At 71.1% G+C, this 56179-nt stretch carries 54 protein-coding genes (1 of these 54 cut by a window edge); 28 read left to right on the forward strand and 26 right to left on the reverse strand.

Features of this window, described 5'->3' with window-relative positions:
• The 3 genes from AB0K28_RS19210 to AB0K28_RS19220 all read left to right on the forward strand — a co-directional run.
• Positions 1-995, forward strand: the 3' portion of a protein-coding gene (locus tag AB0K28_RS19210; RefSeq protein WP_364371517.1) for a serine/threonine-protein kinase. 142 nt of this gene lie to the left of the window's left edge; only the last 995 of its 1137 coding nucleotides appear in the window; its start codon lies beyond the left edge, outside the window; its stop codon occupies positions 993-995.
• 35 nt (positions 996-1030) lie between these two features.
• The gene (locus tag AB0K28_RS19215) at positions 1031-3304 is read left to right on the forward strand and encodes a protein kinase (RefSeq protein WP_364371520.1); all 2274 of its coding nucleotides are present in this window, start codon (positions 1031-1033) and stop codon (positions 3302-3304) included.
• Between the two features lie 83 nt (positions 3305-3387).
• Positions 3388-4773, forward strand: coding sequence for a class II fumarate hydratase (locus tag AB0K28_RS19220; protein WP_364371523.1), 1386 nt, complete (start codon positions 3388-3390; stop codon positions 4771-4773).
• Between the two features lie 3 nt (positions 4774-4776).
• Here the strand turns inward: AB0K28_RS19220 and trpD are convergent, their stop codons facing one another.
• Complete coding sequence (gene trpD / locus AB0K28_RS19225) at positions 4777-5844, reverse strand: anthranilate phosphoribosyltransferase (protein WP_364371526.1); 1068 nt, start codon at positions 5842-5844, stop codon at positions 4777-4779.
• A 242-nt stretch (positions 5845-6086) separates the two neighbouring features.
• On the opposite strand from trpD, the gene AB0K28_RS19230 reads away from it, so the two are divergent.
• The 3 genes from AB0K28_RS19230 (at position 6087) to AB0K28_RS19240 (ending at position 10056) form a co-directional block, all read left to right on the forward strand.
• Positions 6087-6839: a 3-hydroxybutyrate dehydrogenase gene (locus AB0K28_RS19230; RefSeq protein WP_364371529.1), complete on the forward strand. Its 753-nt coding sequence runs from the start codon at positions 6087-6089 to the stop codon at positions 6837-6839.
• The gene (locus AB0K28_RS19235; RefSeq protein WP_364371532.1) at positions 6839-8719 is read left to right on the forward strand and encodes a helix-turn-helix domain-containing protein; all 1881 of its coding nucleotides are present in this window, start codon (positions 6839-6841) and stop codon (positions 8717-8719) included. Before AB0K28_RS19230 ends, AB0K28_RS19235 begins: the two co-directional genes overlap by 1 nt.
• A 62-nt stretch (positions 8720-8781) precedes the next feature.
• A complete protein-coding gene (locus AB0K28_RS19240; RefSeq protein WP_364371535.1) occupies positions 8782-10056 on the forward strand; it encodes an MFS transporter in 1275 nt (424 codons plus the stop codon).
• Positions 10057-10174: 118 nt separating this feature from the next.
• Here AB0K28_RS19240 and AB0K28_RS19245 read toward each other — a convergent pair whose 3' ends face one another.
• Entirely contained in the window at positions 10175-11281 is a 1107-nt protein-coding gene (locus tag AB0K28_RS19245; protein WP_364371538.1) for an RNA-guided endonuclease TnpB family protein, read from the reverse strand.
• A gap of 149 nt (positions 11282-11430) precedes the next feature.
• On the opposite strand from AB0K28_RS19245, the gene AB0K28_RS19250 reads away from it, so the two are divergent.
• Both AB0K28_RS19250 and AB0K28_RS19255 read left to right on the forward strand, forming a co-directional pair.
• Complete coding sequence (locus AB0K28_RS19250; RefSeq protein WP_364371541.1) at positions 11431-12429, forward strand: alpha/beta hydrolase; 999 nt, start codon at positions 11431-11433, stop codon at positions 12427-12429.
• The gene (locus AB0K28_RS19255) at positions 12430-13575 is read left to right on the forward strand and encodes a tannase/feruloyl esterase family alpha/beta hydrolase (protein ID WP_364371544.1); all 1146 of its coding nucleotides are present in this window, start codon (positions 12430-12432) and stop codon (positions 13573-13575) included. It begins immediately after the preceding gene.
• On the opposite strand, the gene AB0K28_RS19260 is transcribed toward AB0K28_RS19255, so the two are convergent.
• Both AB0K28_RS19260 and AB0K28_RS19265 read right to left on the reverse strand, forming a co-directional pair.
• A complete protein-coding gene (locus AB0K28_RS19260; protein ID WP_364371547.1) occupies positions 13565-15559 on the reverse strand; it encodes a glycosyltransferase family 2 protein in 1995 nt (664 codons plus the stop codon). The two genes, AB0K28_RS19255 and AB0K28_RS19260, sit on opposite strands and share 11 nt — an antisense overlap.
• Positions 15560-15630: 71 nt before the next feature.
• A complete protein-coding gene (locus AB0K28_RS19265; protein ID WP_364371550.1) occupies positions 15631-16254 on the reverse strand; it encodes a lytic transglycosylase domain-containing protein in 624 nt (207 codons plus the stop codon).
• 353 nt (positions 16255-16607) lie between these two features.
• On the opposite strand from AB0K28_RS19265, the gene AB0K28_RS19270 reads away from it, so the two are divergent.
• Genes AB0K28_RS19270 through AB0K28_RS19280 form a run of 3 tightly spaced genes read left to right on the forward strand, consistent with a single transcriptional unit; the run spans position 16608 to position 19206 of the window.
• Positions 16608-17282 (forward strand): response regulator transcription factor, encoded by a 675-nt coding sequence (locus tag AB0K28_RS19270; RefSeq protein ID WP_355431278.1) that lies wholly within the window; start codon positions 16608-16610, stop codon positions 17280-17282.
• The gene (locus AB0K28_RS19275; protein ID WP_364371553.1) at positions 17279-18703 is read left to right on the forward strand and encodes a HAMP domain-containing sensor histidine kinase; all 1425 of its coding nucleotides are present in this window, start codon (positions 17279-17281) and stop codon (positions 18701-18703) included. Before AB0K28_RS19270 ends, AB0K28_RS19275 begins: the two co-directional genes overlap by 4 nt.
• Positions 18700-19206: a hypothetical protein gene (locus tag AB0K28_RS19280; protein WP_364371556.1), complete on the forward strand. Its 507-nt coding sequence runs from the start codon at positions 18700-18702 to the stop codon at positions 19204-19206. Before AB0K28_RS19275 ends, AB0K28_RS19280 begins: the two co-directional genes overlap by 4 nt.
• Here the strand turns inward: AB0K28_RS19280 and AB0K28_RS19285 are convergent, their stop codons facing one another.
• From AB0K28_RS19285 to AB0K28_RS19335, 11 genes are all read right to left on the reverse strand, one after another.
• Positions 19207-20526, reverse strand: a complete 1320-nt coding sequence (locus AB0K28_RS19285; protein WP_345390103.1) for a PhoH family protein — start codon at positions 20524-20526, stop codon at positions 19207-19209.
• A gap of 206 nt (positions 20527-20732) precedes the next feature.
• Positions 20733-21494 carry an isoprenyl transferase gene (locus AB0K28_RS19290; protein ID WP_364371559.1) on the reverse strand — a complete coding sequence of 254 codons (762 nt, stop codon included), beginning with the start codon at positions 21492-21494 and terminating at the stop codon, positions 20733-20735.
• 43 nt (positions 21495-21537) lie between these two features.
• On the reverse strand, positions 21538-22083 hold the full coding sequence (locus tag AB0K28_RS19295; protein WP_345390107.1) for a hypothetical protein: 546 nt from the start codon (positions 22081-22083) through the stop codon (positions 21538-21540).
• A 6-nt stretch (positions 22084-22089) separates the two neighbouring features.
• Positions 22090-22470: a hypothetical protein gene (locus tag AB0K28_RS19300; RefSeq protein ID WP_364371563.1), complete on the reverse strand. Its 381-nt coding sequence runs from the start codon at positions 22468-22470 to the stop codon at positions 22090-22092.
• On the reverse strand, positions 22467-23282 hold the full coding sequence (locus tag AB0K28_RS19305; RefSeq protein ID WP_364371566.1) for a DUF692 domain-containing protein: 816 nt from the start codon (positions 23280-23282) through the stop codon (positions 22467-22469). The genes AB0K28_RS19300 and AB0K28_RS19305 overlap by 4 nt, the downstream gene beginning before the upstream one ends.
• 172 nt (positions 23283-23454) lie before the next feature.
• A complete protein-coding gene (locus AB0K28_RS19310) occupies positions 23455-24360 on the reverse strand; it encodes a TIGR04222 domain-containing membrane protein (RefSeq protein ID WP_364371569.1) in 906 nt (301 codons plus the stop codon).
• Between the two features lie 187 nt (positions 24361-24547).
• Positions 24548-26377: a phosphoenolpyruvate carboxykinase (GTP) gene (locus AB0K28_RS19315; RefSeq protein WP_364371824.1), complete on the reverse strand. Its 1830-nt coding sequence runs from the start codon at positions 26375-26377 to the stop codon at positions 24548-24550.
• A gap of 213 nt (positions 26378-26590) precedes the next feature.
• A complete protein-coding gene (locus AB0K28_RS19320) occupies positions 26591-27112 on the reverse strand; it encodes a hypothetical protein (RefSeq protein ID WP_355431251.1) in 522 nt (173 codons plus the stop codon).
• Positions 27113-27206: 94 nt separating this feature from the next.
• Positions 27207-28373: a C40 family peptidase gene (locus AB0K28_RS19325; protein ID WP_364371572.1), complete on the reverse strand. Its 1167-nt coding sequence runs from the start codon at positions 28371-28373 to the stop codon at positions 27207-27209.
• A 122-nt stretch (positions 28374-28495) separates the two neighbouring features.
• Positions 28496-28996, reverse strand: coding sequence for a transcription elongation factor GreA (gene greA / locus AB0K28_RS19330; protein WP_148437100.1), 501 nt, complete (start codon positions 28994-28996; stop codon positions 28496-28498).
• A 108-nt stretch (positions 28997-29104) separates the two neighbouring features.
• Positions 29105-29524: a DUF4307 domain-containing protein gene (locus tag AB0K28_RS19335; protein WP_345390125.1), complete on the reverse strand. Its 420-nt coding sequence runs from the start codon at positions 29522-29524 to the stop codon at positions 29105-29107.
• Between the two features lie 134 nt (positions 29525-29658).
• Here AB0K28_RS19335 and mca point away from each other — a divergent pair, with 134 nt between their 5' ends.
• Genes mca through AB0K28_RS19350 form a run of 3 tightly spaced genes read left to right on the forward strand, consistent with a single transcriptional unit; the run spans position 29659 to position 31099 of the window.
• Positions 29659-30546, forward strand: coding sequence for a mycothiol conjugate amidase Mca (mca, locus tag AB0K28_RS19340; protein WP_345390128.1), 888 nt, complete (start codon positions 29659-29661; stop codon positions 30544-30546).
• Positions 30547-30580: 34 nt separating this feature from the next.
• On the forward strand, positions 30581-30811 hold the full coding sequence (locus tag AB0K28_RS19345; protein ID WP_364371576.1) for a hypothetical protein: 231 nt from the start codon (positions 30581-30583) through the stop codon (positions 30809-30811).
• A complete protein-coding gene (locus tag AB0K28_RS19350; protein ID WP_345390135.1) occupies positions 30812-31099 on the forward strand; it encodes a GNAT family N-acetyltransferase in 288 nt (95 codons plus the stop codon).
• On the opposite strand, the gene AB0K28_RS19355 is transcribed toward AB0K28_RS19350, so the two are convergent.
• On the reverse strand, positions 31096-32247 hold the full coding sequence (locus AB0K28_RS19355; protein ID WP_364371579.1) for a hypothetical protein: 1152 nt from the start codon (positions 32245-32247) through the stop codon (positions 31096-31098). The genes AB0K28_RS19350 and AB0K28_RS19355 overlap by 4 nt on opposite strands.
• Positions 32248-32337: 90 nt before the next feature.
• Between AB0K28_RS19355 and AB0K28_RS19360 the strand changes: the two genes are divergently transcribed.
• On the forward strand, positions 32338-34299 hold the full coding sequence (locus tag AB0K28_RS19360; protein ID WP_364371582.1) for a thioredoxin domain-containing protein: 1962 nt from the start codon (positions 32338-32340) through the stop codon (positions 34297-34299).
• 6 nt (positions 34300-34305) lie between these two features.
• Here the strand turns inward: AB0K28_RS19360 and AB0K28_RS19365 are convergent, their stop codons facing one another.
• A complete protein-coding gene (locus AB0K28_RS19365; RefSeq protein WP_364371585.1) occupies positions 34306-36297 on the reverse strand; it encodes a transglycosylase domain-containing protein in 1992 nt (663 codons plus the stop codon).
• Between the two features lie 263 nt (positions 36298-36560).
• A complete protein-coding gene (locus AB0K28_RS19370) occupies positions 36561-37046 on the reverse strand; it encodes an Lrp/AsnC family transcriptional regulator (protein ID WP_345390147.1) in 486 nt (161 codons plus the stop codon).
• 103 nt (positions 37047-37149) lie between these two features.
• Here AB0K28_RS19370 and hppD point away from each other — a divergent pair, with 103 nt between their 5' ends.
• The 5 genes from hppD to AB0K28_RS19395 all read left to right on the forward strand — a co-directional run bounded on the left by hppD (position 37150) and on the right by AB0K28_RS19395 (position 41521).
• Positions 37150-38259 carry a 4-hydroxyphenylpyruvate dioxygenase gene (gene hppD / locus AB0K28_RS19375; protein ID WP_345390150.1) on the forward strand — a complete coding sequence of 370 codons (1110 nt, stop codon included), beginning with the start codon at positions 37150-37152 and terminating at the stop codon, positions 38257-38259.
• A 47-nt stretch (positions 38260-38306) separates the two neighbouring features.
• Entirely contained in the window at positions 38307-38744 is a 438-nt protein-coding gene (locus AB0K28_RS19380; RefSeq protein ID WP_345390153.1) for an RDD family protein, read from the forward strand.
• A 40-nt stretch (positions 38745-38784) separates the two neighbouring features.
• Entirely contained in the window at positions 38785-40194 is a 1410-nt protein-coding gene (locus AB0K28_RS19385; protein WP_364371590.1) for a M1 family metallopeptidase, read from the forward strand.
• 74 nt (positions 40195-40268) lie between these two features.
• A complete protein-coding gene (locus tag AB0K28_RS19390) occupies positions 40269-40814 on the forward strand; it encodes an RNA polymerase sigma factor (RefSeq protein WP_364371593.1) in 546 nt (181 codons plus the stop codon).
• Between the two features lie 53 nt (positions 40815-40867).
• Positions 40868-41521 (forward strand): hypothetical protein, encoded by a 654-nt coding sequence (locus AB0K28_RS19395; protein ID WP_364371596.1) that lies wholly within the window; start codon positions 40868-40870, stop codon positions 41519-41521.
• A 258-nt stretch (positions 41522-41779) separates the two neighbouring features.
• Here AB0K28_RS19395 and AB0K28_RS19400 read toward each other — a convergent pair whose 3' ends face one another.
• Both AB0K28_RS19400 and AB0K28_RS19405 read right to left on the reverse strand, forming a co-directional pair.
• A complete protein-coding gene (locus tag AB0K28_RS19400) occupies positions 41780-43021 on the reverse strand; it encodes an ROK family protein (protein ID WP_364371599.1) in 1242 nt (413 codons plus the stop codon).
• 166 nt (positions 43022-43187) lie between these two features.
• On the reverse strand, positions 43188-44363 hold the full coding sequence (locus AB0K28_RS19405; RefSeq protein ID WP_345409397.1) for an FIST N-terminal domain-containing protein: 1176 nt from the start codon (positions 44361-44363) through the stop codon (positions 43188-43190).
• 171 nt (positions 44364-44534) lie between these two features.
• Here AB0K28_RS19405 and AB0K28_RS19410 point away from each other — a divergent pair, with 171 nt between their 5' ends.
• The 4 genes from AB0K28_RS19410 (at position 44535) to AB0K28_RS19425 (ending at position 49233) form a co-directional block, all read left to right on the forward strand.
• Entirely contained in the window at positions 44535-45926 is a 1392-nt protein-coding gene (locus AB0K28_RS19410) for a sigma 54-interacting transcriptional regulator (protein WP_355416648.1), read from the forward strand.
• Between the two features lie 62 nt (positions 45927-45988).
• Positions 45989-46723, forward strand: a complete 735-nt coding sequence (locus AB0K28_RS19415; RefSeq protein ID WP_364371602.1) for a hypothetical protein — start codon at positions 45989-45991, stop codon at positions 46721-46723.
• A 51-nt stretch (positions 46724-46774) separates the two neighbouring features.
• The gene (locus AB0K28_RS19420) at positions 46775-48733 is read left to right on the forward strand and encodes a hypothetical protein (protein ID WP_364371605.1); all 1959 of its coding nucleotides are present in this window, start codon (positions 46775-46777) and stop codon (positions 48731-48733) included.
• A 41-nt stretch (positions 48734-48774) separates the two neighbouring features.
• Positions 48775-49233 (forward strand): GNAT family N-acetyltransferase, encoded by a 459-nt coding sequence (locus tag AB0K28_RS19425; protein ID WP_364371608.1) that lies wholly within the window; start codon positions 48775-48777, stop codon positions 49231-49233.
• A gap of 183 nt (positions 49234-49416) precedes the next feature.
• Here the strand turns inward: AB0K28_RS19425 and AB0K28_RS19430 are convergent, their stop codons facing one another.
• From AB0K28_RS19430 to AB0K28_RS19440, 3 genes are read right to left on the reverse strand one after another with little or no spacing between them, the layout of a single operon-like run.
• Positions 49417-50370 (reverse strand): zinc-binding dehydrogenase, encoded by a 954-nt coding sequence (locus tag AB0K28_RS19430; RefSeq protein WP_364371611.1) that lies wholly within the window; start codon positions 50368-50370, stop codon positions 49417-49419.
• 44 nt (positions 50371-50414) lie between these two features.
• Positions 50415-51245, reverse strand: a complete 831-nt coding sequence (locus AB0K28_RS19435; protein ID WP_364371614.1) for a helix-turn-helix transcriptional regulator — start codon at positions 51243-51245, stop codon at positions 50415-50417.
• Between the two features lie 27 nt (positions 51246-51272).
• On the reverse strand, positions 51273-52253 hold the full coding sequence (locus AB0K28_RS19440) for a YafY family protein (RefSeq protein WP_364371617.1): 981 nt from the start codon (positions 52251-52253) through the stop codon (positions 51273-51275).
• A 61-nt stretch (positions 52254-52314) separates the two neighbouring features.
• On the opposite strand from AB0K28_RS19440, the gene AB0K28_RS19445 reads away from it, so the two are divergent.
• Together AB0K28_RS19445 and AB0K28_RS19450 are read left to right on the forward strand one after the other, a co-directional pair.
• Positions 52315-52917 (forward strand): DinB family protein, encoded by a 603-nt coding sequence (locus AB0K28_RS19445; RefSeq protein WP_364371620.1) that lies wholly within the window; start codon positions 52315-52317, stop codon positions 52915-52917.
• Positions 52914-53375: a VOC family protein gene (locus AB0K28_RS19450; protein WP_364371623.1), complete on the forward strand. Its 462-nt coding sequence runs from the start codon at positions 52914-52916 to the stop codon at positions 53373-53375. Before AB0K28_RS19445 ends, AB0K28_RS19450 begins: the two co-directional genes overlap by 4 nt.
• A 20-nt stretch (positions 53376-53395) precedes the next feature.
• Here AB0K28_RS19450 and AB0K28_RS19455 read toward each other — a convergent pair whose 3' ends face one another.
• The gene (locus tag AB0K28_RS19455) at positions 53396-53818 is read right to left on the reverse strand and encodes a DUF6292 family protein (protein WP_345390187.1); all 423 of its coding nucleotides are present in this window, start codon (positions 53816-53818) and stop codon (positions 53396-53398) included.
• 139 nt (positions 53819-53957) lie between these two features.
• Between AB0K28_RS19455 and AB0K28_RS19460 the strand changes: the two genes are divergently transcribed.
• Together AB0K28_RS19460 and AB0K28_RS19465 are read left to right on the forward strand one after the other, a co-directional pair.
• The gene (locus tag AB0K28_RS19460; protein ID WP_364371627.1) at positions 53958-54083 is read left to right on the forward strand and encodes a hypothetical protein; all 126 of its coding nucleotides are present in this window, start codon (positions 53958-53960) and stop codon (positions 54081-54083) included.
• Positions 54084-54093: 10 nt separating this feature from the next.
• Positions 54094-54522, forward strand: a complete 429-nt coding sequence (locus tag AB0K28_RS19465) for a hypothetical protein (RefSeq protein ID WP_345390190.1) — start codon at positions 54094-54096, stop codon at positions 54520-54522.
• A 21-nt stretch (positions 54523-54543) separates the two neighbouring features.
• On the opposite strand, the gene AB0K28_RS19470 is transcribed toward AB0K28_RS19465, so the two are convergent.
• Both AB0K28_RS19470 and AB0K28_RS19475 read right to left on the reverse strand, forming a co-directional pair.
• Positions 54544-55683: a cystathionine gamma-synthase gene (locus AB0K28_RS19470; RefSeq protein ID WP_345390193.1), complete on the reverse strand. Its 1140-nt coding sequence runs from the start codon at positions 55681-55683 to the stop codon at positions 54544-54546.
• A gap of 200 nt (positions 55684-55883) precedes the next feature.
• On the reverse strand, positions 55884-56078 hold the full coding sequence (locus AB0K28_RS19475; protein ID WP_364371631.1) for a hypothetical protein: 195 nt from the start codon (positions 56076-56078) through the stop codon (positions 55884-55886).
• Positions 56079-56179: the final 101 nt, after the last annotated feature.

Here is a 56179-nt window from a genome sequence, read left to right on the forward strand (position 1 = left end):
CCGTTCTCGACGAGGAGCTGCGCGCCGAGCTGTGCGCGCGCACCGAACGCGAGGGCCGGGCCACCGCGATGGTCGCGCACCCGTCCGTCATCACCGTCTTCGACGTCGTCACCGAGGACGACCGGCCGTGGATCGTGATGGAGCTGCTCCACGCGAGGTCCCTTGAGCAGCTCATCAAGGAAGAGGGACCGCTCCACCCCCGCAAAGTGGCCGAGATCGGCCGGCAGATCCTCGGCGCGCTGCGCGCCGTGCACGCGAAGGGCATCCTGCACCGCGACGTCAAGCCGAGCAACGTGCTGGTGACGGAGGACCGCGCGGTCCTGACCGACTTCGGCCTCGCCGCACTCGAAGGTGACGTCTCCATCACCCAGGCGGGCATCGTTCTGGGCTCCGCCGGATACATCGCTCCAGAGCGGGTGCTCGGCTCCAAGGCCAGCCCCGCCGGCGATCTGTGGTCGCTCGGCGCGACCCTCTACACCGCCGTCGAGGGCAGGGGCCTGAGCGGCAGGCGTACGGCCGCCGCCGCCCTGGCCGCGCTCACCAGCGGCGAGCCGATCCCCATGACCAAGGCGGGGCCGCTCGCGCCCGTGCTCGACGCGCTGCTCAGGATCGACCCCGCGACCAGGCTCGATTCCGTACGCGCCTCGCTCATGCTGGCCAGGGTGGCCGCGGGCGGCTCGGCGGAGGAGCCGCTGCCGCCGCGTAAAAGCGACGCCAAAAACGCAGGTAAAGCCACTGGCAGGCCCCCGGCGTCGAACCCACAGCCCTCTTTCGTACGCCGGCCCTCGCACCGGGGGATGCACAGGGCCGACCCGCCCGCCGCGCCGTTCACCGTGCCCTCGCCCAGACTCGAACGTAAATCCGGCGAAGGCGTCCACAGGAGGCGTGTCGAACAGCGGCCCACGCCGTCCGCTTATGCCCGATTCAAAGCGACGGTGATAAAGTTGTTCCTTCCTCGGCGGTTCTGGCCAAGAGAACTTCGCAAGCGAGGGTAAAGCACTTCCCAAGCGAGAATCGATATCTTCTTCTCATGCCGGAACAGCAGACACGCCTGCTCGCGGAGCGCTACGAGCTCATCGCCCCGCTCGGCCGGGGCACGATGGGAACCGTGTGGCGCGCCCGCGACCGCGCGCTCGGGCGCGAGGTGGCGGTCAAGGAAATCCGCCAGGACCCCGGGCTCACCGAGGAACAGCGGGCCGAGCTGCGCGAGCGCATGGTCCGCGAAGGACGTATCGCCTCGCGGATCAACCATCCGTCCGTGGCCTCCATCCACGACGTCCTCATCCAGGACAACAGCCCGTGGATCATCATGGAGCTCATCGAGGCCCGCTCCCTTGAGCAGGTGATCGAGGAGGAGGGGCCGCTGCCGCCGCGGCTCGTCGCGGAGATCGGCGTCGACCTGCTCGGCGCCCTCCGCGCCGCGCACGCCCAGGGCATCACCCACCGCGACGTCAAACCGGCCAACGTGCTCATCACCGAGAGCGGGCGCGTCGTGCTCACCGACTTCGGCATCGCCAAGGCCGAGGGCGACTCGCGGCTCACCAAGACCGGCATGGTCATCGGCTCCCCCGGCTACACCGCTCCCGAGCGGGCCCGTGGCGAGTACACCGGGCCCGAGTCCGACATCTGGTCGCTCGGGGCGACGCTGTACTTCGCCGTCGAGGGGCGGCCCGCGTACGAGCGGTCCACGATCGCCGAGACGCTGGCCGCGCTGCTCACCGAGAACGCCGACCCGCCCACCCAGGCGGGGCGGCTGCGTCCGGTGCTGAACGGGCTGCTCAACAAGGACTACCGGCAGCGCCTCGGCGCCGCCAAAGCGGAGACCCTGCTGCGCATGGTCGCCGACACCCCCACGAGCGAGATGCCGGCGCTGACGGCCGAGGCTCTTAAGGCGCAGGAGGCCGCTTTGCCCGACCCGTTCGCCCCCCAGTCCAAAACCTCCCAACCCCAGGGACGCGGCTCCCAACACCCCGGCGCAGCAGGCCAGGGCCCAGGCGCACAGGGCGGCCAGGGCGGACCGAGCGGCCAGGGCAGCCAGGGCAGGCCGGGAGGACCGGGTGCGCAGGGCGGCCAGGGCAGGCCGGGCGGCCCAGGTGGGCAGCGCCCGGGGATGCCGGTCAGCCCCGGCGGACCGGGCGCGCAGGGCCCCGGCATGCCCGGCGCTCCCGGCGGTCAAGGCGGTCCCGGCGGTCAAGGCGCCGGTGGACAGGGTGGCCCTGGTAGGCAGGGCGGCCCGGGTGGCGGGCAGGCTCCCACGGGGCCTGGCCGGCGACCGGCCGCTGCTGCCGGCGGCCGTGGCCCCGCGTCGGGTGCGCACCCGGCATCAGGCCCCCACAGTGCCACGGGCCCACAGGGTGCTTCCGGATCAGGCCCGCACGGACCCACGGGCCCGCAGGGGGCTCCCGGGTCTCGGGGTGCCACGGGTCCGCATGCTGCTTCAGGGCCGCAGGGCGGCGCGCGGGGTGCGAACTCGCCGACCATGCCCCAGGTCACCCCTCCCAGCTATCCCCCACCGGGCCAGCAGCAGGCTTTCGCCTCCCCGGCCCCGGGTGGCGCTCCCGGGACGGCACCGGGCCGGCCGGGAAACGGCCCGCACGGCAACACGCCGGGCGGCGCGGGCAGCGGGCCCTACGGAAGCGCGCCGGGCAATGGCCCGCACGGAGGCCCCCAAGGAAGCCCCCAAGGCGGGCCGCGCGGCGGTGCCCAGAGCGGCCCTCAAGCTCCCACCGGCCCTCAAGCTCCCACCGGGCCGCACGGGACCGCCCAGAGCGGCCGTCGGGCACCCACTGGACCGCACGGGACCGCCCAGGGCAGCGCTCAGGCGCCCACCGGGCCGCACGGGTTCGCCCAGGGTGGGCCCGGCGCGCCTCAGGGTGGGCCGCGTGGCGGTGCGGGCGGAGGGGGCGACGACTACGACCCCGAGCGGACGGTCAGCATCTCGCGCCCCAAGGGCCCCTTCCCGTCGGCTCCTGACCAGGGCGCGGGCGGCCGGCCACCTCAGGGTGGCGACGAGGGTGCGGTGGTCACCACTCGCATCCCGACCCCGCCCAAGAACCCACCGGGCCAGCAGGTCTACCCGGTGCCCCCGCCCCAGCCGGGCCAGCAGCCGGGCCAGCCGCAGCCGGTCGGGCCGCAGCAGGGCATCAGCGAGAGCCACGGCCTCGGCACGGACCTGTTCGCGATCGCCGGCCCGGAGGAGAAGCAACCGGCCGGCAACCGCAACGGCATGCTGGTCCTGATGGCGGTGGCCGCCGCGGCCGCCGTGGTGATCGCCGTCCTCATCGTGGCCCTCTTCTCCAGCTGACCCGCTCCAGAGCACCCACGCCTCCCCGGGAAACGCCGGTGGGGTTCAGGGGGAGAGCTACGCGGTGGGTAAGACTGGACGGCATGAGTGAGTTCAGGATCGAACATGACTCCATGGGTGAGGTGCGCGTGCCGTCCGGCGCCAAGTGGCGGGCGCAGACGCAGCGGGCCGTAGAGAACTTCCCGATCTCGGGGCGGACGCTGGAGCCGTCCCACATCGCGGCGCTCGGCCTGGTCAAGGCGGTGGCGGCGGAGGTCAACGGCGAGCTGGGCGTGATCGAGAAGGACATGGCGGAGGCCATCGCCCAGGCCGCGGCGGACGTGGCGGAGAACGAGCACGACGCCCAGTTCCCGATCGACGTCTTCCAGACCGGCTCGGGCACCTCGTCCAACATGAACGCCAACGAGGTGATCGCGATGCTGGCCGAGGAGCGGCTGGGCCGCCCGGTGCACGCTAACGACCACGTGAACGCCTCGCAGTCGTCCAACGACGTGTTCCCGACGTCGATCCACGTGGCGGCGGCCACGGAGGTGACGTACCACCTGCTGCCCTCGCTGCGCCATCTGGCGGAGGCGCTCAGGGAGAAGGCGGTGGAGTTCGACGGGGTGGTGAAGTCGGGCCGTACGCACCTCATGGACGCCACGCCGGTGACGCTGGGCCAGGAGTTCGGCGGGTACGCCACGCAGCTTGAGCACGCGGTGGTGCGGGTGACGGCGGCGCTGGAGCACGTCCTGGAGCTGCCGCTGGGCGGCACGGCGGTGGGCACGGGCATCAACACGCCGCAGGGGTTCGCGCAGCGGGCGATCGCGAAGCTGCGCGAGGCGACGGGCATCCCGTTCCTGGAGGCGCGCGACCACTTCGAGGCGCAGGGCGCGCAGGACTCGATCGTGGAGCTGTCGGGACAGCTCAAGGTGGTGGCGGTGTCGCTCACCAAGATCGCCAACGACCTGCGCTGGATGGGCTCGGGGCCGCGGGCGGGGCTGGGCGAGATCAACCTGCCCGACCTGCAGCCCGGCTCGTCGATCATGCCGGGCAAGGTCAACCCGGTGATCCCCGAGGCCACGGCGATGGTCGCGGCCCAGGTGATCGGCAACGACGCGGCGATCACGTTCGCGGGCGCGTCGGGCGCCTTCGAGCTGAACGTGCAGCTGCCGGTGATCGCGCGCAACATCCTGGAGTCGATCAAGCTGCTGGCGAACGTGTCGCGGCTGCTCGCCGACCGCTGCGTCGCCGGGATCACGGCGAACGTGGACAGGCTCCGTGAGTACGCGGAGTCGTCCCCGTCCATCGTGACCCCGCTGAACCGCTACGTCGGCTACGAGGAGGCCGCGAAGATCGCCAAGCAGGCCCTGGCGGAGCGCAAGACGATCAGGGAGGTCGTCATCGAGCGCGGCCACGTCGCCGCCGGCACGCTGACCGAGGAGCAGCTCGACGCGGCCCTCGACGTCCTGTCGATGACCAGGCCGTGACGCTCAGCCGGAGCTGACGGGCCGCAGCCGGGCGGCGGCCTCCTGGGTGGCGTGCGCCCAGCGGGTGAGCAGCGACAGCGCCGCGCCGGAATCGACCGCGTCGGCGGCCCGCTTGACGGCGGCGGCCAGCGCGGGCGTCAGCTCGGCGGCGGGCGGCGTGCCGTCGGCGGCCACCAGCGCGGCGGCGGCGTTCAGCAGGACGACGTCGCGCACGGGCCCCGGCTCGCCGGCGAGCACCGCGCGGGCGACCTCGGCGTTGTGCCGGGCGTCGCCGCCGCGCAGGTCGTCGGGGCGCGCCCGGGCGATCGACAGGTCGAGCGGGTCGAAGGTCGTGCGGGTGACCGCGCCGCGGCGTACCAGCCAGATCGTGGAGGGGCCGCAGGTGGTCAGCTCGTCGAGCCCGTCGTCGCCCCGGAAGACGAGCGCGGAGCAGCCGCGCTCGGCCAGCACGCCCGCGATCACGGGCGCCATCGACGGATGGTAGACGCCGATGGCCTGGGCGGGCGGCAGCGCGGGGTTGGTGAGCGGGGCCAGGAAGTTGAAGACGGTCGGCACGCCCAGCTCGCGGCGCGGCGCCGAGGTGCGTTTGAGCGCCGGGTTGAAGGCGGGCGCGAAGCAGAACGTGATGCCGGTCTCCTCCACCACCCGTACGACGGCGGCGGGCGGCAGGTCGACGACCACACCCAGCGCCTCCAGCACGTCGGCGGAGCCGGCCATGGAGGAGGCGGCGCGGCCGCCGTGCTTGACCACCTTGGCGCCGGCGGCGGCGGCCACGACGGCGGCCATGGTGGAGATGTTCACGGTGCCCGCGCGGTCACCGCCGGTGCCGACCAGGTCGACGGGGTCGCCGGGCACCCGGATGGCCGCCGACCTGGCCAGCATGCCGTCGGCCAGGCCCGACACCTCGGCGACGCTCTCGCCCTTGGCGCGCAGCGCGACGGCGAACGCGGCGATCTGGGCGTCGGTGGCGCGCCCTGACATGATCTGGTCCATCGCCCACGCGGCCTGGCGGGAGGTGAGCGACACGCCGTCGAGCAGCGTGGTGAGGAGCTGCGGCCAGGTGGAGGTCATGGGTTCCCCTTCTCGTCTGTGCTCGACGGGGGGACACCCACCACACGGTGACGGCCGCCTCGTCGAGGCGGCCGTGTGCGTATCGCGCCGGGAGGACCGCCTAGGAGGCGGACCACCACTGGGACAAATACGCGATCATGCCTCCCAACATAGCAGACGCCGCTGATCCACATAGGACGCCGCGCATCTATGTCGCTCGGCCCCATGCTGCCCGCGGGGGTCGAGCGCCTAGGGTGCGAGGTATGGCGAAGGAGCTGACGGGGCGGACGGCGCTGGTGACGGGCGCCGGCGGCGGCATCGGGGCGGCCTGCGCCCGGCGTCTGGCCGCGGCGGGGGCCAGGGTGCTGGTCGTGGACGTGCGGGCCGAGTCCGCCGAGAGGGTGGCGGGCGAGGTGGGCGGCACGGCCGTGGTGGCCGACCTGAGCGATCCCGGCTTCGTGGCGGCGCTGCCCGGCGAGCCGGTGGACATCGTGGTGAACAACGCGGGCTTCCAGCACGTGGCGCCGATCGAGGAGTTCCCGCCGGAGGTGTTCGCCACGATGCTCAAGGTGATGGTGGAGGCGCCGTTCCTCATCGCGCGAAAGGTGCTGCCCGGCATGTACGCCAGGGGCTGGGGCCGGTTCGTGAACATCTCGTCGGTGCACGGGTTGCGGGCCTCGCCGTACAAGTCGGCTTATACGACGGCCAAGCACGCGCTGGAGGGGTTCTCCAAGGTGGTGGCGCTCGAAGGGGCGCCCCACGGGGTGACCTCGGTGTGCGTCTGCCCCGCGTACGTGCGGACCGGGCTGGTCGAGGCGCAGATCGCCGACCAGGCGCGGGTGCACGGCATCGACCCCGAGCAGGTCGTGACGGACATCATGCTCGCACCGGCCGCGATCAAGCGGCTGATCGAGCCGGAGGAGGTGGCCGACATGGTCGCCTACCTGTGCGGTCCGGGCGGGTCGTTCATCACGGGCGTGTCACTGCCCGTGGACGGCGGCTGGACGGCGCGGTAGTGGTCAGGCGGTTTCTCGAGCTGCTGGCCAGGGAGGCGTCGGCGGTCGAGTTCGAGGGGCCGATCATCCAGGCGCGGGCGGCGGGCGCTGACCCGGCGGCGATCGAGGAGCTGGAGCAGGCCAAGGTCGAGGCGCTGAAGGTACGCGACCTGCTCAAGCGGCGGGCGCGGCGCGAGGCGGAGCTGTCGGCCCTGTACGACACCGCCGGCGACCTCGCCGCGCTGCGCGACCTCGACGCGGTGCTGGAGGCCATCGTGCACCGGGCCAGGCAGCTGCTGGCGACCGACATCGCGTACATGACGCTGCACGACCCCGAGCGCGGCGACACGTACATGCGGGTCACCGACGGGTCGATCTCGGCGAAGTTCCGTGCGCTGCGGCTGGCGATGGGGCACGGGCTGGGCGGGCTGGTGGCGCAGACGGCGACGCCGTACGCGACGGCCGACTACTTCGCCGACGCCCGCTTCCGGCACAAGGAGCACATCGACGAGGCGGTCACCGAGGAGGGTCTGGTCGCGATCCTGGGCGTGCCGCTGCGGCTCGGCCAGCGGGTGATCGGCGTGCTGATGGCGGCAAACCGCAGCGCGCGGCCGTTCCACCAGGAGGAGGTGTCGCTGCTGGCGAGCCTGGCGGCGCACGCCGCGGTGGCGATCGACAACGCCAGGCTGCTGCAGGAGACCAGGAACGCGCTGGAGGAGCTGTCCCAGGCGCACAGGACGGCCAGGGAGCACGGCGAGGCGGTCGAGCGGGCCGCGCTGGCGCACGACCGCATGACCTCGCTGGTGCTGCGCGGCGGCGGCATCGAGGACGTGGCGGCCGTGGTGACCGACGTGCTGGGCGGGTCGCTGGCGGTGCTCGACGACCTGGGCAGGGCGATCAGCGGTGACGTGGGCGAGCTGGACGCGGGGGTGTTCGAGGCGGCGCAGGCGTCGCGGGCGCTGGGGCGTACGGTGCGCAGGGGCGACCTGCTGATCGCCTCCGTGGACGTCGGCGGCGAGCCGCTGTGCACGCTGATCCTGCGCAGCGACGACGCCGACGAGCGGATCCTGGAGCGGGCGGCGCTGGTGTGCGCGCTGCTGCTGCTGTTCCGCAGGAGTGTGGCGGAGGCCGAGGGCCGGGTCAGGGGCGAGCTGCTCGACGACCTGATCTCCCGGCCCGAGTCGCCCGGCCTGTCAGACCGTGCCCGCAGGCTGGGCATGGACCTGGGCGCGCCGCACGTCGTGGTGGTGGTCAAGCACGGGGGTCAGCGCGAGCGTGCCGCGTTCTGGGCGTCCTCGCAGGCCGCCGTACGCCACGGGCTGGCCGCGGGCCGCGGCGACGAGGTGGTGCTGCTGCTGCCCGGCGACGACGCGGGCGGCGTGGCCCGGCGGGTGGCGGCGGAGCTGACGGCCTCGCTGCACAGCGCGGCGACGGCGGGCGCGGCCCGGGTGGGCGGCTCATGGGCGGGCTCCCGGCAGCAGGCCGGCGCGCACGAGGTCGCGGCGGCCTACCAGGAGGCGCGCAGGTGCGCGGACGCGCTGATCGCGCTCGGCCGCGCGGGCGACGGGGCGGGCGCGGTCGAGCTGGGCTTCGTGGGGCTGCTCATGGGCGACGGCCGCGACGTACGCGGCTTCGTCACCCGGGTGCTCGGCCCGCTCATCGACTACGACGCGCGCCGGGGCACCGCGCTGGCCGACACGCTGAGCGCGTACTTCGGGACGGGCGGCTCGCCGTCGCGGACGGCCGAGGCGCTGCACATCCACGTCAACACCGTCACGCAGCGGCTCGACCGCGTCGCCAAGCTGCTCGGCGACGGCTGGACGGACCCCGAGCGGGCCCTGGAGATCCAGCTCGCGCTGCGCCTGCACCGGCTGGGCCGCACCGACGACCCACACAGCTGAGCGGAAGACTGTGGGCTCCCGCACCATATGAGTGACTCCGGTCACACCCTACGGTGACCGGCATGGCCACTTCCATCAAGAAGATCGTCGCCGCGAGCCTGATCGGCACCACCATCGAGTGGTACGACTTCTTCCTGTACGGCTCGGCAGCCGCCCTGGTGTTCAACAAGCTCTTCTTCCCCGACTCCGACCCGCTGACCGGCACGCTGCTGTCGTTCCTCACCTACGCGGTCGGCTTCGTCGCCCGGCCACTCGGCGGTCTGGTCTTCGGCCACTTCGGCGACCGGATCGGCCGCAAGACGCTGCTGGTCGTCAGCCTGCTGATGATGGGCACGGCGACGTTCCTGATCGGCTGCCTGCCGACGTACGAGACGCTCGGGCCGGCCGCCGCGCTGGTGCTGACGGCGCTGCGGCTCGTGCAGGGCTTCGCGCTCGGCGGGGAGTGGGGCGGCGCGGTGCTGATCGTCTCCGAGCACGGCGACACGGCGCGGCGCGGCTTCTGGGCCTCCTGGCCGCAGGCGGGCGCGCCGGGCGGCAACCTGCTGGCCACCGGCGTGCTGGCGGCCCTGGCCGCCTGGCAGTCGGACGAGGCGTTCCTGTCGTGGGGGTGGCGGGTGCCGTTCCTGCTGTCGGGGGTGCTGGTGCTGATCGGCCTGTGGATCCGGCTGACGATCACCGAGTCGCCGGTGTTCCGGGCGGCGCCGCCGGAGCCGCGCGCGCCCATCGTCGGGGTGCTGCGCCATCACAGCAAGGACGTGGTGGTGGCGATCGGCGCCCGGCTCGCCGAGAACATCTCCTTCTACCTGCTGACCGTCTTCGTCATCACGTACGCCACGCAGAGCGGCATCGACAACTCGACCGTGCTGAACGCGGTGCTCGTCTCCTCCGCCATCCACTTCGTGACGATCCCGATGTGGGGCGCCCTGTCGGACCGGGTGGGCCGCCGCCCGATCTACCTCGCGGGCGCGGCGGGGATCGGCGTGTGGATCTTCGCGTTCTTCCCGCTGGTGGGCACCGGCAACTTCTTCGCGATCACGCTGGCGGTCACCGTCGGCCTGCTCTTCCACGGCATGATGTACGGCCCGCAGGCCGCCTTCTTCTCCGAGTTGTTCGGCACCAGGACCCGCTACACCGGCGTCTCGATCGGCGCGCAGCTGTCGGCCATCGTGGCGGGCGCCCTCGCCCCGATCATCGCGGTGGCCCTGCTGCGCGAGTACGCCAGCAGCGTGCCGATCTCCATCTACCTCGCGCTCGCGGCGGTGCTCACGCTGGCCGCCGTGTACGCGGCGCGCGAAACTCAGGGCAGCGACCTCGCGGAAAGGACGACCACGCGTTGACATTCCCCCCTCCTAAGGAGGGGGAGTCCCACGGTCGCCCGTGGGCCTTCCTGCTTCACCGCCGATTGCCCGCCCGAGAGGACTCTCGTTGAGGTCTTACACCAGCTCCACAGGCGTTTCAGCTCTCCGCCAGCCCGGCGGCGAGCACATTCTTGGCCGCGTTGACGTCCCGGTCGTGGACCGCGCTGCAGGCGCATACCCATGCGCGGATGGTCAGCGGCATCTTCTCCCGCAATGCGCCGCAGGACGAGCACAGCTTGGAGGAGGGGAACCAGCGGTCCACCGCCATCAGGGTGCGCCCGTACCAGGCGGCCTTGTACTCCAGCATCGACCGCAGCTCGCGCCAGCTCGCGTCCGAGATGGCGCGAGCCAGGCGGCGGTTGCGGACCATGTTGCGAACGTTCAGGTCCTCGATCACGACCGTTTGGTTCTCACGGACGAGCCGAGTGGTCACCTTGTGCAGGAAGTCCCTCCTGCGATCGGCGATGCGGGCGTGCACCCGCGCCACCTTCAGGCGGGCCTTGGCCCGGTTGTTCGACCCCTCCTCCTTGCGGGCGAGGTTCCGCTGGGCCTTGGCCAGTGTGCGGCGGTCGCGACGCTCGTGCCGGGGGTTGACGATCTTCTCGCCGGACGACAGCGTCACCAGGGCCGTGACCCCCGCGTCGACCCCCACCGACCGCTCCACCGGCGCAAGCGGGACGATCTCCTCCTCCACCAGGATCGACACGAACCAGCGCCCAGCCGCGTCGCGGGACACGGTCACCGTGCTCGGCTCCGCCCCCTCGGGAAGCGGGCGCGACCAGCGGATGTCGAGCGGGGCGTCCATCTTCGCCAGCGTCAGTGCGCCGCCGCGCCAGCGGAACGCCGATCGCGTGTACTCGGCCGAGGCCCGCGACCTCTTGCGGGACTTGAACGCCGGATACCCGGCCCGCTTGGCGAAGAAGTTCGCGAAGGCCGCCTGAAGGTGGCGCAATGCCTGCTGAAGGGGGACCGAGGACACCTCGGACAGGAAGTCGAACTCGCCGCTGCGTTTCCACTCCGTCAGCTGCGCCGAGGACTCCACGTAGGAGACCCTGCGGCCTTCCAGCGCGTAGACACGGGTGCGCTCTTGCAGGGCCTTGTTGTAGACGAGGCGGACGCAGCCGAACGTCCGGGCGAGCTCCTCGGCCTGCCCGGACGTCGGATAGAAGCGGTACTTGTAGGCCCGCTTCACGACCTGCGCCACACCTCGCAGCGTACCGAACGATCAGCCAAGAATCGTGTGTTTGTTCGAAACTGCGTTTTGCCTGGCGGCGAAACGCTTGCCCCTGTCCTGCTTCGCAGGGGTCCGATTCCTCCCTCGCCTGAAGGCGGGGGTTTCCTCGGAGGTCTTCGATGAAGGTCACCACATCCAGGCTCACCCAGCACGTCATGACCGTCGAGGGCAGGGACACCGGCACGCCGGTGCTGTTCGTGCACGGCAACGTCTCCTCGTCGGCGTTCTGGCGCGACACGCTGACGGCGCTGCCCGAGGGCTTCCGGCCGCTCGCGGTGGACCTGCGCGGCTTCGGCGACAGCGACCCCGCGCCGGTGGACGCCACCAGGGGCCTGCGCGACTACTCCGACGACCTCGTCGAGCTGATCGAGGCGCTCGACCTCGGCGGCGTCCACCTGGTCGGCTGGAGCCTGGGCGGCGGCGTGGTGCTGCAGCTCCTGCGCGACCGCCCGGCACTGGTCGGGAGCGTCACGCTGGTCAACCCGGTCTCCCCGTACGGCTGGGGCGGCACGGAGGGCCCTGAGGGCCGTCTGACGCACCAGGACGGCACCGGCTCCGGCGCGGGCGCGGCCAACCCCGACTTCGTGGCCAGGCTCAGGGCCGGCGACCTGTCGGAGGAGTCGCCGACGTCGCCGCGCAACGTCTTCAGGACCACGTACGTCAAGAACCCGGTCCCCGACGAGGACTTCTACCTGCGCTCGATGCTGACCACCCGGGTCGGCGAGTCGCACTACCCGGGCGACGCGGTCGCCTCCGACGCCTGGCCGGGCGTCGCTCCGGGCAAGACCGGCGTGCTGAACGCCATCTCCCCCGTCCACTTCCGCCTGGACGACCTGCACGAGATCGACCCGAAGCCGCCGATCCTGTGGATCAGGGGCGCCGACGACGTGATCGTCTCCGACACCTCGCTGCTCGACCTCGCCCACCTGGGGGCGATCGGCGCGGTGCCCGGCTCGCCGGGCACGCCCGCGCAGCCCATGGTGACGCAGATGCGGGCGGTGCTGGAGCGCTACGGCGACCACCGCGAGGTCGTGCTGGACGACTGCGGCCACAGCCCGCACATCGAACGTCCTGAGGACTTCCGCCGCGTGCTGGCCGAGCACCTCGGGGAGGCGTAGATGTTCGTCGCGCTCACCCTGGTCGCGAGCCTGCTCACCCCGGTGCCGAAGCTCACCGTGCCCGGCGCGGAACACGTCGAGGTCGCCGTGCTGGCCGACCTGACCACGGCGGGCACGGTCGCGAGCGGCCACACCGACCCCGCCGACTGGGCGGGCCTGCACTCGGCCGCCACCGTCAACCCCACCGGCGTGCCGGGCACGCAGATCGACGGCTACTTCCCCGACACCTCCACCGGCAACGCCACGCACGGCTGGAACCACGACTCCCAGTTCGTCATCAGGCTGCCGAAGACGTGGAACGGCGGTCTCGTGGTCAGCGGCACGCCGGGCAACAGGGAGCAGTACGCCAACGACTACACGATCTCCGACTGGGTGCTGTCGAAGGGCTACGCGTTCGCCGCCACCGACAAGGGCAACGTGGGCGTGGACTTCCACCTCGACGGCCGCCGCCCAGGCGACGCCATCGCCGAGTGGAACGACCGGCTCACCCAGCTCACGGTGGCCGCCAAGGCCGTCGTCAAGCGGCACTACGGCCGGTCGGCCAAGCGCACGTTCGCGGCCGGCATCTCCAACGGCGGCTACCTCGTCAGGTGGCAGCTGGAGAACCGCGGCCGGCTCTACGACGGCGGCATCGACTGGGAGGGCACGCTCTGGCGGGTCAAGGGCGACAACCTGCTCAACTTCCTGCCGCAGGCGCTCAAGGCGTATCCGGACGAGCAGGGGGTGCGGGCGGCCGGGTTCGCGGCCGGGTCGGAGTTCCTGTGGCCGTTCCACCGGGACTACTACTGGGAGCTGACCCAGGAGCTCTACCAGAAGGAGCTGGACCCGGCGTACACGGGCGCGCCGGCCGACTACGACTACGACGCGCGCCGGCCGTACGCTGCCATGGCGAAGATCGGGCTGACCGGCCGCATCACCAAGCCGCTGATCACGCTGCACGGCACGCTGGACACGCTGCTGCCCATCACGCGCGACTCCGACGTCTACGCGAAGATGGTCGGCCCGCACCGCCCCTTCCGCTATCACCGCATCGAGGGCGGCAACCACCTCGACAGCCTCGTCGACGTCTACCCCGACCGGCTCAAGCCCATCCTGCCGGCCTTCAGGAACGCCTTCGGCGAGCTGGAGCGCTGGGTCAGTCCTTGAGGTAGCGATGGCCGCCCGCGCGCGCCAGGCGCACGATGTGCCGCGCGCCGGGCAGTCTCCTGCCGAGCCGGTGCAGCGCCGTGTCGCGGCCCATGGGCGAGTGCTCGGGGTCCGCGGCGGCGGCCGGCCTGGCCTCGATCCTGCCGCGGCGCATCTCCAGCGCGAAGCGCAGCCCGACCTCCTCCTCGGACGAGCGCAGCGAGCACATCCAGGCGCCTGGCCCGAGGTGCTCGACGCCCGGCAGCAGCCGCTTGACCGGCACCTTGGCGACGAGCTGGCCCGCGATCCTGCCCGGCACCCCGGCCTCGACCAGGGCGGGCGCGCACACCTCGCGGGCCCGCTTGCCGGTGCCGCGCATCACCAGCTCCAGGGGCGGCCCGCCGCTCGGCGGCACGTACGGCACCGGCAGCACCACGTACGCGTGCCCGCCGATGTGCCTGACCTCCACGCCCGGCGAGACCAGCGCGATCGACTCCGAGAACGAGCGCGGCTCGACGGCCAGGCCCAGCTCGCCCTGGTCGCTCCAGCACGGCACCACCAGCCGCATCCTGGGCCGCTGGGCCAGCACGCCCAGGCAGTTGAGCGGCCCCTCGGGGCGGCTGACGCGGCTCCTCGCCTGGTTGGCGCCGGAGAACATGCGGACGTGCACCTCCCACTGTCCTGGCCGCAGCGGCTCGCCCAGAGCCGCCTGGGTGACGTCCAGCCGGGTCTCGCCCTTGATGCGCACCCGCATCCTGCGGCGGCCGTCCTCGATCCGCTCGACCTCCTGGGTCAGCGGCAGGAAGTGCACGAGCCCGGTCTCGGTGTGGCGGACGTACAGCTCGACGCGGGCCCGCTCGACGGCCTCGGTGATGTCGGTGATGTCGTCGGGCAGCCTCTTGGTGTCGAGCGCGCGCGGCGGGATCCAGTGCAGGCGGTCGCCGTCCACCCGGTAGCGGTCGGGCGTTCCGTCGCCGGTCACCACCTCGACGCTCACGCCGAGCACCAGCACGTGGGCGTCCCAGCGCACCTCGGTGAGGTCGGCGCGCAGGCCCGCCTTCCTGGTGGCGTTCGCCATGAGCACGATCTGGTCGAGGCGGCCGGCGCGCACGTACGCGGCCACCACGCGCAGCTGCACCGGCAGATGGCGGTCGAGCCGCTCGGGGAAACGGCGCTCGGTCAGCTCCTGGGCGACCCTGAAGTGCGCGCCCCGATCGACCGAGGAGTCCGCGAACTTGCTGGTGACCAGCGGGCGCAGCACCGCCTGACGGAACCAGTGCGCGTAGACGCGGTCGCGCTGGCGGCCCTCACCGAGGTACATGTCCACGTCGTCGAGCAGCCGGTGCAGCTCCTTGACGATGGCCCTCGGGTCCTCCTCGGTGCGCGGCCGCTCCCCCAGATGGCAGCAGACGTGCTCGGCCAGCACCGCGATGACCTTGGCGTGCAGGTACGCCCGCGTCACGAACGCCTGCTCGCCCATGCGGCTGCCCGGCACGGAGAAGCCCAGCTCGTGCTCCTCCAGGAACGCGCGCCGGTAGAGCTGCTGCGGCGTCAGCACGGTCAGCAGCCGGTCGCGCAGGATGTCCCCCCGCGAGGTGCTGCGCTCGAAGGCGGTCATCGGCGGGCCCCAGTCGCGTACCAGGCGGCCCACCAGCACGTCGGCGTCGCTCTCCACGGCGCGCTCGTACATGCGGGCCAGGGCGTCCCGCTCCAGGCGGTCGTGCTGGCCGAGGAAGAAGACGTAGTCGCCGGCGGCCGCGGCGAGGCCCACGTTGCGTCCGCGCATGGGCGAGCCCGTGTGCGGCAGGTGGAGCGCGCGAGCGTTCTGCCTGATCGCGGCGATGGCGTCGAGGCGCTCGGCGATCCCGTCCGTGGACCCGTCGTCCACGAAGATCACTTCGTATTCGTCCGCGGGCATCGTCTGCTCCAGCGCGGAGCGGATGCACGCATCGGCGGTGTCACCCGGATTGTGGACATCGACGATCACACTGACCTTCACACCCATGCGGCCCAGCGTGCGCCCGTATACAGGATGGGGCGCGACGGCTTGCCGATTGGAGAAGGAAAGTTGACCCGCTAATACCAACCCACGGACTGAGAGTGGCCCCAGGCGCCGCAGGGCGTGCCGTAGCGGCCCTTGATGTAGCCGAGACCCCACTTGATCTGGGTGGCGGCGTTGACCTGCCAGTCGGCGCCCGCGCTGGCCATCTTGCTGCCGGGCAGCGACTGCGGGATGCCGTACGCGCCGGAGTAGCGGTTCATCGCCCGCTCGTTCCAGCCGCTCTCCTTATGCCAGAGCCGCTCCAGGCAGCCCCACTGGTCGGCGCCGAACCCGAACGAGGCCATCATCGCCTTCGCGGTGGCCTTGTTGCTGCCCGGCGAGGGGTTGCTGCCGGGCGGGAAGTTCGCGGCGGGGAAGCCGTCACCGCCCGGCGCCCGCTTGGGCACCACCCAGTCGAGGCCCTTGCCCTCGGCGCCGGTGCGCTTCTTCTTGAGCTGGTCGGCCCGGTAGGCCTGCTCGGCTTCGGACTTGAGCAGGTCGGCCTCGGGGTCGGGGGCGTAGAGGTCGCCGCTGGCCAGCTTGCCGAGGTCTTCCATGGTGAAGGACTGCGGCGGCTTGTTGGCGTTCTCGACGGCGCGGTAGGCGACGAACCCGCCGCCGCCGGCGACGACGGCCACCGAGAGCACGGTGATGATCACCCGCTTGGGGGTGACGCGCGAAGGCCGGCGCCTCGGCGGAAGGTCTTCCTTCGGGGGGCGCTCGCTCAGCTTCGGACCGGGGCTCACGATGCATGAGCTTGCCCTGTCCTAGGGGGTGCTCCGCAACCGAAACGCGGGAATTGCTTGCCGTAAATTTCACCAACCACCTGGTTGGCTCCGGATTTCCGAAATATTGTGATGTTGGTCACATTAAGGGTGGCTGCCCTTCAGGCGCCCGTAACGGAAGGGAAGCCGCTTACAGCGTTCCGTGCGCACTTCCGGATCTCATCTACGACATGTCACAGTTCGGTGACACAACCCGGGTAATCAGGACATGGAATAATAATGTGCGCGTGGCTGGCATCCTCCTTGTAGAAGACGATCCCTCGGTGCGCACGGCTCTGGAGCTGGCGCTGACCCGGCAGGGACACTCCGTCACGTCGTACGCGACGGGTGAGGAGGCGCTCGACCACATCAGAGCCCGCCGCCCGGAGATCGCGATCCTCGACGTCATGCTCCCCGGCATCGACGGCATCGAGGTGTGCCGCCGCGTCCGCAAGCTCGACCAGCTCCCCGTCATCCTGCTCACCGCACGAGGCGACGACCTCGACGTCGTGGTGGGCCTCGAGGCCGGCGCAGACGACTACGTGGTCAAGCCGGTCGAGCCGCGCGTGCTCGACGCCCGCATCCGCGCCGTGCTGCGCAGGGCGGAGTCGGCCGCGTCCGACCGCATCACGTTCGGCGAGCTCGTCATCGACAGGGGCGCGCTGAAGGTCACGCTGTCCGGCAAGGAGATCCACCTGACGCCGACCGAGCTGCGGCTGCTGCTGGAGCTCGTCCGCCACCCCGGGCAGGTGCTCAACCGCCGCTACCTGCTGCGCGCGGTCTGGGACCACACCCACATCGCCGACTCGCGCCTGGTGGACGCCTGCGTGCAGCGCATCAGGGCCAAGATCGAGCCCAAGCCGGGCGAGCCCGTCTTCATCCACACCGTGCGCGGCTTCGGCTACCGGTTCAGCCCGCCGTGAGGCTCCCCCGCATCCCTCGTCCCACCGGGCTGCGCGCCCGCCTGGTCATCACCTTCACCCTCGTCGCCGTCGGCGCGGCGCTGCTGGTCGCGACCATCGGCTACGAGCTCGCCAAGTCCGCGCTGGTCTCCAGGGCGGAGACCACCGCGCTCGACGTGGTGACCAGGGAGCTGAGCAGCATCACGTTCCCGGTCGGCAAGCTCAGGCCGGGCGAGGCACCGCCGTCGCAGCGCGACCTGCAGCGCGTCGCCCACGCGCTGAGCGGGCCAGGCCGCAGCGTCTTCGTCGAATACCGCAACATGGTCGCCGCCGAGGGCCCGCTGTCGATGAGCGACGTGCCCAACGAGCTGCACGGCCGCGCCAAGCAGAGCGTCGTCACCCAGCGCAAGATCATCAGGGATGAGCTGTATCTCATCGTCGGCGCCGAGGTCTACCGCGCGAACGCCGGCGTGCCCGAGGCCACGGGGCTGCGCGCGTTCGCCTTCTTCCCGCTGCACGACGACGAGGCCCAGCTCGCCACCCTGCGGAACGCCCTCACCAGGACGAGCATCGTCATCGTGCTCATCGCGCTGGTCGTGGCCCTGCTCTCGGCCCGCCAGGTGCTGCTGCCGGTACGCCGCCTCAGCGCCGCCGCGCAGGCGCTCGGCGAGGGCCGCCTGGACACCCGCCTGCCCGTCCACGGCCAGGACGAGCTGGCCGGGCTGACCGCCAGGTTCAACGACGCCGCCGCCGCACTGGAGCTGAGCGTGGCCGAGCTGCGCTCGCTGGAGGCCATGTCACGCAGGTTCGTGGCCGACGTCTCCCACGAGCTGCGCACGCCGCTGACCGCGATGACCGCCGTCGCCGACATGCTCTTCGAGGAGGCCGACCACCTGCCCGAGGCGCCCGCCGAGGCCGTCAGGCTGGTGCTCAGGGAGATCGAACGGCTGCGCGAGCTGGTCGAGCACCTCATCGAGGTCAGCCGCTTCGACGCCGGCACCGCCACGCTCAACCTGGAGCCGGTCAACGTGGCCGACAGCATCGCCGACTGCCTGGAGGTGCGCGGCTGGAGCGACCAGGTGACGGTGAAGGCGTCGCAGGGCCTGACCGCCCACCTCGACCCCAGCAGGTTCGACGTCATCGTGGCCAACCTGGTCGGCAACGCGCTCAAGCACGGCCTGCCCCCGGTGCTGGTCAGCGCCAGGGCCACCGAGAACGGCCTGGAGGTCAAGGTGCGCGACCACGGCAAGGGCATCCCGCACGAGGCGCTGCCGCACGTGTTCGACCGCTTCTTCAAGGCGGGCGCGGGTCGCGCCCGCAGCCAGGGCAGCGGGCTGGGCCTGGCCATCGCCCGGTCCAACGTGCTGCTGCACGGCGGCACGATCTCCGTACGCCCTCAGACCCCCGGCACTCTCTTCACCGTCTGGCTGCCGCACTCATGAAGATCATCCGCGTGCTCGCCGTCGTCTCCCTGCTGGCCGGGGCGGCCTGCGGCATCTCGCCCACCGACGTGCAGGACCGCGGCAACGCCCCCACCGTGAAGATCCCGCCGCCGTCCAAGACGATCTACCTCATCAGGGACGGCAAGCTCACCCTGGAGCCGGCCGACGTCGAGGACGACACCGTGGACAGCCTGCTCGGCGCGCTCTTCGGGGCCTCCAGGCAGCCGCTGCTCGACGGGCGGGACACGGCGCTGCGCGGGTTCACGTACCTGCGGACCAAGAACTCCGTCAACCCGCCGCAGCGGGACGAGATCCAGCTCCCGCGCACCTCGACGCTGACCGTCTACATCCGCGGCGAGGGCACGCTCACCAGGATCGGCATCGCGCAGATCGTCTGCACCGCGCAGCAGGACGCGGCGTTCGAGCAGGTGAAGATCATCCGCGACAACCCGAACCGCCCCCCGAAGGTCGAGGGGCGGTACACCTGCGGCGAGCTCAAATGATCACATGGTGATGTCCTCGAGCATCTCCGTGACCAGCGCGGCGATGGGCGAGCGCTCGGACCTGGTCAGCGTGACGTGGGCGAAGAGCGGGTGGCCCTTCAGCTTCTCCACGACCGCGACCACGCCGTCGTGCCTGCCGACCCGCAGGTTGTCGCGCTGGGCCACGTCGTGGGTGAGCACCACCCGCGAGTTGGCGCCGATGCGGCTGAGCACGGTGAGCAGCACGCCGCGCTCCAGCGACTGGGCCTCGTCCACGATCACGAACGCGTCGTGCAGCGACCGGCCGCGGATGTGCGTGAGCGGCAGCACCTCCAGCATGCCCCGATCCAGCACCTCCTCGATCACCTCGGGCGAGGTGATGGCGCCGAGCGTGTCGTAGACGGCCTGCGCCCACGGGCCCATCTTCTCGCCCTCGGTGCCGGGCAGGTAGCCGAGCTCCTGCCCGCCGACCGCGTAGATCGGGCGGAAGACGACGACCTTGCGGTGCTGGCGGCGCTCCAGGACCGCCTCCAGGCCCGCGCAGAGCGCCAGCGCCGACTTGCCCGTGCCGGCCCTGCCGCCCAGCGAGACGATGCCGATCTCCGGGTCCATCAGCAGGTCGAGCGCGATGCGCTGCTCGGCCGAGCGGCCGTGCAGGCCGAAGACCTCGCGGTCGCCGCGGACCAGCTTGACGGACTTGTCCGGCTGCACCCGCCCGAGCGCCGAGCCCTTGGCCGACAGCAGCCGCAGGCCGGTGTGGGCGGGCAGGTCTCTGGCCTCCTCGAGGTCGGCGGTGCCCACGTCGAAGAGCGTCTCGACGTCCTCCGCGGTCACCTGGACCTCGGCCATCCCCGTCCAGCCGGACTCGTGCACCAGCTCGGCGCGGTACTCCTCGGCGGCCAGGCCGATCGAGGCCGCCTTGACCCGCATCGGCAGGTCCTTGGAGACCAGGACGACGTCGCACCCCTCGCTGGCCAGCGAGCGGGCCACCGTGAGTATGCGCGTGTCGTTGTCGCCCAGGCGGAATCCGACCGGCAGAATGGATGGGTCGCTGTGGTTGAGCTCAACCCTGATCGTGCCGTCCCCCGTGGGCATCGGCTCGTCCAGCCGGCCGTGCGTGACCCGAAGCTCGTCGAGGTAACGCAGAGCCTTCCTGGCGAAATAGCCGAGCTCTGGATGATGCCGCTTACCTTCCAGCTCCGTGATGACCACGATCGGAAGGACGACGTCGTGCTCGGCGAACCTGGTCATGGCCGCCGGGTCGGCCAGCAGCACCGAGGTGTCCAGCACGTACGTGCGCTTCGCCGGCTGGGAATTAGGGTTGCTCGAGGACACTGCCACACGTTCTCCCCCGGGTGCCCCTTGGTGCGGGCACCCTGCAGACGAGGTGGGAATCGGACCGGACCCGCGTCCCCGACCGCTTCACGCCGTCGGCGCCGGAGTCCGGCCCCCTCGGCATGTGATGGTGCAAAGGCGGGCCCTCTCCGAAATGTCCGACCTGTGGCCGGACATTTCCAACGTTACGTCCTAGATACCCGATTGTCGCGTCAGGAACCGTAACGTCGGTGTCTCGCAGCGTAATCGCGCAGCGCCCGCAGGAAGTCGACCCTGCGGAAGTCAGGCCAGTAGGCCTCGTGGAAGTAGAACTCGGAATGAGCGCTCTGCCAGAGCATGAAGCCCGACAGACGCTGCTCGCCCGAGGTCCGGATGAGGAGGTCCGGGTCGGGCTGGCCGCGAGTGTAAAGATGCTCCGCGATGTGCTCCACATCGAGCACCTCGACGAGGTCCTCGATGCTCGCTCCCCTGCTCGCTTGCTCCTGGAGCAGTGAGCGCACCGCATCGGCAATCTCACGCCTTCCTCCATACCCAACTGCAACGTTCACAATCAGGCCCGGACGGTGTGATGACGCTTCTTTTGCATTCTTCAGGACATTCGCCGTGCGGTCCGGCAGCAGGTCGAGCGCTCCGACGGGGATGATCCGCCAGCCCTCGGCCACCAGCTCCTGGGTCACGTCCTCGATGATGCGCAGCAGGGGCTCCAGCTCCTCGCGCGGCCGGTTGAGGTTGTCGTTGGACAACATCCAGACCGTGACGACCTCGACGCCGGTCTCCCGGCACCAGCCGAGAAGCTCGGAGATCTTGTCCGCGCCCTTGCGGTGGCCCGAGGACACGTCTCCCATGCCCCTGGCACGCGCCCAGCGGCGATTGCCGTCGATGATGACCCCGACGTGCCGGGGGATGCTGTCCTTGGACAGCTTGGCCTCCAGCCGGTGCTCGTACAGCCGGTAGACCAGATTGCGCAGGCCCACGGAGCGCCTCCCCAGCGGTGCTGATTGACCTAACAGGCAATTATCACCGCGATTCGCCCGTGCCTGCTCCGCCTCCCAGATTCCTCGCCATATCTCTACCTTTCAGACACCCTTCCGCCTCATTCAGCAGCTCGCGGACGAACCCCGCCAGCTCAGACGAGGTCAGCACCGCTCTCGTGCCGACGCCGCTGGCGGCCCACGCCTCGACGTACGCCCTGCGGGTCAGCCGCCACTCGCCGCGTCCCGCCTGCCAGACCGGGATCGTCCTGAGCTGGCAGCGCAGCTCGCCGCCCGGCAGGCCGGCCCTGGTGCGGTAGCGGAAGGAGAACAGCTCGCCGTCGGGCTCGTCGCCCGGGAAACGGTCTTCGGGATCGGCCCAGCGGCGGGCCGCGCCCCTGCCCTGGCGGGCCTCGTCGACGCCGCGGGCCAGCCGGGCCAGCAACCAGCCGCAGCGCTCCCCCACGCTGCCGTAGGGGGTGCCGTCGCGGTGGAGCTCAAGGGTGACCTCGTACGGCGCGCCGACGCTGTCGGTGCACGCGACAGGAGTGACGGTCAGGTAAGAGCCGTCGACACAGCGTAGTCCTCCCATCCCCTGTCAGTTTCCGGGCGGATGCCGCCTAAACTTCGCCGCCAACCGCCTCCACCAGGGCTTTTCCGGTACGGGCTCCGGCTCCATCAGGCCGCGCTCCCGCAGCCAGTCGGCGAAGCCGGCGGCGTCCGTCCGGTAGTCCGGCGGCGGCGTGGCCCTGCTTCGCGCGTACGCCTCGAACTCGGCGGCCAGGTCATGCCCCGCGGCGGCGGCCACGTCGGGACTGATCCGCGCCACGATGGCCCGCCGCTTGGCCAGCAGGCTCGCGGCCTGCACCCGCATCCGCTCCTCGTCGAACCCGCCGGGCACCTCGCCACCGGCGACCAGCGCCGCCACCACCCTGGCCTGGATGTCCGCCAGCCTGGCCCGCTCCTGCTCAGGGGTCATCGCCGGTCCCCGGCCACGCTCATGGCCGTCCTGATCCTGGTCAGCTCGTCCGCCAGCACGGCGTCGCTCGGATACTCGTCGTCCCACTCCAGCAGCACCCCGGGCGGGGTGGCGCGGGCGCACAGCTCGGTGAGCAGGTCGAGGACCTCCTGGGGGGCGGTCGTGGTGTGGGTGTCGTGCCAGATGCCGTGGGCCTCGTAGCCGCCGGCGACGTGCACGTACGCCAGGTGCTCCAGCGGGAGCACGTCCAGGGCTTTCACGGCGGGCAGGCCCAGGTTGACCTGGTTCGTGTGGAGGTTGGCGACGTCGATGAGCAGGCCCACGCCCGTGGCCGTCACCAGCTCGGCCAGGAACTCCGCCTCGGTCAGCTCGTCGTCCGGCCAGCCGAAGATGGCGGCCACGTTCTCCAGGGCCAGCGGCACGGGCAGCGCGTCCTGGGCGCGGCGCACGTTCTCGATGACGACCCTCAGCGAGTCCCGGGTGCGCGGGACCGGCAGCAGGTGCCCGGCCTCCACGCCACCGCCGCGTACGAACGCCAGATGCTCGCTGACCAGCGGCGAGCCCAGTGCCTCGGCGCATTCCGCCAGGTGTGCGAGCCTCGCCGGGTCGGGCGGCTCCGCCCCGCCGACCCCGAGCGACACGCCGTGCGGGATCACCGGCAGGCCCCTGCCCCGCAGGATCCGCAGGGACTCCGGCAGGCGGGCGGGCCTGATGTTCTCGGCGACCACCTCCACGAAGTCGACGCCGTCCATGCGCTCGATCGTCAGGTCCAGCTCCGACCGCCACCCGATCCCCACACCCAGTCGCGCCACCCCGGCCTCCTCACCCCGGCTCCTCCACACCCATGTCCATCGCGTCCGGACTTATGTCCATCGCGTCCGGACTTGTCGAGACTCATCCGCTCCGCCAAGCCCCGTCCCATTCCAAGCGGCTCGCCACGACCGGTGCTTCCCGTTGCGCCGGTCGTGGCGAGCCGTGGTCCGGTCAGCTGCCGCCGCCGCAGCCACCACCGCCGCAGCCGCTCCCACCGCCGCAACTGCTGCTCCCGCCGCCGCAGCCGGAGGAAGCGCCGTAGGTCGCGCCGCCGGGGACGTAGCCGCCGCTGGAGCTCCGGGTGGGAATTCGGCCCGCCTGAACGGGCCGGCGTGACGGGCGGCGGAGCTCCTTGCGCAGGATGTCGTCGCGCAGTGCGGCCGTCCCGTGCAGCGCGATGGACGTGGCCTCGTCGCCGGCGTTCGCGGCCCGCCTGGCCGCGTCCAGGACCTCTTGGCCGGCCGGCGTGAGCGCCGCCGCCATCGACCGCCGGTGGCCGCGGAGCATGATCCCCGCGGCCACGGCGGTGCCCCCGAAGACGACCAGGGCGAGCAGCGCGTACGAGCCGGGTCCGGCGGACAGCCCCACCCCCGCGAAAGCCGCCCCCACGACCGCCGCCACCACCGTCACCAGCAGCCGGCGCGCCCACGCACGCAGCCGCCACACGCCGTCGTCCCCCACGACCAGCCCGTCCTCCGCGAGGCGGCGTCTGATCTCGTCGACGGCGATGCTGCCCGCCACCTCGCTCTTGAGCACGGCCACGTTCCGCCCCGACCGGCCGACGACCAGGTTGATGACGACGTTCTCGACGGACTCCTCGCCGGCCGGGCCGCGCTTGACCTTGTGGATCCGCCCACCGCTCCCGAGGCGCACGGCGCCGGAGCTCACCAGCAGGGCGATCGCGGTCTCGGCGGCCCGCAGCGGCCCGCCCGCCAGGTAGGCCAGCTCGTACAGCTCCACGGTGCGGCGTCCGAGCTCGATGGGCGTCCCGCTGCGGACGGCCCGCCACCGTCCTGCGGCCGCTGCGGCGGTGAAGAGGGCCAGGATCACCGCGGCGATCAGCAGAAAAAGGTTCATGAACGACCTCCCCTCGTGCGGTCGATCAACGTCATGTCCTGAGACGTGACTCCTGCATTGCACGGTAAAAGGGCGGTCCGCTCGAACCGGGGTTTTGCTCCTTTAGCTCCCCGCCTTCGCGCGAAAGAACGGCGCCGGCCGTCGCGGTGACGGCCGGCGCCGTGGTGGCGGCCCCGAGGGGCCTCGATCAGCCGAGGCGCTCGAGCAGGGCGTGGTACTCGTCCCACAGCTCCTTGGGCAGGTGGTCGCCGAACTTCTCGAAGTGGGCCGGGATCAGCGCCGCCTCCTCGCGCCAGACGTCCTTGTCGACGCTCAGCAGCGTGCGCAGGTCCTCATCGGACAGGTCCAGGCCCTCGGTGTCGAGGTCGGCGGGCAGCAGCCCGATCGGCGTGGGCACGGCCTTGGCCTCGCCGTTGAGGCGCTCCACGATCCACTTGAGCACCCGGCTGTTCTCACCGAAGCCCGGCCAGACGAACCTGCCTTCGGCGTTCTTGCGGAACCAGTTGACGTAGTAGATGCGCGGCGGCTTCGCGCCCTTGCGGCGGCCGATCTCCAGCCAGTGACCGAAGTAGTCGCCCATGTTGTAGCCGCAGAACGGCAGCATCGCGAACGGGTCGTGGCGCAGCTCGCCCACCTTGCCCTCGGCCGCGGCGGTCTTCTCGGAGGCGACGTTGGCTCCGAGAAAGACGCCGTGCTCCCAGCTCAGCGACTCCGTCACCAGAGGGACGGCGGTCGCCCGGCGCCCTCCGAACAGGATCGCCGAGATGGGCACGCCCTTGGGGTCCTGCCATTCAGGCGCGATGGTCGGGCACTGCGCGGCGGGGGTGGTGAAGCGGGCGTTCGGGTGGGCGGCCGGCTCGTCGCTGTCCGGCGTCCACGAGCGGCCCTTCCAGTCGGTCAGGTGCGCCGGCGGCTGCTCGGTGAGCCCTTCCCACCACACGTCGCCGTCGTCGGTGAGCGCGACGTTGGTGAAGATGCTGTTGCCCCAGAGCGTCCTGACCGCGTTGGCGTTGGTCACCTCGCCGGTGCCGGGGGCCACGCCGAAGAAGCCGGCCTCCGGGTTGATCGCGTAGAGGCGGCCGTCCTCGCCGAAGCGCATCCAGGCGATGTCGTCGCCGATCGTCTCGACCTTCCAGCCGGGGATCGTGGGCTGGAGCATGGCGAGGTTCGTCTTGCCGCAGGCGCTCGGGAAGGCGGCGGCGATGTAGCGGGTCTCGCCCGACGGCGGCGTGAGCTTCAGGATGAGCATGTGCTCGGCCAGCCAGCCCTCGTCGCGGGCCATGACGCTGGCGATGCGCAGGGCGTAGCACTTCTTGCCGAGCAGCGCGTTGCCGCCGTAGCCGGAGCCGTACGACCAGATCTCGCGGGTCTCGGGGAAGTGGCTGATGTACTTCGTCGAGCTGCACGGCCACGGCACGTCGGCCTGGCCGGGCTCCAGCGGCGCGCCTACGGAGTGCACGGCCTTGACGAAGTCGCCGCGCTCCTCGATGAGCCGCAGCGCCCGATCGCCCATGCGGGTCATCACACGCATGGAGACGGCGACGTACGGGGAGTCGGTGATCTCGACGCCGAGCTGCGAGATCTCCCCGCCCAGCGGGCCCATGCAGAACGGGACGACGTACATGGTCCTGCCGCGCATGCAGCCCTTGAACAGCTCGCCGAACGTGCGGCGCATCTCGGCGGGCGCGATCCAGTTGTTGGTCGGCCCCGCGTCCTCCTCGCGCTCCGAGCAGATGAACGTGCGGTCCTCGACGCGGGCCACGTCGCTCGGGTCGGACTTGGCGTAGAAGCTGTTGGGCCGGGCGGCCAGGCGCGTGAACGTCCCCTGCTCGACGAGGAGGTTGGTGAGCCGCGTCCACTCCTCCTCAGACCCGTCGCACCACTCGACGCGGTCCGGCTGGGTAAGGGCGGCGACCTCGTTCACCCACGCGGCCAATTCCTTATTGCTGGTGGGTGCGGTTACTTCTACGGAAACGGACACGGCGCTGACTCCTCCACTCTCCCAGGGCCCAGTCATCATTAACGACGAAGCGGCTTTCACGCCAATTGGCATAGACCTGTCGGTCAGGCCGTCGCCGCAGGCAGCGGCCCTGACGATTGGGGGAGCCTACCCAGGAAGAGGAGATTTAAAAGAGGAAATTCTCGGCAGTGGTCCAGACCAATAGGGCTGGTCTGAACCAATTTCCGAAGTGGTTTAGTCCATTCGCCGGTCCGTTTCCGCTGGCGGGTCTCAGGAATTGACGTCGGGGCCCGCGGCGCGAACGCGGTCGACGTGCTGCAGCGCGTCTCTCAGATCTGCCAGCCACGTGTCGGTGTGTCTGCCGACCAGGCGTACGCACCACGCGAGCGCGTCGCTGCGGCTTCTGGCCACGCCGGCGGCCACGAGCGTGTCGAGCACCTGGCGCTCGGCCTGGCGCAACCGGGTCATGACGGGCACCGACAGTGTGGTGAACATCACAGTCTCGCCCCCGCACACCACGCCCCAGGAGACCTTCTGGCGGAACTTGTGCTCGGCCTCCCTGGCGATCTCGATCCGCCGCTCCCTGGTCTCCTCCCTGAAGCGGCGGGCCAGCCCGTCGATCAGCGCGGCCCGCTCGGCCTCCGGCACATCCTGCGGCGGGTCGGGGAGCGGACCCAGGACCGCGATCTCCTCGCGGTCGACGATGATCTCGGGAGCGCCGGTGAACCAGTCGCCGGGCAGCCGTCCGGTGAACCACCCGCGCACCTGCGCCGTCACGTCATCTGTTGCCATGTAATCAACATTACATACTTGCGGCGCCTTTGCACGTGCTTGAGGGCGGAGGTTCTTCTGGGTGGATCTTCTGGGTGGATCTTCTGGGCGGTTCTCAGCGCACCTTGGCGGCGGCGATCGGGCTGACCCTGACGACCCCGGCCAGGTTGCGGGTGCGCACCGGGACGATCTTCACGACGTCTCCGGTACGTGGCGCGTGCAGCATTTTCCCGTTACCCCAATAAATCGCCACGTGGGAAATGTAAGCGGGATTTGTCGGGTCGTTTCGCCAGAAAAGCAGGTCGCCCGGCTGCGCCTGCGCGTATGCCACCTGCGGCCCCGTCACCCACTGCTGATGCGTCACCCGGGGCATGCGCACCCCGGCCTGCGCGTAGGCCCACTGCACGAGCCCCGAGCAGTCGAAGGTGTCGGGCCCCTCGGCGCCCCACACGTACGGGCGGCCCAGCTTCGACACGGCCGCCCTGAGCGCCACCGTGAGCTGCTCGCCCGTCATGAACGACCCGGCCGGCCAGTTCTGGGTCACCTTCTGCTTCGGCTGCGGCAGCACCGGGTTGACCATCGCCACCTGCGTGCCCTTGGGCAGCCTGGCGAGTATGCGCTTGCGCAGCACGTCGGAGTCGGCCTTGGGCGCGCTGACGATGAGCGCGTTGTCGCGCGGCAGGCCCAGGCTGCGGCCGATGTCCTTGGAGACGACGGCGTCGACGGCGCCGAAGCCGGTGGTGGCGTACGCGCCGACCCGCAGGTGCAGCGACTGCCCCGCGGAGACCCGGCTGTGCAGCGGCAGCCCGCCGTCGTTGCCCAGCACGAACGAGACCGCCACGTCGCCGGCCGCGACGTTCTGCCACAGCGCATCGGACGAGGCGGTCACCTTGGGGGTGTAGGCGCGGAACGTGGACGGGTTGACCGCCAGCGTCTGCACCCGCTTGCCGTCCAGCATGATCGAGGCGGCGTCGGCCAGCTCGAGCGCCCGCACGCCCGGCACCTTGGCCACCTTCTGCAGCAGCTCCTGGGTGAAGGGCTTGCGGGTGAGCACGAACAGGTTGGGCTTGTGCAGCTTGCTCAGCGGCGCCACCGGCTGGACGGCCGGCCCCGTGGGTGAGGCCGCCGGCGACGCCTGGACGCGCTCCGGCCGCTTCTGCGCCAGCAGCGACTGCTTCGGCGTGGCGCGCGGCACCTCGGGCTCTAAGAGGCTCTCGGGCTGCGCGAGTAAGAGCACGTCGGCGGTCAGCACCGCGACCAGGGCCACCACGATGAACGGCACCAGCCTGGCCGTGTTACGCCGCCGCCGGTTCCTGACCAGGAAGCTCAGATCCTGGCGGATTCCCGACCCATGCGAAAATGCCGCCGGGCCATCGGGGGCCCGGCGGTCGTCGTTCGGTGGGGTCAGTTGCCGATGTACGGCACAGCCTCGAGGATCTCGACGGTGTTCTGCCGTCCGTTGGGCATGGAGTAGGTCGCCTTCTCGCCGATCTTCTTGCCGTTGATCGCCGCCCCGAGCGGGGACTTGGGCGAGTAGACGTCGATCGGTGCTCCGCTCTCCTCGCGGGAGGCGAGCAGGAAGGTGACCTCGTCGTCGTCACCGACGAACCGGATCGTCACGGTCATGCCGGGTCCGACGACGCCTTCGGCCTTGGGGGCCTCTCCGACCTGGGCGTTGTCGAGGATCTGCCTGAGGTGGAAGATCCGGGCCTCCATCTTGCCCTGCTCGTCCTTGGCGGCGTGATAGCCGCCGTTCTCACGCAGGTCGCCCTCTTCCCGAGCGGCCTCGATCTTCTTGGCGATGTCGACGCGCCCGGGACCAGAGAGATATTCGTACTCCGCCTTCAGACGGTCGTACGCCTCCTGCGTCAGCCATGTGACGTTCTCATCGCGAGAGTCGGCCACGGGTTCTCCTTGCTTGCCTAGGGGGCCCTGAGATCACTTGAGGTTGCATACGGTTGAATTGCGAAAGGCTAACAAGTCCGTCGCTCGAACGCTTCCCCAAATGTCTCACTATACGAGATTGCAGTACTGGATGTGGACGGAAGTCGCCTGACCGCTCGTGTCGAGGCTTTCCTTGAGCTGCTTACTACCCTCACCAGCCGGGATTCTTACTTCCTTGCTGCCCACTTCCGCGTGATCGACGTCCAGCGCCCTGATCCGGCAGACGGCCACCCTATCGTCGGGCTTGTACACCTCAAAGGTGATCTCCGCCCGCGTCGGACCGGTGATCTCGAACGTCACCACCTGTGACGGCGCCTCCGACCCGCCCGCCGTCATCGACCACATCACGTAGCCCCAGCCGCCCGCGATGATGGCCACCAGCACGCCTATCACCACGTGGACGACGAGCCGGCCGCCTCTCCTGGGCCGGTCGGGGAAGTCGTCGGGTGTGCCGAGAACGGGCCCGTTCCCGGCATCTCTGGTGACCATGGCGGAATCTCCCTGCACTCCCTCGGCGTTATCCGAGACAATTGTCGCCCGCGAGGGGTGTGCCCTCGCGACCGCCCAGCAGAAACTAACCTCTCTGGGCGAGTGACCGGTCCCTACTGAGGAGCTTCGAGCCCGTGAGTGCACCGTTGAGGCTGATGGCCGTCCACGCCCACCCCGACGACGAGTCGAGCAAGGGCGCCGCCACCATGGCGCGTTATGTGCGCGAGGGCGTGGAAGTGCTGGTGTGTACGTGCACGGGCGGTGAGCGAGGATCCGTGCTCAACAAGAAGATGGACCGGCCCGAGGTCGTAGCCAACATCGCGGAGGTGCGCAGGGCCGAGATGGCGCGGGCCCGCGAGATCCTCGGCGTGCAGCAGCGTTTCATGGGCTTCGTCGACTCCGGGCTGCCGGAGAGCGAGGACGAGGCGCTGCCTGAGGGCTGCTTCGCGCTGCAGAAGCTTGAGGACGCCACCGCGCCGCTGGTCGCCGCGATCCGCGAGTTCCGTCCGCACGTGATCATCACGTACGACGACGACGGCGGCTACCCGCACCCCGATCACATCATGACCAACAGGGTCTCGGTCGAGGCGTTCGAGGCGGCCGGCGACCCCGACCGTTACCCCGGCACCGGCGACCCGTGGCAGCCGCTCAAGCTCTACTACCACATGGGCTTCACCAAGGAGCGCTTCGAGGCGCTGCACGAGGCCATGATGGAGCGCGGGCTCGGCTCCCCCTACGCCGACTGGATCTCCCGCTGGGAGGACCGCCCCGCCAAGTGGCCGGTCACCACCCGCGTGCCGTGCGGCGACTACTTCGAGATCCGCGACCAGGCGCTGCTGGCCCACGCCACCCAGGTCGACCCCGACGACGGCTTCTGGTTCGTCTGCCCGCGCGAGCTGCAGCAGGAGATCTGGCCGACCGAGGACTACCACCTGGCCCGCTCGCTGGTCGACACCGCGGTGCCCGAGGACGACCTGTTCGCCGGCATCCACGCCGACGAGGTCGAACCGGCCTGCCACTGACCGGACCACGGCATCGCGGTGGCAGACTGGAGTCGTGACCGTTCTAGCAGCAGGTGAAGTCAGCCCGGGCCTGCTCGGGTTCGTCGTCGTGGCCGTGCTCGGTTTCGCGCTCTACATGCTGATCAAGTCGATGAACAAGCAGATGTCGAAGATCCAGGTGCCGCGCGAGCACGAGCAGGACACCGACCAGGCCGAGCCCGCCCAGGCGTCCGCCCAGGCGTCGGGCAAGGCGGCGCGCGGCGCCGACGACAAGGGCGGCGAATAGATGGCCGGCGAGGTCGTCGACAACCCGGCGGAGAGCCGCTTCGAGATCCGCGTGGACGGCGAGGTCGCGGGGTTCGCCGACTATCGCCTGCTGCCCACGAAGATCGTCTTCCTGCACACCGAGGTCAAGCCCGCCTACGAGGGGCAGGGGCTGGCCGCCGCGCTGGTCGCCCACGCCCTGCGGGCCAGCGCCGACACGGGGCTGAAGGTGCAGCCGCTCTGCCCGTACGTCGCCAAATACATCAAGCGGCACCCCGAGTTCCAGGAGCTGCTCGACACCGAGGCCTAGCCCTCGCCCGACCAGGCGCGCTCCAGCGCCTTGGGCAGGCCCCACCAGCCGAGCGGGGTCAGCACATCGTCGGCGTCCACGATGCCGAGCAGGCCCCACAGGCCCACCACCGAGGTGAAGAGGCTCTCGGTGGTGTGGAGGTCCTCGTCGTCCTGGTCGTCGATGTCGATGTCCTCCGACTCGGCGATCAGCCGCGCCATCCGCTCGGGCGAGGCCAGCACGCCTGGCCCCATCCTGACCAGCGCCGCCACCCCGGCCAGCCAGTCGGCGTGCTGGATGGCGCACAGGTTGGCGAGCGCGGTGTCCTCCTCGCTCAGCTCCCTGTCGAGGTCGGCGAACTCCTCCAGCACGTCGGCGCCCTCCGACAGGTCCGCGATCGGCCCCGCGATGCCCGCCGCGACCGTCAGCCACAGCTCCACGTCGTCGTCGGGCAGCGGCCGCTCGTCGAAACCCGCGCAGGCCCGCAGCACGCTGGCGGGGTAACCGGGCAGGGCCAGCAGGGCGCGCAGCCTGGTGGCCGCCGTCTCCAGCTCCGCCATCGGCAGCTCGGGCTGCTTGGGCAGCTCGGCGACTATGCGCCGCAGCTCCGACAGCGCGAACTCCTCCTCCTCGTCCCAGGCCGAGAACAGCTCCTCGTCCAGCTCGTCGCTCACCGCGAACCCGGGCACCCGGCCGTCGGGCAGCGGCGTGCTCAGCCAGCTCTCCTGGAGCTCCTCGTACGCCGAGCGCGCCTCCTGGTCGCCGGCCGCCAGCGCGTCGGGGTCGATCTCCCCCGCCGCGACCTTGTCCTCCAGGTAGGCGACCAGCCGCGCGAACATCTCGGTCGCCACCGGCCCGCGCTCGTCCTCCTCAGGCCAGACGAAGTAGCTGGGCGTCATGAGGATCGGCTCGGTGCCCGTCGACTCGACCCACCGCTGCACGTCGCCCACCGTCGCCACGCCCGCCTCGATCGCGCTGAGCGTCGCCTTGGCCGACTCCCAGAAGGCCACCGACAGCGGGGTGCCCGCCGCGACCATGGCCCGCCGCAGGTCGGGCAGCGCCACGAGCGCCACGCCCGAGGGGACGGCGAGCAGGGCGCGCGCGACGTCCCTGCGGGTCACGGCCGTCGCCGGCCGGCCGGCATGCGCGCAGACGAACTTGATATCCACCCCTCGTAACCTACGCGTGCCCGCGCCATGCCGCACGTCACCGTGAGGTCCGCCACGACGGGGTGGCTAGGGTGGGCCGGGGAGGTCCTGATGAACCGCTTGAAAGACGCGACGAGCCCCTACCTGCTCCAGCACGCGGCCAACCCCGTCGACTGGTGGCCCTGGGGTGAGGAGGCGTTCGCGGAGGCGCGGCGGCGTGATGTGCCCCTGCTGATCAGCGTGGGCTACTCGGCTTGTCACTGGTGTCACGTCATGGCTCACGAGAGTTTCGAGGACGCCGAGACGGCCGCGTTGATGAACGAGCACTTCGTCAACGTGAAGGTCGATCGCGAGGAACGTCCCGACGTCGACGCCGTCTACATGAACGCCACGCAGGCCATGACCCGTCAGGGCGGCTGGCCGATGACGGTGTTCGCCACGCCAGAAGGCCATCCGTTCTACTGCGGCACCTACTTCCCGCGGCCCCAGTTCAGGAGGCTGCTGCAGGAGGTGCACCGCGTCTGGACGGGCGACCGCGACTCCGTCGTCAGTCAGGGCGCCAAGGTCGTCGAGGCGCTCAACGCGCACACCTCGCTGCCCAGCGGGCCCGAGCCGGGCGAGGAGACGCTGCGGCAGGCCGTAGGGAATCTGCGGGAGTCGTTCGACGCGGCCTCGGGCGGGTTCGGCGGCGCGCCCAAGTTCCCGCCGTCGATGGTGCTGGAGTTCCTGCTGCGCTCGGGCGAGCGCGAGATGAGCGTCAAGACGCTGGAGTCGATGGCCCGCGGCGGCATGTACGACCAGCTCGGCGGCGGTTTCGCCCGCTACAGCGTGGACGACCGCTGGGTGGTCCCGCACTTCGAGAAGATGCTCTACGACAACGCCCTGCTGCTGCGCGTCTACACGCACTGGTGGCGGGCCGGCGGCGGCGAGCTGGCGCGGCGGGTGGCGCTGGAGACCGCCGACTGGATGCTGCGCGAGCTGCGCACGCCCGAGGGCGGGTTCGCCTCCGCGCTCGACGCCGACAGCGAGGGCGTGGAGGGCAAGTTCTACGTCTGGACGCCGGACGAGCTGCGCGAGGTGCTCGGCGAGGACGACGGCCGGTGGGCGGCCGGGCTGTTCGAGGTGACCCCGCAGGGGACGTTCGAGCACGGCGCCTCGGTGCTGCAGCTCCTGCGCGACCCCGAGGACCCGGCCCGCTACGACAGCGTACGAACCCGGCTGCTGGCCGCCAGGGAGCGGCGGATCCGTCCCGGCCGCGACGACAAGGTGGTGGCCGCGTGGAACGGCCTGGCCATCGCGGCGCTGGCCGAGACCGGCGTCGCGTTCGAGCGGCCCGATCTGGTCGCGGCGGCCACGCAGGCGGCCGAGCTGCTGGCGGACGTCCACGTCGACGGTGACCGGCTGCTGCGCACCTCCAGGGACGGCCGGGCCGGCACGAACGCCGGCGTGCTGGAGGACCACGGCGACCTGGCCGAGGGGCTGATCTCCCTCTACGGCGTCACCGGCGAGCCCAGGTGGCTCCGGCTCGCGGGCTCCCTGCTCGACACCGTGCTCGACCGGTTCTCCGATGGGGCCGGCGGCTTCTACGACACCGCTGACGACGCCGAACGCCTCTTCCAGCGTCCCCAGGACCCGACCGACAACGCGACCCCCTCAGGCCAGTACGCGGCCGCTGGGGCGCTGCTGTCGTACGCCGCCCTGACCGGCTCCACCCGGCACCGCGAGGCCGCGCAGGCCGCGCTCGGCACCGTGTCGGTGCTGGCCGGCGGGCACGCCAGGTTCGCCGGGTGGGGGCTGGCCGTGGCGCGGGCGGCGCTGTCGGGGCCCGTGGAGGTCGCGGTGGTGGGTGCGGCCGACGACCCGCGTACGGCGGAGCTGCACCGCGCGGCGCTGCTCTCCGACGCGCCCGGCCTGGTGGTGGCACTCGGCCGGCCCGGCGGCGACGGCTACCCCGCCCTGCTGGAGGGGCGCGGCCCGGTCGGCGGGGCGCCCGCGGCGTACGTGTGCAGGGGCTTCACCTGCCGCATGCCGGTGACCACCGTCGAAGCCCTCGAAGCCGAACTGGCCGGCTGAGCCGGGTCAAGCCGCGGGCTGGCGGTCGCGGCCGTCCTGGGGGCGGGTGTCCTGGAGGTCGTCCTGCTGAATGGACGGCTGGTCGGGCTCGTCCGTCTCCGGCGGCGCCGTCTCCTCTGGCGGCCCGCCCGAGCGGCCCAGGTCGTCGGGCAGCTCGTCCGTCGGCGGCTCGTCGGTGGGCGGCAGGACGGGGTCGGACTCGGGGTCGTCCCAGCCGGGGTCGGCGGGCGGCGCGGTGTAGTCGGGCCTGGGCAGGTCACGGTCGCGGTCGGGCTCGGTGTAGCCGGACGACCAGCCGTACTCGGAAGGCTCGGGGAACTCCTCGACGGGCTTGCCCGCCATCGCCTCGGTCATGAACGCCCGCCAGATCTGCGCCGGCAGCTGCCCGCCGAACTGCGTGCCGTAGCCGGGGATGGTGACGGTGGCGTTGTCGTCGCGGAACATGTCGACCGCGACCGAGAGCTGCGGGGTGAAGCCGTTGAACCAGACCGACTTCGACTCGTCCGTGGTGCCCGTCTTGCCGGCGACGGGGCGGTCGTAGAGCCGGGCGGCGGTGCCGGTGCCGTATTTGACGACCTGCTGCATCGCGTACGTGGTGTCGGCGGCGGCCTGCTCGCCGACCACCTTGGTGGCGACCGGCTCGACGACCTGCTCGCGCCCCTCGGCGTCGGTCACCGACTTCACCACGTGGGCCTCCATGTGCACGCCCTTGTTGGCGAAGGTGGAGAAGCCCGAGGCGTTCTGGACGGCGCTGACGGACGCCACGCCGAGCGGGAAGGCGGCGGCGTGCTTGTGCTGGTCGAGCTGGGACGCGGGGATGCCGGCCGCCTCGGCGACCTCGGCCACCTTGTCGAGCCCGACCTTCTGGCCGAGGTCGACGAAGGCGGTGTTGACGGAGTTCTGGGTGGCGGAGATCAGGTTGATCTGCCCGTACGAGCGGTCGCCGTCGTTGGGGATGGCCTGCGCGGCCGAGGCGACCCGCAGCGGCGAGTTGCCGTCGACCCTGGTGGACAGGTCGAAGCCGTTGTCGAGCGCGGCGGCCAGCGTGTACGGCTTGAACGTCGACCCGGCCATGACCTTGGCCGAGAACGCGCTGTCGTAGTACTTCGACTGCGACGGCTTGCCGCCGTAGAAGGCCACGACCTCGCCCGTGGCGGGGTCGACGGCGGCGAGCCCGGTGCGCACCTTCTTCGGCGTGGCGTCGGGCAGCACCTCGGTGACCGCCCGCTTGGCGGCCTGCATGAGCTTCTTGTCGAAGGTCGTGACGATCTTGAGGCCGCCGCTGTTGATGTCCTCGTCACTGTAGCCGCGCCGGTTGAGCTCGGCGGTGACCTGCTCCAGCATGTATTGGGCCTGGCCCTTGAGCTCGAACGGCTTCTTCGGCTCGATCAGCTCGGGGAAGCGCTCGGCGGCCACCTGCTGCGGGGTCAGCGCGCCGGTCTGCCCCATCGCCTTGATCACCGACTGCCAGCGCGCCCTGGCCGCCGCGAGGTCGGAGCCCTTGGGGTCGGCGAAGCGGCTGGGCTGCTGGATCACCGCCGCCAGGTAGGCGCCCTCGGCCACGCTGAGTTTCTCGACGTCCTTGCCGAAGTAGGCGCGGGCGGCCGACTGGACGCCGTTGGCGCCGCGGCCGAAGTAGATCGTGTTGAGGTATTGCTCCAGCACCCAGTCCTTCGACTTGGACTGGTCGACCTTCACCGCGATGAGGATCTCTTTGAACTTGCGGGTGACCGAGCGCTCCTGGCTGAGGCCGCTGTAGTAGTTGCGGACGAGCTGCTGGGTGATGGTGGAGCCGCCCTGGAGCTGGCGGCCGGTGAGCGTGGACCAGACGGCCCGCGCGGTGCCCTTGACCGACACGCCGGCGTCCTCGTAGAAGGAGCGGTTCTCGGCGGCGATGACGGCGTCGCGTACGTGCTTGGGCACCTGCGACAGATCGACCCGCCGGCGGTCGACGCCCTGCCGGGCCAGCACGCTCTTGCCGTCGCGGTAATAGATCACGGAACCCTGTGCGGTCGCCTGCTTCTGGGTCTCGTCCGGAATGGGAGTCAGTGCCCACGCAACGGCGAAAAGCCCGATCAGTACGAGGATTCCCGCGCCACTGGATATCAGGACTATTCGGAGAATCCGCCGCTTCCGCATTCCTTTTCCACCACCACTACGCACCCTTCGGCCACCCCCCTCGTCGACCCTCGCCCAACCCCCGCAAGCTGGGCGAATGCCAAGGGTAAACGATCCACAACGGTGCCTCGTCCCTAGCGATACTACGACCGGCGGCCCTCGCGACGTGGAACATCGGCGACCAAAGGCAGCACTCGGTAGGGAACCGGAGTGTCCAGGGCGATGATCGAATTAGTCCGGAGTACGCCCCGTACATCGACGATCAAATCGATAACCCGCTGCAAATCGGCGTTCGTCCGCGCCACCACGCGGCAGAGGAGATCGCTGTCGCCGGTGATCGTGTGCACCTCCAGCACCTCGGGGATGGCCGCGAGCCGGTCGGCCACCGGGTCGTGCCCGGCCACCTGCCTGATCTCCATCGTCACGAACGCCGTCACGCCGTAACCCAGCGCGGCGGGCGACACGTCGGGGCCGAAGCCGGTGATCACGCCGCGGTCCATGAGGCGGTCGAGTCTGGCCTGCACGGTGCCGCGCGCCACGCCGAGCCGGCGCGAGCACTCCAGCACGCCGAGCCGGGGCTCGGCGGCGAGCAGGGCGATGAGGCGGGCGTCGAGGTCATCGATCGTCATGCTGTACAGATCTACCCCCTATGGCGGGCTGATACTAGGCAGATTGTGCACTCATATAAGTAACTCTTGCGCAACTCGTCCAGGAAAATCGAGAGTTGGTGGTATGAGTGATGTCTTTCCGGTCAACGGCATGGACGCCGTGGTGTTCGCCGTGGGCAACGCCAGGCAGGCGGCCCACTACTACTCGACCGCTTTCGGCATGCGGCTCGTCGCCTACCGGGGCCCGGAGAACGGTGATCGGGACACGGCCGCGTACGTGCTGACCTCGGGCGGCGCCACGTTCGAGTTCCGCGGGTCGCTGCGGCCCGACACCGACCTGGCCCGGCACGTGGCCGCGCACGGCGACGGGGTCATCGACCTGGCCATCCAGGTGCCCGACGTGGAGGCCGCCTACGCCCACGCCGTGGCGCACGGAGCGCGAGGGCTGGCGGAGCCGTACACGCTGGAGGACGAGCACGGCAAGGTGCAGCTCGCGGCCATCGCGACGTACGGCGAGACCCGGCACACCCTGATCGACAGGTCCAACTACGGCGGCGCCTACCTGCCCGGCTACGCCGCCGCCGAGCCGCTGGTCGCCCCGCCCGCCACCAAGAACGGCCGGCTCTTCCAGGCCGTCGACCACTGCGTCGGCAACGTCGAGCTGGGCAAGATGGACGAGTGGGTGGAGTTCTACCGGAAGGTCATGGGCTTCACCAACATGGCGGAGTTCATCGGCGACGACATCGCCACCGAATACTCCGCGCTCATGTCCAAGGTCGTCGCCGACGGCAGCCGCAAGGTCAAGTTCCCGCTCAACGAGCCGGCGGTCAGCCGCAAGAAGTCGCAGATCGACGAGTACCTAGAGTTCTACGGCGGACCGGGCGTGCAGCACATCGCGCTCGCCACCAACGACATCCTCACCACCGTCGACCACATGCGCGCCGCCGGAGTGCGCTTCCTCGCCACCCCCGACTCCTACTACGACGACCCCGAGCTGCGCGAGCGCATCGGGCGGGTGCGGGTGCCGATCGAGGAGCTGAAGAAGCGCAAGATCCTCGTGGACCGCGACGAGGACGGCTACCTGCTGCAGATCTTCACCGAGCCGGTGCAGGACAGGCCCACGGTCTTCTTCGAGCTCATCGAGCGGCACGGCTCGCTCGGCTTCGGCAAGGGCAACTTCAAGGCGCTGTTCGAGGCCATCGAGCGCGAGCAGGAGCGCAGGGGCAACCTTTGATGTAGCCGGTGGTTTGCCTCGGCGGGGCGGCGGTCATCCATCCCCGCATGGGACTGCCGCCTCCGGGGCTGGCGGGGCGCTGGCGGCGGTTGTTCGCCGGCGTGCTCGACTGGCTGATCGTCAACGTCATCACCACCCCCTTCACCTGGACGACCTGGACCTACGCCTGGGACGCGGGCGTGTGGGCGCGCTATCCCGTCGAGCACACCTTCTTCGCCGGCCTGGTCGCCTTTCTCTACTTCTGGCTGCTCCACGCCTTCTGGAATGGTCAGACTCTGGGAAAGAAACTCTTCGGCATCCGTGTCGTGGCGGAATCCGGCGGCAGTATGGGCGTGGGGCAGGTCGCCGTCAGGCAGGCCGTGGAAAGCGTGCTCATCTGGTTCTGCTGCCTGGGCGCGTTGCTCGATCTCGGCTGGATCCTCTTCGACCCGCGCAAGCAGGCCCTGCACGACAAAGCCGCCAGGACCGTCGTCGTCATCGCCTGACTCAGCGTAAACTTCTGGTCACGATACGAAGGGGGCTCGTATGCGTTTCACCAGAAGCGGGGTGGCGTTGCTGGCGGCGCTCAGCACCTTGACCGCCTGCACGGCGAGCGACGAGCCGCCGCCGATCGGCAACTCGGTGGTCGGGGGCGAGCGCGCGGGGGCGGCCGGCATCGGCGACCCCGACTTCCCGAAAGACGGAAACGGCGGCTACGACGTCGCCCACTACGACCTCGACGTCACCTACACGCCCAAGGGCAAGCGCCTCGACGGGGTCGCCACCATCCGCGCCGCCGCCACCCAAGACCTGTCCAGCTTCAACCTCGACCTCACCGGCCTGCACGTGCGCGGGGTGACCGTCGACGACGCGGCGGCCACCTTCACCCGGCAGGGCTCCGAGCTGACCGTGCGCCCGGCCAAGGCGATCGGCGCCTCGTCCTCCTTCACCGTCAAGGTCACCTACTCCGGCCGGCCGAGGCCCGCCAACGACAGCGCCAACCTCGGCACCTACGGCTTCATCCCCACCCCCGACGGCGCCTTCGTGGCCTCCGAGCCCAACGGCTCCAAGACCTGGTTCCCCAGCAACGACCACCCCGCCGACAAGGCCACCTTCGACTTCACCATCACCGTGCCCGCCGGGGTCACCGCCCTGGCCAACGGCGAGATGACGGCCAAGCCCGCCACCAGGGGCGGCCTGACCACCTACAAGTGGAGCGAGCGCCACCCCATGGCCACCTACCTCGCCACGGCCACGCTCGGCAAGTTCGACCTGCGCGAGGGCAAGACCGCCGCCGGCATACCCAACCTCGCCGCCACCGACCCCAGGTTCAAGCGCTCGCTCGACCACCTCTACACCGCCTCAGGCGAGATCACCGACTACTGGACGACGGTCTTCGGCCCCTACCCGTTCGCCTCCACCGGCGGCGTCGTCGACGACTACTCCGCCGGCTACGCGCTGGAAAACCAGACCAAGCCCCTTTACGGCGGCTTCGAGCCCGACGAGGCGATCATCGCGCACGAGCTGGCCCACCAGTGGTTCGGCAACAGCCTGACCGTCAAGCGGTGGAAGGACCTCTGGCTCAACGAGGGCTTCGCCACCTACGCCGAATGGCTGTGGTCCGAGCACAAGGGCACCAAGACCGCCGACGCCACGTTCAACGAGCTCCACGCGCGGCCCGCGTCCGACCCCATGTGGTCCTACCCGCCCGGCCGCGCCAAGCCCGACGACCTGTTCAACCAGTCCGTCTACACGCGCGGCGGCATGACGCTCCACGCGCTGCGCAAGGCCATCGGCGACCCCACGTTCTTCACCCTGCTCAAGACCTGGACGGCCGAGCACCGCTACGGCAACGTCACCACCGAGGAGTTCATCGACCTGGCCGAGCGGCTGTCGGGCAAGGACCTCGGCCCCCTCTTCGACGCCTGGCTCTTCCAGCCCAGCCGTCCCGCCTGACCGCGCCCGGAAACGCTTCCCGCCGCCCGGTCCAAGTAGGGGTGTAAGGGCGAACGACGAAGGGAGCGAGGCCGGTGCGCCTCAACGAAGACCCCGGGGCCTTTGAGGCCTTCTATCGCCGCCACGTCGACGCCGTCCAGCGGTTCGTGGTCCGCCGGGTCAGCGACCCCCACCTGGCCGCGGACCTGACAGCCGACGTCTTCCTGGCGGTGCTCGACTCCGCGCACACCTACCGCGCCGGCCGGGGCAGCGAGGCCGCCTGGCTGTACGGCATCGCACGCAACGTGGTGTCGGCCCAGCACCGGCGGGCGGCTCGCGAGTCGCGGGCCACCGGCCGGGCCGCCGGGCGGCGGCTGATGGACGACGACGACCTGGCCAGGATGGAGGAGCGCATCGACGCCGAGCGGCGGATGCGCGGCGCTCTCGAGGCCATGGCGGTGCTGCCCGAGGGCGAGCGGGCGGTGCTCGAGCTGGTCGCTATCGACCAGCTCACCGTCACCGAGGCCGCAGCCGCGCTGGGCATCAGGCAGGTGACCGCGCGGGTCAGACTCCACCGGGCCAGACGTGCACTCTCCGGCGTCGCTTCGCCATCGGCCGTGTACGTGGAAGGACAGACGTGAGCACCTTCGAGGACCGCCTTCTCAGTGCACTCAAGGACGAGATGAGGACGAGGATGGCGACAGAGACGACGCCGGAAGTGACGCCGGGGGCGACGCCGGGAGTGACGTCAGGGGTGGCCGCGCCCGCACGGCGCCCGCGCCGGCTGGTGGGGCTGACCGCCGCGGTGGCGGGGGTCGCGGCGGCCGCCACGGCGGTGGTGGTGCTGGCCGGGGTGGGCGGGAAGCCCGCGTACGCGGTCGGCAAGGGCTCCGACGGCGGGGTGACCGTACGCATCCACGCGTTCACCGACCCCGACGGCCTCGAACGCGACCTGGCCGCGGCCGGCGTCCCAGCGGCGGTGGACTATCTGCCCGAGGGCCAGACCTGCAAGGCGCCGCGCGGCCGTCACGCGGACGCGGGAGGTGCCTTCGCGACGGGCATCCGTAAGGACGGCGACGGCATCGCGTTCACCATCGAGAAGGGCCAGGTCCCCAAGGGCTCCACACTGGTCCTGACCGTCTCGAAGAGCGCCCAGGGCGACGCGGCACCTCCCGCCGCCACCAGCCTGGAAATCGTCGAGGGCCAAGTGGCTCCATGCGAACCCACCTCCCTCCCCCTGCCGCCCCCCGACCAGGGCAGGCCCGGCGACCAGCAGGACGAGGGCCCGTCAACGAACTCCCGCACCGACCCCGACAACGGCCCCACCCTCACCACCACCCACCCCTGACGAGGGCTCGACCCGGTGCCCCTCCCCGAGCAGCGACGGGCACCGGGCCTTCAGACTGCCGTGGCCTGAGCTCTCCGGCCTTCGCAGGCAAGGGGCGCGTCGCTCTCCGGGCCCCGCAGATCGAAGCGCACGTCGCTTCCCGAGCCACATAAGCCGAAGGCCGCATCCCTCCCCCGGTCCCGCAGGCCGAAGCACGCGTCGCTCCCCGAGCCTCACAGGCCGAAGGGAGCGTCGCTTTCCGGGCCTTTGGACCGGGGGTCAGGTGGGCCAGTAGCGGTCGGCGGCCAGGTGGAGGGCGGCGGCGCCGACGAGGCCCGCGTCCTGGCCGAGTGCGGCGGGCAACACCTCGATGTCCCGGGCGAAGCCCATTCTGGCGTGCTCGCGCAGCGCCTCCTCCAATGGGCCGAACAGCGGCTCCCCCGCCTGCGCCAGCCCGCCGCCGACGGTGACCAGGCCGAGGTCGCACAGGTGCGTGGCGGAGGCGATCGCCACGCCGAGCGCCCGCCCGGCCCGTCGCATCGCCCGTACGGCGACCGGATCCCCGGCCAGCGCGTCCGCCGCCAGCTCCCGCGCCGTCACCTCCCGATCCTCCCGGTACGCGACCCCTTCCCCGTCAAGACCACTCCCGGCCGCCTCCCGGCCCTCCTGGAACGCGACCCTCTCCCCGTCAGGACCGCTCCCGGCCGCCTCCCGACCCTCCCGGTACGCGACTCCCTCCCCGTCAGGACCGCTCCCGGTCAGCACGCGACCCACGGCGGCATTGGCGTGGGGTGCGCCCTCGCCGGCCCGTTGAGCGGTCCGTACGTGCGTCCCAGCGGACCATCCGGGCTCGCCACCTGCGGCGCCGAGTCCTACAGCGATGTTCGGCTGGGCGGTGATCGGTGCGGGGACGGGAGCCGGGGGTTTGCGGGGGTTCGGGTGCCAGCCGTTCGCCAGGGCCCAGGAGGTCAGGGCGGGGCCGCGGGCCACTGCTTCGAGGCAGCCGTGGCCGCCGCACGTGCAGCGGGGGCCGTCGTGGGGCTCGACCACGACGTGGCCGATGTGCCCGGCGTTGCCGGTGCGGCCGTGGGCCAGGCGGCCGCCCAGGATCAGGCCGCCGCCCACGCCGGTGGAGACGACCATCCCGAGCATGTCTCTGCTGCCGCGCCCGGCGCCCAGCCAGTGCTCGGCCACGGCCAGGCAGACGGCGTCATTGTGCAGGCGTACCGGTAAAGAGGGGAACTGCTCCGCGAGGCGGGCGCGCAGCGGGAAGCGCCGCCAGCCGGGGATGTTGAGCGGCGAGACCTCGCCGTCCGGCCAGCTCATCGGACCGCCGCAACCCACCCCCACCGCCTCCGCGTGACCCGCGAGGGGCTCGACCAGGGCGATGAGCGTACGCCAGAGGGTCTCGGCGTCCGCGCCCTGCGGCGTCGCGACCCGCCGCGATCCGGTTACCGTCCCGTCGCGGGAGACCAGGCCGGCGGCCAGCTTGGTGCCGCCGACATCGATGGCGAGGATCACGAAGTCCCGACCCGCAGGACAGACACGGCCGGCCCTGAGCCCCGGTCGGCGGGCAGCGTCACGGGGTGCTCGAAAGACCCGTCAGCGGGCAGCGTCACGGCGTGCTCGAAAGACCCGTCAGCGGGCAGCGTCACGGCGTGCTCGAAAGACCCGTCAGCGGGCAGCGTCACGGCGTGCTCGAAGGGCTGGAGAAGACCAGGACGGAGGCGGTGAAGCCGTGGACGTGGTTGTGGCCGGCGACCGGGCCGACCTCGCCGGCGGCGAAGAAGCCCGCCACGCCGATAGGGCCCAGCGTGTCGCGCAGCGCGACGGGGTCGTGGTCGGCGGTGCCGAACATGGCGGAGCCGCGGCCGTTGCAGGAGAACAGCAGTGCCCCGTCCACCTTGCCGATCTCCTCGCGGTGGGCGTCGAGCAGGTCGTAGAGATCCTCGTCGGCGGTGGCGGCGTCGCGGACCTGGAAGCGTACGGTCCTGCCGACCTCGACGACGTCCCCGATGGCGACGGCCTCCCTGTCGGGGTCGATGCCGATGACGCCCCGGATGAGGAAGTCGCCGCGTTCGTGGCGTTCGGCGTACTCGTCCATGGCCAGGCCGATCTGCAGCCCTGAGGCGACGAGCTCGCGGTCGTCCTCGTCGAGGTCGCTGACGATGTCCTCGAGGCGGGCGAGCGCGGGCTGCCCGGCCAGTTCCAGCAGCAGGTTGTCCTCGGAGGCGGTGACGACCATGCTGGGGCCGATCGGCCGGCAGCCCTGGCTCACCACCGTGCTGACCTTGATCGGCCCGCTGAGCAGCACGCCGATGGCGCCCTCGGTGTAGATCTCGCCGTCGGCGAAGAGGCGTACGGACCCGCGTCCCTGCAGCCCGTTGGCCAGCCCGCCGATGAGCGGCAGCTCGCCGAGCACGTCGACCGAGCGTTCCACGAACGCGTCGGTCGGGAAGGTGTACGGGTCGGCCAGCAGGATCGCCACGTGGTCGTCCCCATTGCGCTCCGGCAGCCCCACGACCACGAACCGGTCCTCGGCCGCCAGCGTCTCCAGCGCGAACGTGGTGAGCCGAGCACCCTCCAGGGTCGCCGCCCACGCGCTCACGGCGGGCGTCAGCTCCACCCCTTGGCCGTCACCGATCACTCCGGTGGCGCTGCATCCGATCACGTGCGCTTCGGGCGCGAGTTTCATCGCGGCCTCGCCGGCCCTGGCGACGTCGTCGGGGTCGTCGCCGCAAATGAAGAAGCAGACCAGATCTGCTTGGCCGCTGAGCCTCGACAGTGCCTGGCCGACGGCGTTCTCCGCGGCCTCCACCAGGTCGGAACCCACGGCGAGGCCGTCGGCGAAGCGGCTTGTCATCAAGGCCACGGATCTCGCCTCCCTCGACATGTCCAAGTTCCCTAGGCCCGATTCTCCCCACTAAAGGGACAAGCACGCGCACGAACCGTCACCTAATAGTCAAGATCCGAAATCTCCGCCAGGTGCGAAAGTCTCTGCCACATTCCTCGCTGGGGACGTAGTCTCGTTCCCGTGCATCAGCCACGTATTCTCCGCGAGTTGCGAGAGAGCGGCCACGTTCATCGCAGCGTCAAAGCCGAGGTCCGGGAAAACCTGCTGGCCAAGCTGCGGGCGGGTGAGCCCCGCTTCCCCGGCATCGTGGGCTTCGACGACACCGTCCTGCCCCACCTGGAGCGGGCGCTGCTCGCCGGGCACGACCTGGTTCTGCTGGGCGAGCGCGGTCAGGGCAAGACCCGGCTCATCCGCACGGTCACGGGCCTGCTCGACGAGTGGACGCCGGTGATCGAGGGCTGCGAGATCAACGACCACCCGTACGCGCCGGCCTGCACCCGCTGCCAGGCTCTGGCGCGGGAGCTGGGCGACGAGCTGCCGGTGGCGTGGAAGCACCGCGACGAGCGCTACGGCGAGAAGCTCGCCACTCCCGACACCTCCGTGGGCGACCTGATCGGCGACGTCGACCCGATCAAGATCGCCGAAGGGCGCCGGCTCGGCGACCCCGAGACGGTCCACTACGGCCTGGTGCCGCGCACCAACCGCGGCGTCTTCTCCGTCAACGAGCTGCCCGACCTGGCCGAGCGCATCCAGGTCTCGTTGCTCAACGTGCTGGAGGAGCGCGACGTCCAGGTGCGCGGCTACAACCTGCGCCTGCCGCTCGACCTGCTGCTCATCGCCAGCGCCAACCCCGAGGACTACACCAACAGGGGCCGGATCATCACGCCGCTGAAAGACCGGTTCGGCGCCGAGATCCGCACCCACTACCCGCTGACCGTCGAGGACGAGCTGACGCTCATCCGCCAGGAGTCCATGCCCGACATCGGGGCCGACGTCCCCGAGCACCTGATCGAGGTGATCGCCCGCTTCACCCGGCTCGTCCGCGAGTCGACCGCGGTCGACGCCCGTTCCGGCGTGTCGGCCAGGTTCTCGATCGCCGCGGCCGAGACCGCGGCCGCCTCGGCGGTGCGCCGTGCCGCCATCATGGGCGAGGACCAGCCGGTCACCCGCGTGGTCGACCTCGGCTGCGTGGTCCACAGCCTGCGCGGCAAGGTGGAGTTCGAGGTCAGCGAGGAGGGCAGGGAGACCGAGATCCTGGCCCACCTGCTGCGCCGGGCGACGGCCGAGACGTTCAGGAGCCGGCTGGGCGGCATGGACCTGTCGCCGGTGACCGACAAGTTCGCCGAGGGCAACCAGGTGGAGTCGGGCGAGCTGGTCTCCGCCGGTGACCTGCTCACCCGCATCGGGCCGGTCGCCGGTCTCGCCAAGGTCATGTCGCGGCTCGGCATGGGCGCGGGCGAGGAGTCGCCCGGGCACGCGGCGGCGGCGCTGGAGTTCGCCCTTGAGGGTCTTTACCTGATGCGGCGGCTGTCCAAGGAAGATCTTGACGGCGTGACCGTTTACCGCACGTGAACATGTCGGCGGTCTCCCGCGTCAAAGGGGGTGAGTTCATCACTTAGCCGGGGGAGACCGTCATGCGCCTGCTTGCCTGCGCCACCGCCGCCGCTCTCGTCCTGGGCGGGTTCGCGGCACCCGCCGAGGCCGCCACGTCCGCGTACGGGTACGCGTGGGCCGACGGCCAGGGCCGCCTGCGGCTCGTGCCCAAGAAGGCGGCCCGGGTCAAGGGCACCAAGTTCCACCGGCTGGCGAGCGCCGCCGGGGTCAAGGAGCTGCGGCTCGGCTACGCCAAGGCCGCGTACGGGCGGGTCACGACGGCCTGCGACCTGAAGGAGACCGAGGGCAGGGTCGCGCTCGACGGCAACGGCCTGGGCCGTACGCGCTGCGCGCCCGCCGACCTGACCGCCTCGCTGGCCCGCGGGCCCGTGCCGGTGCGGGTCGAGTACCGCGGCGGCGCGGCGACCCGGGTCAACGAGATCCTGCTCAACGAGTGGCCCGAGCCGCGGACGGCCACGGGGACGATCAAGCGGGTGAACGACACGACCGTGCTGTTCGCGAGCGGCGGAAAGACGGTCAAGCTGGGTTACACGTACGCGACCACGTTCTCCCGCACCACGGCCCGCTGCGGCGACGGCTGGCTCACCGGCCGTCCGGTCAACGCGGACAAGAACGGCCTGGGCAAGAAACCGTGCAGGTGGACGGACCTGACGAAGGCCCTCAAGACCGTCAAGTACCCCGTCCTGGCGAAGGTCGACTACACGCCCGGCTCCGACGCGCTCAACCAGGTGTGGGAGGTCTTCGGCGACGCCTGAGCTCTCGGCGTAACACCACGGGGCTCGTTTCGGGGTTAGCGTGGTTTCGTGATGGCCTTCCGCTATGGCGAGTACCACGACGGCCCCGATCCCCTGGCGCCTCCCTATGACGTACGCGCCGCGCTCGACGAGATGGGCGACGCCATCCTGTCGGGCTCGACCCCGGTCCACGCCCTGCGCGACCTGCTCAAGCGCGGCCTGCCGGGCACCCAGGAGCGGCGCGGGCTCGACGACATGCTCAGGGAGGTCCGCAAGCGCCGCCGTGACCTGCGCGAGCGCGGGCGGCTCGACGGCACGCTGGAGCGGGCGAGGGCGCTGCTGGACAAGGCGATCGGGCAGGAGCGGGCCGAGCTGTTCCCCGACCCGTCCGACGACGCGCGGCTGCGGGAGGCGGGCCTCGACGCGCTGCCCGAGGACACCGCGAGCGCCATCCAGGAGCTGAGCTCTTACGACTGGCGCTCCCAGGCGGCCAGGCAGACCTTCGAGGAGCTGCGCGACCTGCTGCGCAGGGAGGTGCTCGACAGCCAGTTCAGGGGGTTGCGCGACGCGCTGGCCAACCCCGATCCCGAGGCGATGCGGCGCGTCCGCGAGATGATGGCGGACCTCAACGGGATGCTCGACAAGGACGCCCGCGGCGAGCACACCCAAGCCGATTTCGAGCAATTTATGGCGAAATATGGCGACCTGTTCCCCGAGAAGCCCCGCAACCTCGACGAGCTGGTCGACATCCTCGCCCGCCGCGCCGCCGCCACCCAGCGCATGCTGGCCTCGATGACGCCGCGCCAGCGCGAAGAGCTGGGCAACCTGATGAACCAGACCCTTGAGCAGGCGGGCCTGGCCGACGAGATGCGCCGGCTCGGCGAGGCCCTCTACTCCCGCCGCCCCGACCTCGCCTGGAACGCCCCCGAGCGCCTCACCGGTGAAGAGCCGCTCGCCATGGGCGACGCCGTCACCGCGCTTGAGGAGCTGGCCGACCTCACCCAGCTCGAGACCGCCCTGCGCCAGGACTACCCGGGCGCGCGGCTCGACGACATCGACGAGGACGCCGTACGCCGCGCGCTCGGCCGCTCCGCCGTCGACGACCTCGAAGCGCTCAAGCGCATCGAACGCGAGCTTGAGGAGCAGGGCTACCTCCTGCGCCGGCGCGGCAAGCTGGAGCTGACCCCCAAGGCGGTGCGCCGGCTCGGCGAGACCGCGCTGCGCCGGGTCTTCTCCTCGCTCGACGCGGGCCGCAGGGGCGACCACGACCAGCACGACGCCGGCTCGGCCGGAGAGCTGACCGGGTCGTCGCGGCCGTGGCGGTTCGGCGACGAGCAGCCCATCGACGTCGTACGCACGCTGGTCAACGGCGTGCGCAGCGGCGGCGTCACCCTCGGCGACCGGGTCGGGGTGCGGCTGTCGGTCGACGACTTCGAGGTGGCCGAGACCGAGCGGCGCAGCGCGGCGGCCGTCTGCCTGCTGGTCGACCTGTCCTACTCCATGGCGCTGCGCGGCACGTGGGCCGCCGCCAAGCAGACCGCGCTGGCCCTGCAGGCGCTGGTGGCCTCGAAGTTCCCGCAGGACGCCGTACAGATCATCGGCTTCTCGAACTACGCCAGGGTGCTGCAGCCCGACGAGCTGGCCGGGCTCGACTGGGACATGGTCCAGGGCACCAACCTGCACCACGCGCTGCTCATCGCCGGGCGCCACCTCGACCGCCACCCCGACTTCGAGCCGGTGGTGCTGGTCGTCACCGACGGCGAGCCGACCGCCCACCTCCTGCGCAACGGGCGCTCGGCGTTCGAGTGGCCGCCGTCGCACGAGACGCTGGAGCTCACGCTGTCCGAGGTGGACAAGATGACCCGGCGGCGGGCCACGATCAACGTCTTCATGCTGGCGGCCGACGACCGGCTGAAGGAGTTCGTGGACGAGGTGGCGCGGCGCAACGGCGGGCGGGTCTTCTCGCCGAGCGCCGACCGGCTGGGCGAATACGTGGTGAGCGACTTCCTGCGGTTGCGACGCACGCGCTGACGGCCGCGAAGTTGTCGGTGCCGCCTGCGAGACTGCCCGGCATGGACGTACGGCTGAGAGACGTGACGGAGGCCGATCTGGAGGTGTTCCTGGCGCAGGAGCACGATCCCGAGGCGGCGCGGCGGTCGAGGTTCGCGCCACGCGAGCGTGAGGCGTTCCTGCGCCACTGGAAGGCCAACATCCTCGGCGACCCCACCGTCTACGTGCGGGCCGTGCTGGTCGACGGCGAGCCGGCGGGCAACCTGGTGGCGTGGTGGGAGGAGGAGCGGCGCTTCATCGGCTACTGGTTGGGGCGCGCCTTCTGGGGGCGCGGCATCGGCAGCCGCGCGATGGCGCTCTTCCTCGCCGAGGAGCCCAACCGGCCGCTCTACGCCGACCCCCACGAGGGCAACACCGCCTCGGTCCGCCTGCTGGAGAAACACGGCTTCCAACGCGAGGGCATCGTCCACCACGGCGACGACCAGCACATCATGCTGGCCCTCCACACCCCCGAACCCTAGCCACCGGTGAAGCGCCGGCCCTGCGCGTGGCGGCGCCTCGCGTGACGGCGCCTCGCGTGGCGCGCCCGGCCTGTCGTGGTCGTGGCGCTGCCTCGCAAAGGCGGCTCCCCTCGCGAAGGCGAGGCCCCGCACATGACGGCTCCCTCGCTGAGTCGCGCCCGGTTTGTCCTCGTCGGGTGCTGCTCAGTGCTGCACTTTCAGGACCAGTTTGCCGGTGGTGCCCCCGGACTCGATGCGGCGGTGGGCTTCTGCGGCCTGGGTCAGGGGGAGCCGGTCGATCTGGACGCGCAGGCCGCCGCCTGCGGCGGCGTTCACGGCTCGGCGGAGGGCCTGGCCTGCGGCTTCCGGGTGGGTGGCGGCGAAGGCGGCCAGGTTGAAGCCGGAGACGGTCTTGTTGGTCAGCCACAGCTCGTTGGCCGGCATGCCGACGTCCTCGGCGCCGGAGGCGTTGCCCATGACGACCAGCCGGCCCATCGGGGCGAGCAGGTCCAGGCTGTCGCGGCGGGTCGCGCCGCCCACCATGTCCACGACCACGTCGAACCGCCCTGAAGCCGCCGCACGCAGCACGACCTCGTCGTACCCGAACGCCCTGGCCGCCTCGACCTTGGCCGGGCCGCCCACGGTGCCCACCACGCGGCCCGCTCCCAGCAGCCGGGCGGCCTGCCCGAGCTGGCTGCCCACGCCGCCGGCCGCAGCGTGCACCAGCACGCTCTCCCCCGGCTCGATACGAGCCACCCGGTCGAGCACCAGGAACGCCGTCGTGCTGTTGGACGGCAGTGCCGCCGCCACGTCGAGCTCCAGCGCGAGCCCGTCCAGCGGAGCCACCAGGTCGGCGGCGGTGACCGCCACCTCGGCGTACCCGCCGCCGTCCACGATCGTGAGCGCGGCGACCGGCTGCCCCACCCGCAGCCCCTCGACACCGGGGCCCAGCGCCCTGACGTGACCGGACACCTCGATGCCCGGGACGAACGGCAGCGGCACGTCGGCCAGCCCCTGCCGGTAGAGGATCTCGGCGAAGTTCGCCCCCGCGTACGCCACGTCGATGGACACCTGGCCGGGCCCTGGCTCGGGCACCTTGACCTCGTCGAGCCGGAGAACGTCAGCGCCGCCGAATGCGGGAATCGTGATTGCCTTCATGCCGTCCATCGTCCGGGCTGAGCCGCAGGCGAGGCAGTGCCGGCTCATCCTGGGTGTACGAACACCAGGCTCTCCAGCTTCCGCTGCGTGTCGGTGTCGGGGTCGGGCGTGTGCAGCACCACGTTCAGGTCCGCGCGGTCCGGCAGCCGGAACAGCGAGTACGCGAACACCAGGTCACCGGCCTCGGGATGGGTGATCGCCTTGACCCCCTGCGAGCGGGACCGCACGTCGCTCCGCGCCCACAACGCCGCGAACTCCGGGCTGACCGCGCGCAACCCCCCGGCGATCTCCTCGAAGACCGGATCGTCCGGATATCGGGCCGCCGACGCCCGGAAATCGGCCACCATGTCGGGCGCGAACTCGTCCCACGCCGTGAACCTGCCCCGGTAGATGGGATGGGTGAAGAACGCGACCATGCAGTTGCTGACGTCCGCGTCGAAGCCGAACACGCGCCGGGAGGCGTCGTTCATCGCCACCAGGCCGTAGTGCCGGTCGAGGACGTGTGCCGGGTTGGGCATCCAGGCGTCCAGCACGGCCCTGAGCTGGTCGTTCACGGGGGCGCCCGGCTGCCCTGCCGGGTCCGGCGGGTTCAGGCCGGCGAGCACGTACAGGTGCGTACGCTCGGCCTCGTCCAGCAGCAGCGCGCGGGCGACCGCGTCGAGCACGGCACCGGAGACCTTGATGTCGCGCCCCTGCTCCAGCCACGTGTACCAGGACACCCCGACCCCGGCGAGCACCGCCACCTCCTCCCGCCGCAGCCCGGGAGTGCGGCGACGTCCGGCGGCGGGCAGCCCGACGTCAGTGGGCGCGAGCGCTTCGCGCCTGGCACGCAGGAACTCCTTGAGCTGCTCACGGCGATGCTGACTGGCACTCACGAAACACACCATAAGCGACAAACCCCGCTACGGACTGGCCTCCCGGGCGGCTGCGCGGAGGCGGGCGGACAGGGCCTGGCAGCGGGCGGCCAGTTCGGGTGGGTCGAGGACGTCGAAGTCGTGTCCGAGCAGCACCACGTGCATGATCACGAAGTCGAGGTTGTCGGCGCCGGTGACCACCTCGCAGCCGTCGCTCCCCCGGTCGTGCACGACGCCCGCCGCCGCCGGCACCTGCGCCCGCACCACCTCGACCGGCGCGTGCACGAGGAAGCGCGCCTGGTGCCGGTAGACCCGCGTGGTGACGCTCTCCTGCACGTACGCCGCCGCGTCCGGCGCCTCCCGTGGCCGGAACCGCCGGGTCCGCGCGGCGACCTCACTCATCCGATCGACCCGGAAGTTACGCCAGTCGTCGCGGTCGAGGTCGAAGGCGAGCAGGTACCAGCGCCGGGAGGAGGCGACCAGCCGGTACGGCTCCACCGTCCGCGTCCGCTGCCCCTCCCGCGACGGGTAGGCGAAGGCGACCTCCACCTCGTCCCGGCACGCCCTGGCCAGCGTCATCAGCACCTTCGGGTCGATCGGCTCCCGGCCGCCACCGGCGAAGGACTCCACCGAGCCGGCCAGCGCCCGCACCTCGTGCCGCAGCCGCGTGGGCAGCACCCGGTCGAGCTTGGTGAGCGCCCGCAGCGCGGCGTCACCCGCGCTGGCCACCGCCCCACCGGCCCCGACCAGCAGGGAGACGGCGGTGGCGATCGCCTCCTCGTCGTCGAGGAGCAGCGGCGGCAGATCCTGCCCCGGGCCGAGCTGGTAGCCGCCGCCGACCCCCTGGCTGGCGTGCACCGGGTAGCCGAGCGTGCGCAGGCGTTCGACGTCGCGCCGCACGGTACGTGAGGTCACCCCGAGCCGGGCGGCCAGCTCTGGCCCGGTCCAGATCTGGCGCTGCTGGAGCAGCCCGAGCAGGGTGAGCACCCGCTCCGTCGTTCCGCGTTCGTCCTCGCTTGCCAGGGTCATTTTCTCAGCCTGCCAGAGATTGCGGACCGATCCTGTCCGCTAGGGGTGTCATCGTGGAGCCATGAGCACAACCGCGTTCGACTGGAACACGAAGCTGCGCGAGCAGTTCACCTGGCACTGGACCCACCAGCTGCGGCCCCGCCTGGAGGGGCTCACCGACGACGAGTACTTCTGGTCACCGGTGCCCGGCCCCTGGAGCGTGTGGCCGCGCGGCCGGTCGACGGCGCCCATCCAGGGCGGGACGGGAGACTTCACCATCGACTTCGCCTACCCGACACCGGTCCCAGCGCCGTTCACCACCATCGCCTGGCGGCTCGGGCACGTCATCGTCGGCGTGCTCGCCACTCGCACCGCCTCCCACTTCGGGGGGCCGCCGGCGTCGTACGAGACCTGGGAGTACGCCGGCACCGCAGCGCAGGCGCTCGACCAGTTGGACAGGGAGGTCGAGGCGTGGCTGGCCGGCGTCCAGGGTCTGGGCGAGGACGGGCTGCGCGTCCCGGTCGGCGACAAGGAGCCGTACCCCGAATCCCCCATGGCGGATCTGGTCCTCCACATCCACCGCGAGCTGATCCACCACCTGTCCGAGGTCTGCCTGCTGCGCGACCTCTACCTGCACACCCACCTTGCGAACGACGCACGAACCACGGAAGGCGCGCAGCGATGAGCCGGCACGTTCAGATCACCTTCGACGCTCACGACCCGCGGGCGCTGTCCGTCTTCTGGCGCGACGTGCTCGGGTACGTCCACCCCGCGCCTCCCGGGGTCGAGCTGCCCGAGGGCGCCGACCCGCTGGCCGCGTGGGACGACTTTCTGGAGCGCATGGGCGTGCCGGAGGAGCGGCGCAACACCAGCTCGGCCATCGAGGACCCCGACGGCGCCGGGCCCCGGGTGTTCTTCCAGCAGGTGCCCGAGGACAAGGTCGCGAAGAACCGCGTGCACCTCGACGTGCGTGCCGCTCCCGGCCTGGCGGGCGACGAGCGCATGGCGGCGCTGGAGACGGAGTGCGAGCGGCTGCTCAAGCTGGGGGCCACCCGGGTCCAGAGGTACGAGCCGCAGCCGCCGATGAGCGGCGGCCACATCGTGATGCTCGACCCGGAAGGCAACGAGTTCTGCCTGGACTGACGGCGCCCCGGGCGCGAGGGTCAGGCGTCCACGAGGCGGGAGTAGAAGTCGAGGGCGACGTCGAAGCCGTCGCGGCAGTTGCGGTGGGAGCGGTAGCAGGGGCGCCAGGCCGAGCTGGCTCCCACCCCGGCGCGTGCGTCGCGCAGCGCCTCACGCACCCGCTCGGGCCGCGGCAGCAGCCCGTGACCGAGATAACGGACGCCCGAAAGCTCGGTGTGCTGCCCGCGCCCGCCGGCGACGAACCGGCCGAGCCGCCACCCGCTCTCTTCGTCCCACACGAGCGCGGTGCCGTCGGTGAGCTTGACCGTGGCGTCACGCGGATCGCAGGGGCCCTCCCACCAGTCCGAGACCTCTGACCCGAGCAGTTCGACAACGCGCTGCACGTAGCTGATCGGCTGCTGCAGCCACTCGTCGGAGTACGGCTCGACGTGCTTGATGGCCACGGACGGCACCTCCTTGTGCCCAAACGGTAAGGAAAAAGCGGCGTTGTCCAACCATACCCGCGCCGAACTTATTCCGTTGCACAGCCGTCTAGTCATTACGGACGATATTTACGTCCCCGACGGGGAAGGAGGAGGACCCATGATTACCGCGGTGCTCCTCGTCGTGCTCATGGTCGTCACGGTGACGGCCATGGAGCTGTGCATGCATTGCCCTGCCAAGGGCAAAGAGAGTGTCGAATCCCCCAGCGAGATCATCGGGGACTAGTCTCTCCCGCATGGACCTGCTTCTCTGGCTGCACATCGGATTCGCGATCTTCACGCTCGGTCCGATCACCGCGGCGACGATGTCGGCGCCCCGGGTCATCCGCACCAAGAACGTGCCCGCGCTGCGCTTCATCCAGCGCACGACCAGGATCTACGCCATCGGCAGCATCGGCGTGTTCGTGTTCGGCCTGATCCTCGGCATCGTCATGGGCGACGGGCTGCTCGGCCGGTGGTACATGACGGCGTCGATGACGTTGTTCATCGTGGGCATCGTGCTGCTCGTCCTCATCGACCGCGACCTGCGCGCCGCCGTACAGGCGCTCTCCAACGAGAGCGCCGAGGACGACGCGAAGGTCGAGAACGGGCGGATCGCCGCGATCAGCAGCCTGCTGTCGGTGATCTGGCTGGTGATCCTCTTCCTGATGGTGGTGCCCGAGTAGGGGGCCACCGTCAGGAACGGCTCAGCCCAGCGCCTGGGTGAGGTCGGCGAGCAGGTCGTCGGCGGTCTCGATGCCGACCGACAGGCGCACCAGGTCGGCGGGCACCTCGAGCGGCGACCCCGCGGCCGAGGCGTGCGTCATGCGGCCGGGGTGCTCGATGAGCGACTCCACTCCCCCGAGCGACTCCCCCAGCGTGAAGAGCTTGGCGCGGTCGCACACCGCCACGGCCTCCGCCTCGCCCCCTGCGACGCGGAACGACACCATGCCGCCGAACCTGCGCATCTGCTTCGACGCCACCACGTGGCCGGGGTGGTCGGGCAGCCCCGGATAGAGCACCTCGGTCACCTTCGGATGCGACAGCAGCAGGTCGACGACGCGCTCGGCGTTGGCGCAGTGGCGGTCCATGCGCACACCGAGCGTCTTGAGCCCGCGCAGCGTCAGCCAGGCGTCGAACGGCCCGGCCACCCCGCCGATGGAGTTCTGATGGAAGGCCAGCTCCTCGCCGAGCCCCGCGTCGGCGGCCACCAGCGCGCCGCCCACCACGTCGGAGTGCCCGCCGACGTATTTGGTGGTCGAGTGCACGACCACGTCGGCGCCGAGCGCGAGCGGCTGCTGCAGGTAGGGCGAGGCGAAGGTGTTGTCGACGACCAGCAGCGCGCCGTTGTCGTGCGCGAGCTGCGCCAGCGCCGCGATGTCGGCGATGCCGAGCAGCGGGTTGGTGGGCGTCTCGACCCAGACGACCCTCGTCTTCTGCGTCATGGCGGTGGCCACGGCGTCGAGGTCGTGGAGCGGCACGGGGTCGTAGTGCAGGCCCCAGCGCTCGTGGACCTTGGAGAAGAGGCGGTAGGTGCCGCCGTAGGCGTCGCCGGGGATGATGACGTGGTCCTGCGGCTTGCAGACCGTACGCAGGAGGGTGTCCTCGGCGGCGAGACCCGACGCGAACGCGAGCCCGCGCGCCCCGCCCTCCACGGCGGCCAGCGCGGCTTCGAGCGCGGTCCTGGTCGGGTTGGCCGAGCGGCTGTACTCATATCCGGACCGCAGGCCGCCCACGCCGTCCTGCTTGTAGGTGGACGTGGCGTAGATCGGCGGCACGACCGCGCCGGTCAGCGGGTCGGGCTCCTGACCTGCGTGAATGGCCAGGGTCTCAAAACCGTTGCTCATACCAGCCACGTTAGTGGACGCGCGCCGCGCTCAAGCCGCCCCGCGTCAGCGCCCCGGCCGGGGCGCTGACGCCGTCGGCGAACACCAGCCCGACCAGGCCCGGCGCCTCCGCGACGGCCCGCCCGTGACGGTGGGCGGCCCGAAGCCCCGGTCCCCGGATGGTGGCGGCCCGAAGCCCCGGTCCCCGGATGGTGGGCGGCTCAGGCCGCCCTGGTCTCGTGCCGGTCCCCGCCGGACCGCGCGGGCAACCGAACGACGTCCGCGTCGATGAATCGGCCTCTGCCGCCCTCCGCGCGCTCCCCGTTGATGCGCGAGAGCAGTACCGGGTCGGCCAGCGCGAGCATCACCGCGACGACCAGCCCGGCCCCCAGGAGGGCGAACCCGATGGCAACCATGTCTGTCCCCTTTCCGACCTCTCCAGCATCGGCGAGGACCCCCGTCCGCCACCTCCCCTGAAGGGCTGGTCTCCGCAACGCCCGGTCGGCCGAACGGTCGA

Origin of the sequence: Nonomuraea sp. NPDC049504, from assembly GCF_040676845.1 — a bacterium.
Lineage (GTDB): Bacteria > Actinomycetota > Actinomycetes > Streptosporangiales > Streptosporangiaceae > Nonomuraea > Nonomuraea salmonea.

Bases quoted from the DNA above. Each gene is read 5' to 3' on its own strand.
- AB0K28_RS19255 (WP_364371544.1), top strand. From the start codon at position 12,430: ATGTTCGTCGCGCTCACCCTGGTCGCGAGCCTGCTCACCCCGGTGCCG.
- AB0K28_RS19425 (WP_364371608.1), top strand. From the start codon at position 48,775: ATGGACGTACGGCTGAGAGACGTGACGGAGGCCGATCTGGAGGTGTTC.
- AB0K28_RS19430 (WP_364371611.1), bottom strand. From the start codon at position 50,370: ATGAAGGCAATCACGATTCCCGCATTCGGCGGCGCTGACGTTCTCCGG.
- AB0K28_RS19440 (WP_364371617.1), bottom strand. From the start codon at position 52,253: ATGACCCTGGCAAGCGAGGACGAACGCGGAACGACGGAGCGGGTGCTC.
- hppD (WP_345390150.1), top strand. From the start codon at position 37,150: ATGAGTGATGTCTTTCCGGTCAACGGCATGGACGCCGTGGTGTTCGCC.
- AB0K28_RS19420 (WP_364371605.1), top strand. From the start codon at position 46,775: ATGGCCTTCCGCTATGGCGAGTACCACGACGGCCCCGATCCCCTGGCG.
- AB0K28_RS19335 (WP_345390125.1), bottom strand. From the start codon at position 29,524: ATGGTCACCAGAGATGCCGGGAACGGGCCCGTTCTCGGCACACCCGAC.
- AB0K28_RS19465 (WP_345390190.1), top strand. From the start codon at position 54,094: ATGGACCTGCTTCTCTGGCTGCACATCGGATTCGCGATCTTCACGCTC.
- AB0K28_RS19250 (WP_364371541.1), top strand. From the start codon at position 11,431: ATGAAGGTCACCACATCCAGGCTCACCCAGCACGTCATGACCGTCGAG.
- AB0K28_RS19370 (WP_345390147.1), bottom strand. From the start codon at position 37,046: ATGACGATCGATGACCTCGACGCCCGCCTCATCGCCCTGCTCGCCGCC.
- AB0K28_RS19450 (WP_364371623.1), top strand. From the start codon at position 52,914: ATGAGCCGGCACGTTCAGATCACCTTCGACGCTCACGACCCGCGGGCG.
- AB0K28_RS19470 (WP_345390193.1), bottom strand. From the start codon at position 55,683: ATGAGCAACGGTTTTGAGACCCTGGCCATTCACGCAGGTCAGGAGCCC.
- AB0K28_RS19405 (WP_345409397.1), bottom strand. From the start codon at position 44,363: ATGACAAGCCGCTTCGCCGACGGCCTCGCCGTGGGTTCCGACCTGGTG.
- AB0K28_RS19300 (WP_364371563.1), bottom strand. From the start codon at position 22,470: ATGACCCCTGAGCAGGAGCGGGCCAGGCTGGCGGACATCCAGGCCAGG.
- AB0K28_RS19310 (WP_364371569.1), bottom strand. From the start codon at position 24,360: ATGAACCTTTTTCTGCTGATCGCCGCGGTGATCCTGGCCCTCTTCACC.
- AB0K28_RS19320 (WP_355431251.1), bottom strand. From the start codon at position 27,112: ATGGCAACAGATGACGTGACGGCGCAGGTGCGCGGGTGGTTCACCGGA.
- AB0K28_RS19415 (WP_364371602.1), top strand. From the start codon at position 45,989: ATGCGCCTGCTTGCCTGCGCCACCGCCGCCGCTCTCGTCCTGGGCGGG.
- AB0K28_RS19220 (WP_364371523.1), top strand. From the start codon at position 3,388: ATGAGTGAGTTCAGGATCGAACATGACTCCATGGGTGAGGTGCGCGTG.
- AB0K28_RS19385 (WP_364371590.1), top strand. From the start codon at position 38,785: ATGCGTTTCACCAGAAGCGGGGTGGCGTTGCTGGCGGCGCTCAGCACC.
- AB0K28_RS19380 (WP_345390153.1), top strand. From the start codon at position 38,307: ATGGGACTGCCGCCTCCGGGGCTGGCGGGGCGCTGGCGGCGGTTGTTC.
- AB0K28_RS19230 (WP_364371529.1), top strand. From the start codon at position 6,087: ATGGCGAAGGAGCTGACGGGGCGGACGGCGCTGGTGACGGGCGCCGGC.
- AB0K28_RS19395 (WP_364371596.1), top strand. From the start codon at position 40,868: ATGGCGACAGAGACGACGCCGGAAGTGACGCCGGGGGCGACGCCGGGA.
- AB0K28_RS19350 (WP_345390135.1), top strand. From the start codon at position 30,812: ATGGCCGGCGAGGTCGTCGACAACCCGGCGGAGAGCCGCTTCGAGATC.
- AB0K28_RS19240 (WP_364371535.1), top strand. From the start codon at position 8,782: ATGGCCACTTCCATCAAGAAGATCGTCGCCGCGAGCCTGATCGGCACC.
- AB0K28_RS19280 (WP_364371556.1), top strand. From the start codon at position 18,700: ATGAAGATCATCCGCGTGCTCGCCGTCGTCTCCCTGCTGGCCGGGGCG.
- AB0K28_RS19215 (WP_364371520.1), top strand. From the start codon at position 1,031: ATGCCGGAACAGCAGACACGCCTGCTCGCGGAGCGCTACGAGCTCATC.
- trpD (WP_364371526.1), bottom strand. From the start codon at position 5,844: ATGACCTCCACCTGGCCGCAGCTCCTCACCACGCTGCTCGACGGCGTG.
- AB0K28_RS19295 (WP_345390107.1), bottom strand. From the start codon at position 22,083: ATGGGAGGACTACGCTGTGTCGACGGCTCTTACCTGACCGTCACTCCT.
- AB0K28_RS19445 (WP_364371620.1), top strand. From the start codon at position 52,315: ATGAGCACAACCGCGTTCGACTGGAACACGAAGCTGCGCGAGCAGTTC.
- AB0K28_RS19315 (WP_364371824.1), bottom strand. From the start codon at position 26,377: ATGACTGGGCCCTGGGAGAGTGGAGGAGTCAGCGCCGTGTCCGTTTCC.
- AB0K28_RS19460 (WP_364371627.1), top strand. From the start codon at position 53,958: ATGATTACCGCGGTGCTCCTCGTCGTGCTCATGGTCGTCACGGTGACG.
- AB0K28_RS19475 (WP_364371631.1), bottom strand. From the start codon at position 56,078: ATGGTTGCCATCGGGTTCGCCCTCCTGGGGGCCGGGCTGGTCGTCGCG.
- AB0K28_RS19360 (WP_364371582.1), top strand. From the start codon at position 32,338: ATGAACCGCTTGAAAGACGCGACGAGCCCCTACCTGCTCCAGCACGCG.
- AB0K28_RS19260 (WP_364371547.1), bottom strand. From the start codon at position 15,559: ATGGGTGTGAAGGTCAGTGTGATCGTCGATGTCCACAATCCGGGTGAC.